We start from the raw sequence: 54,275 nt of genomic DNA, 5'->3' as shown, positions 1-54,275 counted from the left end.
TGGCGCCGTGCTCTGCCAGATCAGGTGGCTGAGCGCGTTGCTCCCATACATGACCTTTTCGCTGCCCTCGATGAAGATGGCGCCGATGCTGCCGTCGATCCGCACGGTCTCGTCGGGGCTGGCATAGTTGAAGTGGTCAAAGCTGCGGTCCCACATCTCCGGCGACTGGGCAAAGACGGGAACGGTCGTAAGCGTTGCCAATAGCAGACTTGCGCCCAGCATATGCGCGACCGTGCGTGTGTGCATGCCAATCTCCTGTGACGGATCCGACCATGCAGCCCCTGCAGTTAAGGATGGGTTTACCATGCGGGCGGAGAGTGCGGGCATGGTCGATTCCGCCTTTGCTACCGACGAATTCGTGCGTGCCCAGATTTCCGCCTGGCAGCGGGAGCTCGGCGCGGTGCGGCGCCTCGCGGACAATACGCTCGAGGCCTATACCCGCGATGTCGACCAGTTCCTGAATTTTCTCGCCGGGCACACCGGCGGCGCGGTAACGCTGACCACGCTCAAGCAATTGCGCGGCGCTGATATCCGCGCCTTCATGGCGGTTCGGCGCAGCGAAACGCTGGGCTCGCGATCGCTGGCGCGGGTGCTGTCGGCTCTCAAGAGCTTCTTCCGGTATCTGGAGCGCGAGGGCATCGTTGCCAGCGCGGCGCTCGATGTTGTGCGCACGCCGAAACTGCCAAAATCGCTGCCTAAGGCGCTCACCGTGATCGAGGCGCGCCAGACCATCACCGAAGTGGACGAGATGGAAGAGCGGCCATGGGTGGCGGCGCGCGACATGGCGGTGCTTTCGCTTTGCTACGGGGCGGGCCTGCGTATTTCCGAAGCCCTGGCGCTGACCCGGGGCGATCTCGAGGGCGAGGCGCTGCGCGTCACCGGCAAGGGCGGCAAGCTGCGGCTGGTGCCGCTCATCGAGGCAGTGCGCAAGGCTGTCGCCCTCTATCTCGAACTCAGCCCGTTTAACCTCGCGCCCGATGAACCACTGTTTCGCGGCGTGCAGGGCGGGGTGCTGTCGCCAAGGCTGATTCAGATGCGGGTGGTGCAGTTGCGCTCGGCGCTGGGCCTGCCGCAATCGGCTACGCCCCATGCGCTGCGCCACTCCTTCGCCACGCACCTTTTGGGCCGGGGCGGCGACCTGCGCGCCATCCAGGAACTGCTGGGCCATGCCAGCCTCTCGACCACCCAGATCTATACGGCGGTGGATACTGACCTGCTGCTGGAAAGCTACCGCAAGGCCCATCCGCGCGGCTGAGCCTGCGTCTGCCGAACCGAATCAGGGCAATCCGGCCTTGTCAGGCTTCATCGGGGCGGGCTACCAAATAGCCATGCACTCGCGCGCAACCACTCTTCTTGCGATTCTTCTTTCTGGCTCCCTTCGGGACCGGAGCGAGCGCTGACGTCCAGCCTTTCGTTTTTCCGGTCCGCCACTGGCGGTCGGTGACTGGCGTGGCGGACCTCTCAGGAACCGCCGCATGTCCACCATGACAATGACTTCCAAGAGCGATCCCGTCGGCTATGCCTATGCCGTGGCGGGCGCCGTGCTGTTTTCCACCAAGGGCATTTTCATCAAGCTTGCCTATGGGCAGGGCGTTTCCACCGAGATGCTGCTCAGCCTGCGCATGCTGGTGGCGCTGCCGGTCTATCTCGTCATTCTGATGACCCTCCTGCGCGATGGCGGGCTGCGCAGCCGGCTGAGCCCGCCTGTGGTGCTGGTCAGCATGGCGGTTGGCATGCTGGGCTATTACCTGTCGAGCTATCTCGATTTCCTCGGCCTCAATTATCTCACCGCGCAATATGAGCGGCTGGTGCTGTTCACCTATCCGTTCTTCGTGGTGCTGTTCGGAGTGTGGTTCTTCCGCGAGCGCATGGCCTGGGGCGTGGTACCGCCCATGCTGCTGAGCTATGCCGGGCTCGTGGTGATCTTCGGCTGGAACCTGGCGGTCAATCCCGACGGGCTGGTCATCGGCACTCTGCTGGTGCTGGGTTCGGCCATCACCTTTGCGCTCTACCAGCACCTGGCCAAGCGGCAGATGCTGGTGCTGGGCTCGGCGCTGTTCACCTGCATCGCCATGTCGACGGCCGGCGTTTGTGCAATTGTACAGAACCTGGTGCTGGCGGGGCCTAGCAGCTACCTGGCGCTGACACCTGAAATCTGGGCCTATGGGCTGGCGCTGGGCGTGCTGGGCACCGTGCTGCCGAGCTTCCTGATGAATGCCGGCATGGCCCGTATCGGGGCGCGCGCCACCTCTTCGACGGCGGCTTTCGGTCCGGTGGTGACGATTATTTTCGCCGTGATCATTTTGTCCGAGCCGTTCACGGTCTATCACGGCATCGGTACGGTGCTGGTGCTGGTCGGGTCATACCTGTTCACCCGGGCCGAGAGGCGGGCGCGCGAAAGCGCGCTGGCCAGCTAATTCCTTTGGCGAGGCTTTTGGCTGCCGCAAAGGCGCTATAAAGTCCTGCAAGGACTTGCTGCAACATCTGGGAAGGGTCAACCGATGAGCGTGTTCAAGAATCTTATGGGCGGGGCCGCATTGGGCCTGCTGCTGGCAAGCACTTTGTCTGCGCCGGCCATGGCGCAGGGCAAGACCGGCAATACGCCGGCGGCCTCGATCGATTTTGGCGATGACAGTGGCGAATGGACCAAGGACGGCGAGTGCGACGATCCGCGTTTCGTGGGTTCTGGCATGGCGTCCGAGCTGGTCGATGCCGACCTGCTCAAGGACGCCACCGATTGCCGCGCGGCCTATGAGGCCGGCACGATCACGCTGCAGGACGAGGGCGCGAACACCGCCGCCATCGATTTTGGCGACGACACCGGCGAGTGGTCCAAGGACGGGGAATGCGACGATCCGCGTTTCGTGGGTTCGGGCATGGCGTCTGAACTGGTCGATGCCGATCTGCTGAAAGACGCCACCGACTGCCGCACCGCCTATGAAGCCGGCACGATCACCCTCAAGGATGGCCCCGCCACTGCAGCAGATGTCGCCGCGACGGAGATCGACTTCGGCGATGACAGCAGCCGCTGGGCCAAGGACGGCGAATGCGATGACCCGCGCTTCAAGGGCAGGGGCTCGGCATCGGAGCTGGTCGATTCGGACCTGTTCAAGGATGCCACCGATTGCCAGGCCGCCTACGACGCTGGCACCGTGACCTATGTCGGTGACGATACGGCCTCGGCCGGTACCATCGACTACGGCAATGACAGCAGCCGCTGGTCCAAGGACGGCTCCTGCGATGATCCGCGCTTCACCGGCTCGGGTGTTTCGCGCAAGCTGCTCGACGAGGATATCGGTCGTGATGCCACCGACTGCCGCGCGGCCGTCGAGTCCGGCACGGCCAGCTTTGTCGGCGGCAATGGGGTCCCCGCGGTGTTCGACTACGGCTCCAACACCTCGGCCTATGCCAATGACGACGAATGCGATGACCCGCGCTTCTATGGCCCGGGCACCGACAAGAAGCTGCTGAGCGACGACATGTATGGCGACGCCAATGACTGCAAGGCGCTGGAAGAGCAGGGCCAGGTCAGCATCCGCAAGGTCTACACGGTCGAATATGCCGCCGGTGCGCCCTATGACAGCAGCCATATCGACTTCGGCGACAACAGCTCGAGCTATTCGGACGACGACATGTGCGACGATCCGCGCTTCGAAGGCCCGGGCGCCGCTTCGGTGCTGCTCGACAGCGACCTCGAACACGACAGCGCCGACTGCAAGGCCGCCTACGAGGCCGGCACGATCATCCTGATCACCGAGGCCATGGACGACTAGGCTTCGCCTTTCAGATCATTCAAGCGGCGGACCTCGGTCCGCCGTTTTTGTTTTGCGCAGCTCAAACAGAAAGCCCGCCACCACGGTCGCGGGCTTTCTAAAATCCGGGGGCGACGGCCTCAGGCGGCCTTGCGCTCGACCATCATCTTCTTGATTTCGGCAATGGCCTTGGCCGGGTTCAGCCCCTTGGGGCAGACCTTGGCGCAGTTCATGATGGTGTGGCAGCGATAGAGCTTGAAGGGGTCCTCGAGGTCGTCGAGGCGCTCCTGGGTGGTCTCGTCGCGCGAATCGATCAGCCAGCGATAGGCCTGCAGCAGCGCGGCCGGGCCAAGATACTTTTCGCCATTCCACCAATAGCTCGGGCACGAGGTCGAGCAGCAGGCGCACAGGATGCACTCATAGAGCCCGTCCAGCTTGGCGCGCTCGGGCACGGACTGCTTCCACTCCTTTTCCGGGGTGGGCGAAGTGGTCTTGAGCCAGGGCTCGATCGCGCGGTGCTGCGCGTAGAAATTGGAAAGGTCCGGCACCAGATCCTTGACCACCGGCATGTGCGGCAGGGGATAGATCTTGATCGGGCCCGTCGAGTCATCCATGCCCTTGGTGCAGGCTAGGGTGTTGAGCCCGTTGATGTTCATCGAGCAGGAACCGCAGATACCCTCGCGGCACGAGCGGCGCAGTGTCAGGGTCGCGTCGACCTTGTTCTTGATCCACAGCAGGCCGTCCAGGATCATCGGGCCGCAATCGTCGAGGTCGACGAAATAGGTGTCGATGCGCGGATTGGCGGTCTGATCGGGGTCGTAGCGATAGACGTGGTATTCGCGCAGGCGCTTGGCGCCTTCCGGCTTGGGCCAGGTCTTGCCCTTGGCGGGCCGGTCGGCCTTGGGGAGCATCAGTTCGACCATTTTAGGTCCTTTCCTAAGTACCGCTCAACCGGCACAGAATGTCTTAGTAGTTCGGCTTGCAGACCTGGTTGCTCCGCGCGACATAGGCGTTGTAGGCCTTGAAATCGCTGGCGGCCGGGGCGCTGCCCTTCATCGATTTGATCACCACGCCCATGAAGCGGTCGTCGATCAGCGTCATGGCGGCGTCGGCCTTGCAGCCACACAGCTTGGCATCCTGGGCGATGCCCATGCACACGGCATAGAACTCGTCCTTCTGCGCGGCGCTGGGCGCGGCGGCAAAAGCGGTGGCGCCCGTGGAGAGCAGCAGCGCTGCGGCCAGAATGGCGTGCTTCATAATCCTGCCTCCTAGAACCCGCTGCGGCTGAGCCGCACGGCGTTCGGACCAAAAGTGGAATTGAACGTGCCGACATAGTCGCCCTTGGCATCGGCGACGAGTTGGCCCTGGATGCGGCCGGCATTGTCGGTAAGGGCAATACCCGATCCCGCGACCATCCATCCGGCCACGGCCGAAAAGTCGCTGGAGCAGAAGCCGGTCTGCTGGGCTTCGAGCGCGCCGCTGCTGCCCGCGAGCGGCGAGGCGCTCAGCGACAGCGTGCAGCGGCGGGCATAGTCATCGCCCAGCGTCCAGCGTCCGACCATCCCTCCGGCAAGGGCCGCATTGCCCGAGCCGATGGAGAAGCTGCCGCCGGTGACGACGCGCTGGCCGGTGGCCGGGTCGATCTGGCTGGTCGTGGTGGCAATGCCATTGCTGCCATAGGCGGCCTGCTGGGTCTGGCTGAAGCCGCCCCCGCCTACGGGCGCGCTGCTGCTGGCCGACATGCCGCCGGTGGTTTCGCAGCCGGCCAGAACCGCGGCGGCCGCCAATAGGATCAGAAAGCGATTCATCTCAATTCCTTGCGAATAACCAGCTTCAGGCCCGACCAGGTCTGGTCGACGGCGCAGACTTTGACATCGACGAGCCCCAGCGGCAGCACGACGGTCCGGATCACATCCTCGGTGATATCGGTCGCCAGCTTCGCCGCTTTCTTGGGCCAGCTCACCCAAATCATCCCATCGCGGGCGATCAGGTTCATCAGGCTTTGCGCCAGCGTTTCGAGCACCGCCCTTGCGCTGGTGAAGAGATGGATCACGTCATAACCGGGCGCGGCGGCGCCGAGCTGGTCTACGGTGATCCGGCTCGACTCCACGAATTGCCGCGAGGTGGCGAGATCGGCCAGCGAAACGGGCAGGTCGATGAACAGCACGCGCTGCCCATCTTTCAGCCCCAGCTTCTGCGCCAGGGGCGTGCCCGAATATCCGGCCGGATCGCTCATCAGTAGACGCGTGCCTTGGGCGCGATCTTCTTGAGCTCGATGCCGCCTTCGCTTTCCGGCGTCAGCGGGTCGAGGTGAACCGGGCGATAGCCGAGCCGGACGGCGCCGGTATCGGTGTCGATCCAGCTCAGCGTGTGCTTGCGCCAGTTCTCGTCGTCGCGGCTGGGGAAGTCCTCGTGGGCGTGGGCGCCGCGCGATTCCTTGCGCGCTTCGGCCGAAACCACGGTGACCATGGCGTTGGCCATGAGGTTTTCCAGCTCCAGCGTCTCCACCAGGTCCGAGTTCCAGATCAGCGAGCGGTCGGTGACCTTGACGTCGGCCAGCGTGCCGTAGATCTCGCTCATGCGCTTGACGCCCGAGACCAGCGATTCCGAGGTCCGGAACACCGCGGCGTCTTCCTGCATCGTGTGCTGCATGGCGTCACGAATCGTGGCGGTGGGGCGGCTGCCATTGGCGTTGCGCAGGCGGTCGAAGCGCGCCAGGATTTTGTCGTCCTGCGCCTTGTTGATGCCCGGGATCGGCGCTGCCTTGTCGATGACGTGGCCGGCGCGGATGGCGGCGGCGCGGCCGAACACCACCAGGTCGGTCAGCGAATTCGAGCCCAGGCGATTGGCGCCATGCACCGAGGCGCAGGCCGCTTCGCCCACGGCCATCAGGCCCGGCACGACGCGATCGGGATCGGCTTCGGTCGGGTTCAGCACTTCGCCATGATAATTGGCGGGGATGCCGCCCATATTATAGTGCACGGTCGGCAGCACCGGGATCGGTTCGCGGGTCAGGTCGACGCCGGCAAACACCTTGGCGCTCTCGGTAATGCCCGGCAGGCGCTCATGCAGCACCTTGGGGTCGAGGTGGTCGAGGTGCAGGTAGATGTGGTCCTTCTTGGGACCGACGCCGCGCCCTTCGCGGATTTCCAGCGTCATGCAGCGGCTGACGACGTCGCGCGAGGCCAGGTCCTTGGCATTGGGGGCATAGCGCTCCATGAAGCGCTCGCCTTCCGAATTGGTGAGATACCCGCCTTCGCCGCGCGCGCCCTCGGTGATGAGAACGCCGGCGCCATAGATGCCGGTGGGGTGGAACTGCACGAATTCCATGTCCTGCAGTGGCAGGCCAGCGCGCGCCACCATGCCATTGCCGTCGCCGGTGCAGGTATGGGCGGAGGTCGCCGAGAAATAGGAGCGGCCATAGCCGCCGGTGCCCAAAACCACGAGCTTGGCGCGGAAGCGATGCAGCGTGCCGTCGTCGAGTTTCCAGGCGATGATGCCCTGGCATTCCCCATTCTCGCCCATGATCAGGTCGAGCGCGAAATATTCGATGAAGAACTGCGCGTTGTGCTTGAGGCTCTGCCCATAGAGGGTGTGCAGGATGGCGTGGCCGGTGCGGTCGGCCGCGGCGCAGGTGCGCTGCACCGGCGGGCCGTCGCCGAATTCGGTCATGTGGCCGCCGAAGGGGCGCTGGTAGATCTTGCCATCCTGGGTGCGCGAGAATGGCACGCCGTAATGTTCCAGCTCATAGATGGCCGCCGGGGCTTCGCGCGCCAGATATTCCATGGCGTCATTGTCGCCCAGCCAGTCCGACCCCTTGACGGTGTCGTACATGTGCCACTTCCAGCTGTCGGGGCCCATATTCTGCAGCGAGGCGGCGATGCCGCCCTGCGCGGCCACGGTGTGGCTGCGGGTGGGGAAGACCTTGGTGATGCAGGCGGTGTTGAAACCCTGTTCAGCCATGCCGAGCGTGGCGCGCAGGCCCGCGCCACCGGCGCCAACCACCACCACGTCGAATTCGTGGTCGATGAGTTCGTATTGAGCCATCAGGCTAACCCCAGAAGACGAGCTTGAGAATGGCGCCGATACCGGCCAGCGCGATGATGATGCAGAACAGCGTGTTGAGCATCATCAGCAGCCGGTACATGGCGCCTGCGAAATAGTCCTCCAGCGTATCGCGCATGCCGTTGCGCATATGCACGGTCACGATGGCGAGGAGAACGGCGAGCGGCAGCCCGATCAGCGGATTGCCGAGCACGGCGACCATGTCGGGGCGATCCTGCCCGGCCAGCCGCACCACCACGAACAGCAGCAGCCCGATGAACAGCACGTTTACAGCGCCGGTCACCCGCTGGGTGATGAAGTGCCGGGTCGACGCCTTTGCGGCGCCGTACTTGGTCTTGGGATTGGCGATCATCTCGCGGGTAATAATTTCTTCGCGCATCACGCCACCCACACGAAAGCGGTCCAGACCAGCAGGGTCAGGACGATGGAGGCCACCAGGTTGGCCCAGGCCAGCATCTCGCGCTGTCCCGGTTCCATCATCTTGGCAAAGTCCCACACGAAGTGGCGCAGGCCGCCCAGCATGTGGTGCAGCAGCGACCAGGTATAGAGGAACAGCACCAGCTGGCCGAACCAGCTGCCATAGATGGCATTGACCACATTGAGCGGTTCCTGCCCGGCCGCGGCGGCGGCCAGCCAGATCACCAGCAGCACGGTGCCGGCATAGTTGGCGATGCCGGTGGCACGATGGGCGATCGACATCGCCATGGTGATGGTCCAGCGATAGATCTGCAGATGGGGGGATAGGGGTCGGGAGCGAACCGTCATGGAGCCTCGCTAGCGCGCGACAAGGCCGCCCGCAGTTTGGAATGGTTCGAGACTTCTAGCCTTCCGGTTCTGCAAATTGAAGCGGCGGCGGGCCACTTTTGGCGCACTCCGCACTTTGTTCGTATGGCGCACAGCATGTGCGGATTGCGGATGCCACGGGTTGCCCCGGAGCAGGGTATGGAAGGTGGAGGCGTCTGTTCCGCTGGCCGCCGGCGCGCAACATTTGACGCAAAGCAACTGGCCGGGCGGCGCGGTTTGCGGCATAGCTGCGCCAGCAATCGAGGAGAGGTCATGCAGGACACCATCACCATCAATAGCGTCACCCCGCTCGCCCATGACTGGGGGCGTCTCGATCGCTACGAGGTCACCCATGGCCGCCGCGACGGCACCAGCCAGACCGTGAACCGCGAAGTCTATGATCACGGCAGTGCCGCAGCGGTGCTGCTCTATGCGCCAGCCCAGCGCAGCGTCATCCTCACCCGCCAGTTCCGCCTGCCAGTCCACCTCAATGGCGATCCCGCCTGGCTGATCGAGGCCCCGGCCGGCCTGCTCGACGGCGAAGCGCCCGCCATTGCCGCGCGGCGCGAGGCCATCGAGGAAACCGGCTATGAGCCCGAGGCACTGCAATTCCTGTTCGACGCCTATATGAGCCCGGGTTCGCTGACCGAAAAATGCGCCTGCTTCATTGGCCGCTACACGCCGGGCAAGACGGTTGCGGCCGGCGGTGGGCTGCATGAAGAGGGCGAAGATATCGAGGTCTTCGAGCTGGGGCTCGATGAAGCGCTCGACATGATCGAGCTCGGCACCATCAACGACGGAAAAACAATCCTTATGCTGCAGGCACTTGCCTTGCGACTTGCGCAGGGCAAGTTCTGAGGCTCCGTTTGTTTGCGTATACGCCAAACTAACAAATAGCTGGCAAACAGGAGTGGAATTTAGGGACAATTCCAATGCGCCTGTTTTCCAGCGTCAATTCTCGTATCTTCGGTGCCTTCGGCATCCTGACCGCCATCCTCGTGGTGGTTTCGGCCGCCTCCATCGCCTTGATGGCCAATGCCGAGCACCTGTCTGCCAGCTTCCGTGCGCAGGCGCGCCAGACCCTGGAAATCAATGATTACCTGACCGACGTCCGCATCCTGGAACTGTCGCTGGCCAAATACCTGCTGGCGCCCAGCCCGGAGGGCGAGACCGCCGTCAACGTCATGATCGATGACGTGGCGACTACCGATGCCGATGGTGCGGCGCTGTTCAACGGCGATCCGGAATTCCTCGCCGGCATTGATGAAGTCACCGTGCTGGCCAATTCCTACCGCGATATCTTCGCCGAACTGGTGGCCGGCATTCCGCGCGGCATCATTGCGTCCAAGTCGCCCCAGGCCAAGGTTCTGGCGACCATGGGCCCGCAGATGAACGACGTCTATACCGCCATGGCCGACCGCATCGAGGCGGCCCAGAACGCGCTGGCCGACAATATTGCCCGCCAGGAACAGCTGCAGCTCCTCATCATCGGCGTGATCAGCGCCGTTGGCGTGCTGGCTGGCGCCGCACTGGCTTTGGTCACCGGCCGCTGGCTGAGTGGCACCTTCAACGGCCTCACCCGCACCATGGGCCAGCTGACCGCCGGCGAATACGACATCACCATCGAGGGCACCAAGGCGCAGAACGTGCTCGGCGAAATGGCCCGTGCGCTCGAAACCTTCCGCCTCAACGGCCAGCAGGTTGCCGCCGCCGATCGCGACAAGCTCGCCCGCGCCGCCGCAACCGCCGAACGGGCCGCCATGATGGCGCGCTTCCAGTCGGCCTTCGATCAGGTGATCGAAAAGGCCATGGCCGGCGACTTTACCGGCCGCATCGACGAACAGTTCGGCGATGCCGAGATCGACCGCATCGCCGCCAACCTCAATGGCATGCTCGAATCCATCCTGCAGGCGCTCAACGAAGCCGACCACGTGCTGGCGGCCCTCGCCATGGCCGACTTGCGCGAACGCATGGTCGGGGACTATCGCGGCGCCTTCGGCAAGCTCAAGTCCAGCACCAACAGCGTGGCCGACAAGCTCGACGACATCCTGCACCAGCTGCGCGAAACCTCGCGCAGCCTCAAGACCGCCACCGGGGAAATCCTGGCCGGCGCCAATGATCTCAGCGATCGCACCACCAAGCAGGCGGCCACCATCGAGGAAACCTCGGCGGCGATGGAGCAGATGTCCCACACCGTCAAGCTCAATGCCGACCGCGCCCACGATGCCAGCGGCGACGCCATGCGCGTGACCCAGATCGTGGAAGCCAGCAGCGTGGTCATGGGCAAGGCGACCGAGGCGATGGAGCGCATTTCCACCTCCTCCGCCAAGATCTCCAACATTATCGGGCTGATCGACGACGTGGCCTTCCAGACCAACCTGCTGGCGCTCAATGCGTCGGTCGAAGCGGCGCGCGCCGGTGATGCCGGCAAGGGCTTTGCGGTGGTGGCGGTGGAAGTGCGGCGCCTGGCCCAGTCAGCGGCGCAGGCCTCCTCGGACGTCAAGAAGCTGATCGAGGAAAGCGCCGGCGAAGTCCAGAGCGGCACCCGGCTGGTGGCCGACGTGGCCGGCCGCCTCGGCGAGATCATCGAAGGCGTGCGCCATTCGGCCAAGGTGATGGAGACCATTGCCTCCGACAGCCAGGAACAGGCTGCCGGCATCGGTCAGGTCAATGTGGCGGTGCGCCAGATGGACGAGATGACCCAGCAGAATGCGGCGCTGGTCGAGGAAATGAATGCCTCGATCGAGCAGACCGAGGGCCAGGCCAACCAGCTCGACGATATCGTCGCGACCTTTACCCTGAGCGATGTCCCGGTGGGGCAGGCCCAGGGTGAAAATTCCGGCAGCGGCGCGCGCGCCATGCTGAACAGGGTCAAGAACGCTGCGAAGTCCTATTTCGGCGCTGCCGCCTAATAGTCGACCAGCTTCTTGTCTGGATCATAGGGTTGATCGGGGGCCATGCGGGTAACTGCTTGGCCCGCTTTCATTTTCTTCTCAAAAGCGTCATAGGCATAGGTGGGCGAGCCATGCAGCTGCCAGCCCTCGCTGAGGGCCTTGGTGACCTTGTGGCAGAAGGCCGAGTCGTCCTGTCCGGTGAGAAAACGATAGATAATCATGCATGCCCCCAATGCGCGATGATGTGAATGCGCCTGTTGATCTCGGCCGTTCTTATCGATAATCGGTTGTGCATGCACCGGTTTCCTGAACACCTGCTGAACGGCCACGCCAACTTCATGGCAGGGCGCTATCTTAAGGAAAAGGATCGCTATCGCGATCTGGCGGCGTCGGGGCAGAACCCGTCGACAATGATCATTGCCTGCTGCGACAGTCGTGCCGCGCCGGAAATGATCTTCGATGCCGGCCCCGGCGAACTGTTCGTGCTGCGCAACGTTGCCAATCTGGTGCCTACCTATCAGCCCGACGGGGGCCAGCACGGCACCTCGGCCGGCATTGAATATGCGGTTAAGGCCCTGGGCATCGCCAATATCGTGATCATGGGCCACGGCCGCTGCGGTGGCATCCGCGCCACGCTGGCCGCCGACCAGAGCCCACTCGATTCGGGCGACTTCATCGGCAAGTGGATGAGCATGCTGGGTGGCCTGCCCGACCAGGTCGGCCAGAATGCCCTGATGACGGCGGCCGAGCGCGAGACCGCGCTCGAGCGCATCTCGATCCGCAATTCGATCAATAACCTGCGCACCTTCCCCTATGTGGCCCAGCTGGAGGCCGAGGGGAAGCTGGCCGTGCATGGCGCCTGGTTCGATATTTCGACCGGCGAGCTGTGGATCATGGACAATGAGAGCGGCGATTTCGTCCGCCCTCTGCTCTGATTTCACGCCCTCACTGAGCAGTTTCAATTTCGCCCGCCAAGTGCAGGAACGTGCGTTCACGCGCGCGTGATAGATAATATCGCCTGCAATACGCGCCGATTTCTTGGCAAAAAGAAAATACTACGGCGCGAGGCGGCCTGGATTCGCCAATCAACTCCACTTTAGAATGGTTAAAGCGCCGTATTCTTGTTGAATACACAGCGCCTCAATTCTGCCGATACTGCCCGCAATTTGCCTAACAATTTCCCGGTGGCGGTCTCGTTTCAGGCATGGGTGAGACACATTGCCAAACCATTGTCTGTCTCACGGGCCGCAGGAGAGCGGCTCGTCGGTAGCGGGATAACCCGACACCGTTTTCTCCCCAACATTGGAGCTCAACTCCCATGAAGAAGATCATTCTGTCGTCCCTCGTCGTACTCGGCCTGTCGACCGCTGCCTTCGCTCAGGCGGCCACCGACTTTGCCACTGTTGATGCCGATGCGAACGGCAGCGTCTCCCTGGCCGAAGCGCAGGTCGCTTGGCCTGACCTGACCGAAGATGCCTTCAAGGCAGCTGACGTCGATGCCAGCGGCGAGCTGTCGCTCGAAGAATATGACGCTCTGGTCGCGGCTGCTGCCAAGCCGGCCGCCTAAGGAGCGACGCCCGCCCAGCGCGGGCGTCCTAGAGGCCACCCCGCTCCATGCTGGGGTGGCCTTTCTGTTTTTGGCGCGCCCGCGGGCGCACTGACCGGAGTTTACAATGCGTAAGATTGCCCTGAGCCTGGCCGTTCTTGGCCTGACCGCCACCGCTGCCCTGGCGCAGACGCCCACCAGTTTTGCCGATGTCGATACTGACGCGAATGGTGAGCTGAGCTTTGCCGAGCTGGTGCTGATCTGGCCCGACCTGACGCAGGACGAATTCGACACCGCCGATCGCGATGTCAGTGGCGGGTTGACGGCCGACGAGCTCAATACGCTGCAGCCCTCCGCCCTTCCGGCGACTCCGGTGCAATAAACAGCGTTGCGCCGACGCAATGGCCGCCCCCGGGCGGCCATTGGCCTAAGATGAGGCGCGCGACCGCATCAGGGTTACTACCAGCCCGGCAATCACCAGTGCTGCGCCGCCCACTTCGGTGGGGGTGATGGTTTCGCCGAGCACCAGGCTCCCCGAGAGCAGGCCGACCACCGGCACCAGCAAGGAAAACGGCGCCACCAAAGCGGTGGGATGCCGCGCCAGCAGGCCGCTCCAGATCGCCCCGCCCATCAGGGTGGCGGGGAAAGCCAGATAGGCGAACATCACCACGTCGGTCCAATCGAAGTGGCGCAGGGCCGTGAGGATATCGGCCGGCCCCTCGAACCACAGCGACAGCGCCAGCAGCGGCAGCGGCGCCACCAGCGCGCCCCAGACGGTAAAGGCCACCGGATCGAACTTTCCCGCCTTCTTGGTCAGGATATTGGAGAGTCCCCAGGCAATGGCGGCCAGGATGCAGAGCAGGAACGGCCACAGCCCCGCGCCCTCGAGCCGCGTGCTGGCGATCACGGCAATGCCGGCAAAGGCCACCGCCGCGCCGATCAGCTGGAAGCGGTTGGGGCGCTCCCCCAGCAGCAGGAAGGCCAGCGCCATGGTGAAAAAGGCCTGCGTCTGCAGCACGAGCGAGCTCAAGCCGGCCGGCATGCCGAAGGCCATGGAAATATTGAGGAACCCGTAGAGCGCCACGCCGAACGACAGCCCGAATCCCACCAGCAGGCGCCAGTCGATGGCGGGCGGGCGGATGAAGAATACCAGCGGCACCGCGGCAATGAAGAAGCGCAGCGCGGCCGAGAACAGGGGCGGGAAGGCCTCGACGCTCAGCTTGATGACGGTAAAGTTGAAGCCCCACACCGCCACCACGAGCAGCGCCAGGCCGATATCACGAATGGGCATCAGGCACTCTTGAGGCGGGCATAGAGACGTGGGCCGAACACGTTGAGAATCAGCCCGAAGAAGATCAGCGCGCTGCCGAGCAGTTCGGGCGCGGTTACCGTCTCGCCCAGGAACGCATAGGCGGCGGCAAAGCCGACCACTGGCACCAGCAGCGAAAACGGCGCGACGAGGCTCGCCGGATAGCGCCCGAGCAGCACCGCCCACAGGCCATAGCCGATCAGCGTCGAGCCATAGCCGATGAACAGCACCGAACCCAGCGCCTGCAAGCTCATCGAAGGCAAAGCGAGCAGGGCGCCCGGCCCGTCAAATATCAGCGACAGCGCCAGCATGGGCAGCGGCGGAATGAGGCTTCCCCAGACTACGAAGGCCAGCATGTCGATCTTGCCGGCCGCCTTGGTGACGATATTGGAAATGCCCCAGAACAGTGCCGCCAGTACGGTCATCAGCAGCGGGCCGAGAATCGCGCCGCCCAGATGCTCCGAAGCGATGGCGCCCAGACCCAACAGCGCCAGCGCCGCACCGCCCAGCTGCAGCGGGGTCGGCCGTTCGCCGAGGAACATCGCTGCCAGCGCCAGGGTGAAGAACACCTGAATCTGCATAACGAGACTGGCCAGGCCCGCCGGCATGCCCAGCCGCACGGCGGTGAACAGCAGTCCGAATTGCAGCACGCCTACGCTCAGTCCATAGGCGAGCAGCAGGCCCCAGCTGACCTTGGGTTTGCGCAGGAAAAACACCGCTGGAACCGCGCAGCCGAGATAGCGCAGCGCGGTCAGCAGGAAGGGCGAGATTTCATCGACGCCCCATTTGATGGCAACGAAATTGATGCCCCAGATGAGGACGACGAGCAGGGCAAGCGCAATGTCGCGGAGGGGCATGGGAACTACCGGTGGAGCAACACTCTATGTCGCCCAGAACTGGGTGTCATCCCGGCCTTGAGCCGGGATCCATCTCGAGGTCTCAGGATGGGCCCCGGCTCAAGGCCGGGGCGACACCGAGACATGTTAGGTGGCAGGTCTTAAGCCGCCTGGGCCGCGCGGGGCTTGAGGCCGCGGGCGATCAGTTCTTCGGCGATCTGCACGGTGTTGAGCGCGGCGCCCTTGCGCAGGTTGTCCGACACCACCCAGAGGGCGAGGCCATTTTCGACCGTGTTGTCTTCGCGGATGCGCGACACGAAGGTGTCGTATTCACCCACCGATTCCACCGGGGTGGCATAGCCGCCCGGTTCACGCTTATCGAGCACTGAGATGCCCGGGGCTTCGCGCAGCGCGTCGCGGGCTTCGTCGGCCGAGATCGGGTTCTCGAACTCGATGTTGACGGCTTCCGAGTGCCCCACGAAGACCGGCACGCGCACGGCGGTGCAGGTCACCTTGATCTTGGGATCGAGGATCTTCTTGGTCTCAGCCAGCACCTTCCACTCTTCCTTGGTATAGCCGTCTTCCATGAACACATCGATGTGCGGGATGACGTTGAAGGCGATCTGCTTGGGGAACTTGCCGGGGGTCGCGGTGTCGTTGACGAAAATGCCCTTGGTCTGGTTCCACAGCTCGTCGATGCCGTCCTTGCCGGCGCCGGAAACCGACTGGTAGGTCGAGACGACGACGCGCTTGATCTTGGCCAGGTCGTGCAGGGGCTTGAGCGCCACCACCAGCTGGGCGGTCGAGCAATTGGGGTTGGCAATGATATTGGTGCGGTTGGCGTCGGCCAGCCAGCGGTCGAGCACATTGCCGTTCACTTCCGGCACCACCAGCGGCACGTCGGCGTGATAGCGCCAGTAGCTGGAATTATCGATGACGATAGCGCCCGAGGCGGCGATACGCGGCGCCAGTTCCTTGGACAGGGTGCCACCAGCCGACATGATGGCGAAATCGACGCCGGCAAAATCGAAATCGTCGAGGTTCTTGGCCTTGAGGATCTTGTCGCCATAGGAGATTTCACGGCCGATCGAGCGCGAGGAGGCGAGAGCGATCACCTCGTCGGCAGGAAACTTGCGTTCGGCCAGAATGTTGAGAACTTCGCGGCCCACATTGCCCGTGGCCCCGACTACAGCGACGCGATAACCCATTTTGGACTCCAGTCCCTTACCATTTCCGCCCCCGCGCGATCGATGATCGCGGCCATCCGGTTTGAAGCCTCTCCCCGTCGGGAGACGACCCGGGGAAAAGCGTCAGGCGGTTTTGGTGATTTTGGTGGTTTTGGTCATGAATGCAACGACGCCGCCGCCGGTAATCCGGAGCGTGGTCAGGTCGGCCATGTCGAAGGCGCTGTGCATCTAGTGACTGCTTTGGTTGAAAGCAGGACTTCTCATACTCTCAAATAGGAAAGAGTCAATCCGATTGCCGTTTGCGCGCCACGCTGGTGCCCAAATGCAACAAGAGTCGTGTTAAGGGATAATTAAGGTAGGAAATTGGTGGAGCCTTAGGGGGTTGGACGCGCAATGTGCCTGCGGATAAGGAACGGCCAATGGGCAAATTTGTGGGCATGATGGGTGGTGCGGCGCTGGCTATGCTGGCGACGAGCGCTCTCGCGCAAGACAATGCCCTTTATTTCAGCCCCCAGATGCAGGCCGACCTCACCGCCCCGAGCGCTTTTGACGGGCTTTACGCCGGCGTGCTGCTGGGGCCGATCTCGGCTCGCAAGAACAATTTCAGCACGGGTGGCGCCGATCTGCGCCCCGAATTTGGCGCGGTGGTCGGCTGGAACCAGCCGGTCATGCCGGGCGTCATGCCGGGCGTCGTGCTGGGCGGAGAAGTGCAGGGCAGTGTCGCCACCGATCTTGCCGGCTCGGCCTATCTGCGTGCCATGGCGCTGGCCCGGCTCGGCTTTGCTGCCGGCGACAATACCCTGATCTATCTGCTGGGCGGGGTCGGCAGTGTGGGCGGGCGCTGGGCCTATGAATTTGGCGCTGGCGCCGAAGTGGCGGTGGCCGAGGCACTGACGGTGCGGCTCGAAGCGGCCGGGATCGGCCAGCTGGGCGATCTGACGGCGCGCGCCAACATTCCCGCCATTTCGGCCATTCGCGTCACGTCGGGCCTGCTCTGGCAGCTCGATGGCGGCCCCGCTGCAACCGGGTTCAACAGCGGGCCGGTTACCGATTTCTCCGGCTTCTATGCCGGTATCAACCTGGGCGGCCTCACCGATCCGCAGTTCAATTTCTACAACGACAATGGGTTCGGCTGGCATCTCAGCCGCTTCGAAATTGGCGGCCTGGCCGGCTATAACCATGCGCTGAACGACACGTTCCGTGTCGGCGTCGAGGCCCAGCTGGGCTTCAATTTCGACACGTCGGGCGATTCCGGCATCGATGGCCTGGCGCTGGCCCGGGTCGGCGTCGTGCCCACTGAGGGCGTGCATGTCTATGCCGCGGCCGGGCTGGGGATGGTCGAGGCCCAGGCCAGCTATGCCTTTGGCGGCGGCGTCGACTATGCCCTTTGGGGCCAGGCGAGCCTGCGCGGCGAGGCCCTGCTGCTGGGGCGGCTCGACGGCGCGCCGGGCCTGACCGGGGTGGCGGGCCCCTCAAGCTCAAAGGTTACCATTGGCACGGTGTGGCACTTCGACTAAGAGCCTGCCTATCCCTCCCGGGGACCGCTGAAGGTGAATTGCCGCTTTCGCGGCAATGAAGCGGTGAATCCATGCCCCATTATGATGTCGTGATCCTTGGCGCCGGTGCCGCCGGTATGATGGCCGCCATCGAGGCCGGCAGGCGCGGCCGCAGCGTGCTGCTGGTTGATCACGGCAAATATGCTGGCGAGAAGATCCGCATTTCCGGCGGCGGGCGCTGCAACTTCACCAATATCAATGCCACCGTGGAACGCGGCCGTGACCGCTTCCTCAGTCAGAACCCGCGCTTCGCGCTGTCGGCACTGAGCCGCTACACGCCCGATATGTTCATTGCCATGGTGCGCGACCACGGCATCACCTTCCACGAAAAGACGCTTGGCCAGCTGTTCTGCGATGGCCCCGCCACCCAGATCAACACCATGCTGTTGGGTGAAATGCGCAAGGCCGGGGTGACACTGGTGCTTGAAACCGCGGTGGAACGGGTCAGCCAGCTCGACGAGGGCGGGTTTGACATCGCGCTCTCCACCTCCTCGATCACCGCCGAGAGCCTCATCGTCGCCACTGGCGGGAAGTCCATTCCCAAGATGGGCGCGTCGGGCCTGGGCTATCAGCTCGCGACCCAGTTTGGCCTGCGCCTCACCGAAACCCGGCCGGGCCTCGTGCCGCTCACCTTCGAGACCGGGGCGCTGGAAAAGCTCAAGCCCCTGTCCGGGATTGCCGCCGATGCCATCGTGCGCCACGGTAAGACCGCGTTCGAAGAAGCCCTGCTGTTCACCCATCGCGGCCTGTCCGGGCCGTCCATCCTGCAGATTTCATCCTATTGGCGCGAGGGCGACGCGATCAGCGTCGACCTGCTGCCCCATCAGGATGCCGCCGAACTGCTGCGCAAGGCGCGCCGGGAAACCCCCAAGGTGCAGGTCCAGACCGTCATCGGCTCGGTCCTGCCCAAGAAGCTGGCGCAGATGCTGGGCGAGGAACTCGACATATCAGGCATGATCGGGGATTTCTCCGACAAGAAGCTGGCGGTCGTGGAAGCCATGCTCAAGCAGTGGACCCTCAAGCCCGTCGGCTCGGAAGGCTATCGCACCGCCGAAGTGACGCTAGGCGGGGTCGATACCCGCGATCTCGACGCCAAGACCATGGCCGCGCGCAATGTGCCGGGCCTCTTTTTCGTCGGCGAAGTGGTCGACGTCACCGGCTGGCTGGGCGGCTACAATTTCCAGTGGGCTTGGGCCTCGGGCTGGGCCGCCGGGCAGGCGGCCTAGCTAGAACCGGAACCCCAGCCGCACCCCCACATTGGTATTGGCCCGCGCCGGTGCCCCGCAGGTGCCAAAGTCCGGCAGATGCTCCACCGTGCCGATCAGCGAGGCGCCCAGCGGCAGGTTGATGCCCACGCTCGCCGCCGCCCTTAGCCCCACGCCACAGCCAAAACTGCGCTGCGGATCATTCTGCGCCGCGCTGAACATCGAACTGCGCAGCACGCCGCCGCCGCTGGCTTCCACGAAGACCGGCACGACCGGCAGCTGAAAGGTCCAGCTCAGGCCCGCATAGCCATAGGAATCGCCGCCGCGAAAGCTCATGGTCGCGCCCAGATGCGGCCGCAGCTCGCCGATCACCGTCCAGGCATTGAGGTCGGGCGCTGAGAACAGCAGTTCCACATTGGCGTCGCCGATCCGGCCGGGATCGAAGAGGTTCCCCCCGCCATCGACGCCGCGCATCGAGATGCCGCCGCGGATTTCGGGGATGAAACTGACCTGGGCCTGCGCCACCGGCGCGGCCAGCACCAGCAGGGACAGGGCAAGGCTAATCGTCCGGAACAGGCTGCGCATGGTAAAATCTCCGTCAACCTTTGATTGATGGCGCGCGCCGCGATCGTCCAGATTCGATTAAAATTGCAATGAACGAGATGTTACCGGAAGTGACATCTCGCTTTCATCGCATTTTGCCGATAGAAGGCGCGGATCGCGAAAAAGGATATTTCCCATGGCCGCACCCTTTGCCCTGTCCCTGCAGGACCTCGCCCCCATTGCCGAAGGCAGCACCACTGCCCAGGCGATGACCGAAACCATTCTGCTGGCGCAGGAGGCCGACCGGCTGGGCTATACCCGCCTGTGGTATGCCGAGCATCACGGCATGCCATCCATTGCCTCCTCGGTTCCCGAAATCCTCATCGGCAGCGCCGCTGCCCATACCAAGAATCTTCGCATCGGTTCGGGCGGCGTCATGCTGCTCAATCACGCGCCTTTGCGCATTGCCGAAGCCTATCGCACCCTCGAAGCGCTGCATCCCGGCCGCATTGATCTTGGCCTGGGCCGCGCGCCCGGTGGCGATGGCTATGCCATGCGCGCGCTGCGCAGCGGTGGCGGCGAGGAGTTTTCCGCCTATCTCGCCGAGCTGATGGCCTTTGACGAGGACAGCTTTCCCCCCGAGCATCCGTTTTCCCGCGTGCCGGTCTCGCCGGGCGGGGTGCGCCTGCCGCCGATGTGGCTGCTGGGTTCGTCGGGCGCCAGCGCCCAGGCGGCCGGGCAATTGGGCATCGGCTATGCTTTTGCCGCCCATTTCAGCCACACCCCGGCGGCCCCGGCCTTCGAGGCCTATCGCTACGCCTTCAACGCCACCGAGGCCTTCCCGCGGCCCCAGACCATGCTCTGCGTGTCGGTGATCTGTGCGCCCACCGATGAGGAAGCCCAGTATCTCAGCCGCTCGCAGGCGGTGAGCTGGGCGCTGTTCACCACCGGCGAGCAGCGCAAGCTGATGAGCCCCGAGGATGCCCATGCCCGCGTGCTGACCAGCCAGCAGCAGGGTGTCATCGATCATCAGTCGAGCCTGTGGATCGTCGGCTCGCCCGCGACGGTGCGCGACGCCATTGCCGAAAAGGCCGAGGCCTGCGGGGCTGACGAGGTGATGATCACCACCACCATTCACAGCTACGAACTGCGCCGCCGCAGCTATGCCCTGATCGCCGAGGCTTTCGGCGTCACGCCGCGCGGCTAGATCGACGCCTTTCACGGCCCTGTCCCTCCCCAATCAGGGGGAGGGAAACGGCTGCCGCTCCGCGCGCAAGTCGTTCACAAGTCTCGCAATCTTGCGTATATTAAGGTCTCGTTTTGCGCGGGCCGCTAGGATCGGCGCCATCTGACCATAGGTTGGTTTCATGAGTGCCGCAGCCTTCGTGCTCGCCATCAATCTTTTTGTTGCCGGCATCTTTGCCACCGCCTTCGGGGTCGTTGCAGCCTACGAGCGCTCGGCCATCGGCGCCCGCTGGCTGGCCTTCTCCTACGGCTTCGGCGCGCTCCACTTGGTGCTCGAATTCATCCTGCCCTATCAGGAAGACCATCGCCTGGTCAGCTTTGGCATTTTCGCGATTTTCCTGGTGGCCCTGGCCAGTGGGGTGATGGGCCTCGCCCAGCACTTCCGGCTGAACCCGCCCTGGCGGCTCCTGCTTGTGCTGGTCGGCTTGTCGCTGCTGCTCAACGTCTTCATTCTCGACATGGAGCGCGAGAGCTTCCTGCGCAACCTGCTCTATCAGCTGCCCTATTTCGTGGTGCAGGTCATGGGCATTGCGGTCCTCGTCCGGGTTCCCAAGAAGCGCGCGCTCGATATCGCGCTGATCTGCCTCTATGTCTGCGCGGCGGCGCATTTCCTGGCCAAGCCGTTCATGGCGATGGCGATCGGCTCGGGCGCCGCGCCGCAGGGCTATCTGGCGTCGAACTATGCCGCCTATTCGCAGACCCTGGGCGCCGTGCTGCTGATTGCCAATGGCCTGCTGACCCTGCTGATCATCGTCCGCGACACGCTGGCCGAAATCACCGCGCGGTCCGAAACCGATACCCTGTCGGGCCTGCTCAATCGGCGCGGCTTTGAAGATCGTGCAGAGCGGATGATCGCCACCACGCGCCGCGCCGGCGTGCCCGGGACCATCGTCGTGGCCGACCTCGACCACTTCAAGACCATCAATGACAATTTCGGCCACGAAGCCGGCGACCGGGTGATATCAGCCTTTGCCCAGTCCCTGCAGGCCACGCCCAATGTGAAGGCGGTGTTCGGGCGCCTCGGCGGGGAAGAATTCGCCGTGCTGCTGCCGGGGGCCAACCTGGCCACGGCGCGCCACTATGCCGAAAGCGTGCGCCGCGCCGTTTCGGGCCTGTCGATCGTCAATCTGGGGCCGGACCGCCGGATCAGCGCCAGCTTCGGCGTGGCCCCGCTCAAGCCCGACGATAGCCTGTCGGATCTTTTGCGCCGCGCCGATGGCGCGCTTTACGAAGCCAAGAAGCGCGGCCGCGACCGGGTCTGCATCGTCGAAGACGATACCGATTTCCCCGATGAGGAAAGCCCGGCCAGCCAGCGCCGGCACGGCTCGCGCAGCTAGGCGGGGATCAGGATTTTGCCGCGCCGATCCGGGCGGTGACTTCGATCTCGATCTTCATGCCGGCCTCGATCATCTGCACGATCAGCATCGATGCCGCCGGACGGATATCCTTGAAGACTGGCCCAACGGCCTTCACCACCGCGTCGACGTCATTGCGGTCGCCCACATAGTAGACCACACGCACCGTATCCTCGATCGAGGAGCCGGCCTCGCGCAGCGCCTTGTCGATCGTCGCCAGCGCATTGGCGGCCTGCTGGCCCACATCGTCGGGCATGGTCATGCTGGCATAGTCATAGCCGGTCGTGCCCGAGACATAGACGGTGTCTTCGTGCCGCACGGCGCGGGAATAGCCGAACGTGGCTTCAAAGGGAGAACCGGTGGAAACGCGCTGCACCATGGAAGGGCCTTCTGTGGGGGTTGAACAGGCATGAAAAAACCCCGCCAGCGGAACTGGCGGGGTTTGGTCTGGAGGCTAGAGCCAGGGCCGGTCGGCGGCCATCTTGGTCTCGAAGCTGGAGATCGAGGGATCGGACTTCAGCGTCCCGGCGATATCGTCGAGCCCCTCGAGCAGGATCTGCTTGCGGCTGGGGTCGATGTCGAAGTGAATCGTGCCGCCATCGGGGCCCTGGATGGTCTGGGCTTCGAGGTCGATGGTCAGCGTGGCGTTGGAGCCGCGCTCGGCGTCGTCGAGCAGCAGCTTGAGCTGCTCGGGGCTGACCACCAGCGGCAGGATGCCGTTCTTGAAGCAGTTGTTGTAGAAGATGTCGGCAAAGCTGGTCGAGATGACGCAGCGCACGCCGAAATCGAGCAGCGCCCAGGGGGCATGCTCGCGGGAGGAACCGCAGCCGAAATTGTCGCCCGCCACGATGATCGAGGCATTGCGATAGCCGGCCTTGTTCAGCACGAAGTCGGGGTTCTCGCTACCGTCTTCATTGTAGCGCATTTCCGAAAACAGCGCCGTCCCCAGACCCGTCCGCTTGATGGTCTTGAGGTACTGCTTGGGGATGATCATGTCGGTGTCGATATTGATGATCGGCAGGGGCGCCGCGACACCGGTCAGGGTGGTGAATTTGTCCATGGCCAGAAAACCTCGCTTTGAAAGGGGTCATTGCGCATAAGCAGGCGCGGGGTCAAGTCCACTCCGCGCGAAACCGTTCGGCTGGGTGTGCGCGCGTGGTGGCGGTGAGACCGGTTGCCCGAACATTCACCGTTGCTGCCCGCGGACTTGATCCGCGGGCCACTCGACCGGCGTGCTGGTCCGGGCTGGCCCCCGGATCAAGTCCGGGGGCAGCGCTTGTGGGTGGGCTCTATCGCGCCAAGGCTAAGCGCCCTAAGCCGCCAGGCTTTCGCGCACGTCCACGCCCAGCATCAGGTTGAGGTTCTGCACGGCAGCCCCCGATGCGCCCTTGCCCAGATTGTCATAGACCGCCACCAGCAGCGCCTGGGCGCTGGCATCGTTGGCAAAGACGTGCAGGGTCATCTGGTTGGTGTTGTTGTGCAGCTGAGGGTCGAGCGCGGCCGTCTTGCCCAGCGCCGGATCATAGGGCGCAACGCTGACAAAGCTGTTCTTGATCCCGGCGAAGTGATCGGCGAGGGCGGCATGGAGCTGCGCGCCGGTCGGCACGGTGGTGAGCTGGCCGAGCTGCAGCGGAATGAAATCCACCATGCCCTGTGCATAGTCGCCGACCGACGGCACGAAGAGCGGGGCCTTGGCCAGCTTGGAGTACTTTGTCATTTCCGGCACGTGCTTGTGCGCGAAGGTGAGGGCATAGGGCATGAAGTGGCTGGCCGAAGCGCCGGCCGCCTCATATTCGGCGATCATCTGCTTGCCGCCGCCCGAATAGCCCGAAATGGCGTTGACGGTGACCGGGAAATCGGCCGGCAGCAGGCCAGCCTCGATCAGCGGGCGGACCGTGGCGATCACGCCCTGCGGGTAGCAGCCGGGATTGGAGACGAAGCGCGCCTTGGCAATCGCCTCGCTCTGGCCCTTGTCCATTTCGGCAAAGCCATAGGCCCAGTCGGGATCGACGCGATAGGCGGTGGAGGCGTCGATGACGCGGGTGGTGCCATTGTCGATCAGCGACACGCTTTCCTTGGCCGCATCGTCGGGCAGGCACAGGATGGCGACATCGGCGGCGTTGAGCAGGCGCTTGCGCTCCTCGATATCCTTGCGCTTGTCAGCAGCAATCGAGAGCACTTCAAGGTCCCGCCGACCGGCGAGGCGTTCGCGGATCTGCAGACCCGTGGTTCCGGCTTCTCCGTCGATGAAAATCTTGGCGACCATTGGCTTATCTCCATATTCGGCAGCGTAGATGGACCCCGCGTGATCCAAGGTCAAGATATCAGCGCGCATGCTTGCTGTGCCGGATGCTTCCTGCCTATGATTTGACCAAGTGGACAAAACCCGAGGATGCGCTTTCATGACGCCACACAACCACGCCAAGCCGGGGGACTATGCCGAGGCTGTGCTGCTGCCCGGTGATCCCCTGCGCGCCAAGTGGATCGCCGAGACCTTCCTCGACAATGCGCAGCTGGTCAATTCGGTTCGCAATTGCCTGGGCTATACCGGCACCTACAAGGGCAAGCGCGTTTCGGTGCAGGCCAGCGGCATGGGGCAGCCGTCGCTGTCGATCTATGTGCATGAGCTGATCAACACCTATGGTGCCAAGACCCTGATCCGGGTTGGCACCTGTGGCGGGCTCAATGCCAGGGTCAAGGTGCGCGACCTCGTGCTGGCGCAGGCTGCCTCCACCGACAGCTCCATCGTGGCCGGGCGCTTCGGCCCGTTCAACTACGCGCCCATCGCCGATTTCGGCCTGCTGCGTTCGGCCGCCAACAAGGCCGAGGCGGCGGGCATGCGCTTCCATGCCGGCAATATGCTGTCCTCCGATATCTTCTATCACGCCGAGCCGGGCCTGGAGGGTTTCGGCACCCTGCCGGCGCATGGCATTCTGGGCGTCGAGATGGAGGCGGCTGCGCTCTATACGCTGGCGGCGCGCTTCGGCGTGCGGGCCCTCGCCATCTGCACCATGACCGATTGCCTGATCACCAAGGAAGAGATCGACGCCAACGAGCGGCAGACCTCGCTGCGGGAAATGGTGACGCTGGCCCTCGACGTGGCGATCGAGCAGTAGACCGCATCCGGCCTTGTCGAAGGGCGGGGCCGTGGCAATATCTAGGGCCCGGCCTCGCTGCCTCACCAGGAACCACCACCATGTCCGTGCTCGATAAGCTGTCTGGCGCCTTGGAGCGGCGCGACGAGGAACCCAATATCGCGGTGGCCGAAGCCATCGTCGCCAGCGGCGACACGGCGGCGGTGGCCGAACTGGCCGAGGCGGTGCGCTCGGGCCCGGCGCGGCAGGCCAATGACGCGCTCAAGGTGCTTTATGAGGTGGGCGCGCGCCAGCCGGCTTTGATTGGCGGGCAATGCCCGGTCTTCATCGAGGCGCTCAAGAGCAGCAACAATCGCCAGGTCTGGGGCGCATGACGGCGCTCGACGCGGTGGCCGAGCAGCGGGCCTCCCTGCTGGCGGCCGAGCTGCCCGCCATTATCGAGGCGGCTGACCGCGGCTCGGTGATCGCCAAGGACCACTGCAATTCCATCCTGATCAAGTTGGCCCGGGCCGGTTATGGCGACAAGGCCGTGCCACTGCTGGTCGAACGGCTCAAGCACGCCGCCCCCAACCAGTTCCCCACCTATGCCGAAGCCATGGCGCCGGTGATCCCGCCCGAGGCCCGGCCGGGCTTTCTCGCCGTGCTCAAGGAGCGCATCGGCAAAATCGCCCAGGAGAGCAAGCGCAAGCGGGTGGAAAAGCTGATGAGCAAGCTCAACGGCTAAGTCGCACCAGAATTAACCCTCGCAAAACCTGCCCACTTCTTGCCGCCATCGCTGTGTTAACCTCCGCTTAACATCGGGGCCCGTCACATGCAGCTCAAGCCGAATGCCTACCGCCTCAACGAAACCGTGCGGGGTGTCGAGACGATGTCCCGCTTTGCGCTGGCGGTGCTGGCGCTGGCCTCGGGGGTCTATACCTATCTGGGGGTGAGGGGACTGCTCGATGGCTCGGCGAGCTTCGTGTTCTTCGCCGCCATCATCTATTCGGCCGCCGTGTCGGTCGCGATCTACGCCTTCTGGAGCTTCATGATGCGGTTCGTGCCGCTGGTGACCTCCGGCGTGCAGCGCATCGGACTCTTCCTCACCATGGCCGTCGGCTGCGCCATGATCATCGCGATGTCGAGCTGGCTCAATGCCGCCGCCCTGGCCGGGTCGGCCGCGCTCGAGCAGCATATGGCGGTGACGCTGCAGGGCTATGCCGAAGACCTCGACCACGCCCATGCCAATGCGCTGGCCAGCCAGAGCCTGCTGCCAGACGTGCAGCGCGCGGCGGAACGCTTTGCCGGGCTCGCCGCCGACGAGCGGGAAACCGGCGCCCTCACCGGCACCACTGGCTCGGGGAGCGTCGTGCAGCTGCTCACCCAGATGAGCGCACAGATGAACCAACTCGGCACCACCATTACCGGCAGCCGCAATGCCGTGTCGGGCCTTTTCGAAGAGGGCTCGGCGCGTCTCGCCACCATGCGCGAGCTGGTCTCCACGCCCGGCGCCATCGAGCCGCGCTCCGACAGTTTCCAGGCCGAGGCGGTGCAGCTCTCGGCCGTCATCGCCGCGCTGCAGCAGACCGACGTCGCCGCTTCGGTCAAGCGCGCCGCCGCCGATCTCAGCGCCGGCTTCATCGCCCCGGTGGCCAATGGCGGCACGGCCGATCTTGCCAACCGGCAGGATCAGGTGATGGAAACGGTGCGCGCCTCGGTCGCCGCGCAATCGGCGGCCCTGTCGGCGGCGGCCGACGAGATCCTCGCCAATCCCGCCGTCGAGCAGCGCCGCTTCGTGCCGCTCTCCAGCGCCGAGGCGGTGATCCGCTACTGGCAGGATTTCATTCCGAGCTGGGCCGGGGCAATTTCCATCGATCTGTTGCCGGTGGTGCTGGTGCTGGTCCTGATGATCGTCAACGACGCCATGCGCAAGGATTCCGAATCCCTGTCGGAGGCCGAGAACATCACCGCCGCCGAAATGCTGCGCGCCATGGCGCTGTTCCGCCAGATGGAGGCGGCCGGCATCGATGTTGCCACCGGCCAGCCGCGCCGCCTCGAGCCCGAGCCGCCCGCTGAACCCGCCGAGGCCGCGCCCCCGCTCACCGCCGAAACCGCCCCATCCGAAGAGGCCATCGTCACGCCCATTGAATCGGCGCAGCGCAAGCGCACCGATGGGCCGCGCACGGCATGAAGACCGAGGCCAATGCCCGCGCCGAAACCGATGAGGGCCCGTTCTATCGCGGCGCCCTGCGGTGGCTGGCCGGGGTCGAAGACGGGGCGATCCTGCGCGTGGCCTTTTTCGCCCTGTTGATCGGCACCGCCTCGGTGCTCTATGTCGATTACCGCGAGCTCACCGCCAATGAGGGGGCGGCCCTGGCCGCGCCCTTGCGGCCCATCCTGCCGCCCTTCAATCCCGCCGGCCCCAATGAAGGGGCCAACCCCGCCGTCACCACCAGTCCCGAGCTGCTGGAACAGCCGCTGCAGATTGCCCTTGGCGCGGGCGGGGAACTCAGCCTCACCGGCTCGATCGATGTCGGCGCGGCCGAGCGCTTTGCCGGCGAGATTGCAGCGCGCGGCGAATATGTGAACACTGTCCTTCTCGATTCGCCTGGAGGATCGGTCGTGGATGCACTCGCCATCGGCAGTCTGATCCATGAGAAAGGCCTTGCCACCAAGGTCCTGGCCGGTTCGCTTTGTGCCTCGTCCTGCCCGCTGATCTTTGCCTCGGGCAGCCAGCGCATTGCCAGCCCCGCCGCCGCCATTGGCGTGCACCAGATCTATGCCGCCGCGCTCAGCGCCGATCCGCAAAATGCCCTGCGCGCCGCCGGTTCCGCGATGAGCCAGGCCCAGACCACCACGGCCGATATCATCGCCCATCTCACCGAAACGGGCGTCGATCCCGCCTTGTGGCTGCACGCCCTGCAGACCCCGCCCGACCGGCTCTACTACTTCAACCCAGAGGAGATGACGCGTCTCAAGCTTGTCACTGAACTAGCCGACAATTGATCGACCCCTGCCGGAACCGGCTGAGAAACCGACCGTTTTAGGGGGTGAGTAACCATATTGGAGGGGAGGCCATGACCCACATTCATACATTGACACGCCATCGAGATATTCAAAACTGGGTGACCGATCGCCACGGCATTCCGGCCATTGCCCGGGTGCGCGATCGCTTCGGCGAGGAGCGGGCGCAGCTCAAGCTGAGCTTTCAGAAACGGGCCCGCGCCATGGACGAGCTGACCAATCAGGATGACGGCATGAGCCCCTGCTCGTGGACCGCCTGGCTGGCCGAGCTGGACCGCCAGCAACTGGCGCTCAAGGTCGATCTGGGCGCTGACTATTTCGAACTGGTGGACCGCCGCAGCGCGAAACACTAGCCGCCGCTGGTTCAAGCATTGGCAGGCCGCGCCACGACCGGCCCGCCGTCGTCACCACTCACAGCCTCGGCGCGAAACAACCCCCGGACCCGATCCGGGGGGTGTTGCATCTGCCCAAGGACGCGGCAGGTTGCCGGGCCGCAATCGTGCAGGTGTGATGAGCTCTCCGGCGCCATTGCCCAATCGCCCGTCTTCTGACTCTATGCGTGCCAACCGCCCGCGCTATTGCAGAGCCCGCATGACCCTTCGCCAGATCGTCCTCGTGTTGCATGCCCTCGCCATGATCGGCGCCATGGTCTGGCTGGTGCCGCTACTGACCCTGCAATGGGGCGGCCCCAATGGGTTCCTGCTTTCCATGGCGGTCTATTGGCTGATTTTCTGCGTCCCGGTCATCGCCTTTCAGGTCTGGCGGCAGCGCAGCGAGCGTCTCTATTCCGAGCGGCTGGCCTGGCGCGACTGGTGGGTGCCCGGCGCCCTGCTGCTGCAGGTCGGCGTCATCGGGCTGGCGGCGCTGGTTCCCAATACCGCGATCCTCACCACGCATGCCGCCATGCTGGCCGCCGTCATCGGCATTATCAATGGCACGCTGGAAGAAAGCGCCTGGCGCGGCGGCTTCATGACCACCTTCGCCAATCGTCCCCGGCTGGGCTTTGCTCTGGGCTGGGTGCTGTTTTCTGCCTGGCACATCGCGCTGACCCTCAGTCATGGCATCGTCTTTGACGGCGGCGCGCTGGCGCTGGTCGGCGGGGCAGCCGCTCTGGGCCTCGTCTGGAGCGCCATCGCCTGGCGCACCGGCTCGGTCTTCTGGGTCAGCATCGCCCATGTCCTGACCAATATCCTGACCTTCTGGGTGCTGTTCGACAGCAACGGCTTCGTCTGAGCCCCGATATCGCGGCCACCCCCCACCCTTGTGCCCTCCCCACAAGGGGGAGGGAGCCGACTGAAATCTTGGGGTAGGTATCCCTGGCGCCGACATCAACAACCACCAACGCTGCCCGCGGACTTGATCCGCGGGCCCCTCGCCACACTGCCTTGCTGATGGTGACCCGCGGATCAAGTCCGCGGGCAGCGCTGGTGCATGGTGGTGAATAGGTGGTCCAGCCGCGCGACTGAATCCTTTGCCACCGGCCCCCTCCCTCCCCCTTGTGGGGAGGGAAGCGAGATAGGACTTAGCGCCAGCTAAGTCCGTCATCGAGCAGGGTGGGGGTATCTCTCCGCGAGTCCGATGCCACAGGCTACCCACCGGGTCATTCCGGCGCAGGCCGGAATCCATGCGGTGAACGCCCCTCGCGCTGGATGCTTCGGCCCGCCACGGACCTGGATCCCGGCCTCCGCCGGGATGACATCGCGGAAAATTCGGCGTCGCCGCTTAGAACCCGTAATCCAGCACGGTCAGCGTGCGGAGGCGCCCGTCGTCGAGCCATTCGATGGTGGCGTTGCGGTGCATGCCGATCAGGGCGGCGCCCACTGCGCCCAGAATCGGCACATTGCTTTTGCCGCCAAACGGGCGGTTCGGATAGCAGAGTTGGCCCATGCGGGTCAGCGGCTCGTTGTCGAGCCGGAACATCACGCGCTGGCCCATCGACACGCCGGCCTTGATCCAGGGCTGCACCACTTCGGCCCGGCCCAGCTCGCGTTCCAGATAGGCCGACACATAAGGCATGTCCGCGCTGGCCTTTTCGGCCAGGTGCAGCACACGGTTGTAGTCGTCTGAATTGATCAGAAGGTCGGGCAGGGGCAGCGTGGTGATCACTTGGTGAGCCGGATTCGACAGGTGCGAGAGGGTCTTAACGATTTTCGCGGCAGGTCATAGCGCGGTCAATAGGCAAAATCGAGGCGAAATGGCGTTCATATAGGCATTTTGAGACAGCCTTGTTGACCTAAGAAAGCCGGTGTGGCAGTTAGGTGATGCATTGTTGTGCGCAATGCGTAATCCCTGCGCAAAGAGTGAGCCATGACCGACGACACCCTGCTTGACCGTGCCTTGATCCGCCTCGAAGAGGCCGCCAGCCATCTGGCCATCGACCAGGATGTCATCGAGAAACTCAAATACCCGCGTGAAACGACCAAGACGCGTCTGCTGATCCGTATGGATGATGGCTCGCGCAAGTCGTTCCTGGCCTGGCGCTGCCGCTATGACGACACGCGCGGCCCCACCAAGGGCGGCATCCGTTTCCACCCCGATAGCAATATCGAGGAAGTCGAGACGCTCGCCTTCTGGATGACTTTCAAATGCGCCGTGATGAACCTGCCTTATGGTGGCGGCAAGGGTGCCGTGCGGGTTGACCCGCGCACCCTGTCCAAGACCGAGCTGGAGCGCCTGTCGCGCGCCTATATGCAGGCTTTCGCCAGCACGGTCGGTCCCGACCGCGATATTCCCGCGCCCGACGTCTATACCAATGCCATGATCATGGGCTGGATGGTCGACGAGTATAACCAGATCACCGGTTCGGTCTCCCCGGCCGTCATCACCGGCAAGCCGATCGCCCTGGGCGGTTCGCTCGGCCGCAACGATGCCACCGCACGCGGCGGCTTCTATCTCGTGCGTCACCTGGCAAGCGAGCTGGGCCTGGCCCGCGACCACACCGTTGCCATCCAGGGCTTCGGCAATGCTGGCCAGTTCTATGCCCAGCTGACCGCTGCCGACGGCACCAAGGTCGTCGCCGTGTCCGACTCGGCCGGCGCCATCCACAAGGCCGATGGCCTCGATGTCGCCAAGCTGATCGCTGGCAAGAATGCCGGCAAGCGCGTCGCTGACCTGGCTGCCGAACTGGGCGCAACGGTCATCCCGGCCGACGACCTGATCGCGGTGGAAGCCGACCTGCTGGTTCCGGCTGCCCTCGAAGAAATGATCACCGTCAAGAATGCCGGTTCGATCAAGGCCAAGGTTGTGCTCGAGCTGGCCAACGGCCCGGTCACCGCCGATGCCGACAAGATCCTCACCCAGAATGGCGTCGTAGTGCTGCCCGATATTCTGGCCAATGCCGGCGGCGTCACCGTCTCCTACTTCGAGTGGGTGCAGAACCGCCAGGGCTTCTACTGGGACCTCGAAGAGATCCATGCCCGCCTCAAGAAGATGATGGAACGCGAAGGTCGCGCCGTCTGGGATATCGCCAAGAGCCGCGACGTGTCGGCACGCTCGGCTGCCTATATCCATGCCCTGGGCCGTCTGGCCACGGCCATCGAAGCGCACGGCACCCAGCCGTTCTTCGCAGGCTGAAAAGCACAAGAAATCTGCAAGAAAGGCGCAAGATAACTGCAAGATTTCTTGAGAAAACCACACGAAAAGGCCGGGCATTCTGCCCGGCCTTCTTGCTTTCTACGCTCGCTTCTTACCGCCCTTAAGGGCGGCAATCGGCCTCCGTACCAATCTGCTCCATCAGCGCCGCGACCGCCGCTTCCAGCTGCGGATCGACGCCGATCCCGGCGAAGTTGGGGTCGAACGGCACGCTGACGTCGGGCTCGATGATGTTGTTTTCGTAGTAGCTGCCATCCATGCGGCGCACCGGCAGGGTGGGCATGGCATAGGCAAAGCCGGGCAGGATCCGGCTCGGATAGTGCGACACGTAAGTGCCTGTATTCAATACGGTATCCCCCACGATCAGCCCGAGATTGGCGTCGCGATAGGCCTGCGGGAAAATGGTGGCGTCGGAATAGACATAGCTGTCGACCAGCACGGCGCTGGGGGCGACCCAGCGGTTGTTGGGGTCATATTCCTTGGGGCCATTCTCGCGGCCGACCACCGAATAGCTCTGGCCGGAGAGCAGGGTCATCAGCTCCCGGGTCAGGTTGCCGCCGCCATTGGAGCGGATATCGATCAGCGCCGCCTTGGAGCTGGACCGCGTCGCCGAGAGCCGGCCGACAACGCCGAGGTAGGAGTCGTTGTCCATCGCCGGAACATATTGATACGCCACACAATTATTGGACAGGCGGTCGACCAGTTCGCGCCGCGTATCGCGCCAGCGCTGGGCCGCCAGCACCTGCTCGGCGTCCGGATCGATCGGCTGGACGAAGGCGAAACGTTCGTTCTCACCGCCATTGTCGGTGACGCCGACCAAAGCGCGCTTGCCCAGATTGACGTCGAGCAGCTTCTCGATGCCGCCGGCATCGGGCACGGGAATGCCGTTGATCGAGGCAATCACGTCGCCCGGTCCGATGTCGAGGCCGGCCCGGTCAAGCGGGCCGCCCGGCAGCACGCCGGCGATGCGCCGCCCCGGACCGTCATAGCCATGGTCCAGATAGACGCCCAGCACGTCATTATTGGTGCCCAGCCCCTCGATCTGGCCCTCGGGCAAGGTGTTGTAGGCAAACAGGTGCGAGGCCGAGAGTTCGCCGAACATGGTCCTGACCAGGTCGGACAGTTCCCGGTTAGTGGCGATCGAGCCGAGATAGCTGCGATACTTGGCGCCGATGGCGTCCCAGTCGCGGCCCTCCAGCGCCGAGGAGTAGAAGTGGTCCCGGATATCGGCCCAGGCCTGCTCGAAGGCGGCGCGGCGCTGCTGGTCGGGATTGAAAGTGGTGAACATGCGCAGCGGCAGGGTCTCAACCCCGTTGGGATCGAAGACCGGAACGCTGATCACCGCATTGGGCAGTTTGAAGTCGATCACATTGGCGTCGGCCACGTGGGAAAGGCTCTGCAGACCCGGTGCTTCCACCGCCTGCAGGGTCTCCACGGCGCCCGTGGCCAGCCCGACCAGCTGCACCAGGAACGTGTCACCACCGGCCGGGGTTACCGACACCAGGTTCAGGCCATCATCGAGCGGATAGGAATAGATGCTGCCGTCTTGCGTCAGGCGTTGTTCCAGCCGCTCCGAGCGCGACGAAGCGGGGCTGTAGCGCTGCGGGCCTTCCTCGGAGAGCGCGGTGCTCCCATCGGCGAGATCCAGGAAGTCCTGGTAGGCTTCGTCCGACAGGAAGATGCGGTAGAGGTCGTCGGTCTCGGGGTGCAGCTGCGCCGTCCGGTGCCCATAAAGCGAGGTCATACCGAAGATCTGGCTGCCATCGGCGCTCCAGGTGCCCCGGGCAAAGTCCGAAACCGCCTGCGTGACCATCATCGGCGGTGCGCTGCCATCGGCCGGCACGATGGCCGCCTTGGAGTTGCCGTTTGCCGCGATGGTCGACCACATGACCAGTAGGTCTTCCGAGGTCGGGGACCAGGCGAACCACTGGTCGCCGTCGCGATAGGACGAGTTGTAGTCGTCCGGCTCGAACAGGGTGGTGACGGTATCGGTCTCGAGGTCGAGCACCTTTACTTCGCGCCGGTCGGCGACGAAGGCGATCTTGCTGCCATCCGGCGAAAAGGCGGGCTGGAAGGCATTGCCTTCCTCCGGAACATACAATGCCTGCTCAACGAAGCGGCTGGCGAGTGCATCGTCCTGATCCTCGGAGGTCAGCTGCACGCCATAAAGGCCCCACTTGTGGTCGCGCTGGCTGGCATAGACCAGCCACGAGCCATCGGGCGAAAAGGCCAGGTAGCGATCATCTTGCGGGGTGGAGGTGACCTGCCGGTAATTGCCGGCCCGGTCGAGCAGGAACACATTGCCATAGGCGGTAAAGGCGAAGTGGGCGCCATCGGGCGAGGAGATGAACTCATCGCTGCCGGTGATGCGGACGTTCTGGTCGATGCTGGCGCGCTGATCGAGCGTCATGATGCTGATCGGCTGCGGTTCGCCAGCGGGTGCCTTGGTGTGGATGCGCCCGTCATGCAAGAAGGCGAGCGTGCCATCATCGGCGATGGACAGGTCGCGCACCGGAGCGTCCGCATAGAACGTCACCTGCGTTTCCTGGTTGCTGGCCAGGTCATAGTGCCAGACGTTGAGCGAGCCGGAGGCCTCCGAGAGATAGTAGAGGCTGGTGCCATCGCCATTCCAGAGCGGGTTGAGCCGGTCCACGCCATCGACGGCGAACAGGCGCTCATGATGCCCGCTCACCGGATCATAGATGAACAGCTGGCGCGCATTGGCGGCCACGCGATGCTGACGGATTTCGGCATCCCCACCGGGATCATAGGTATAGGCCAGCTTGCTCATGGCGCTGTTCCAGCGGGCACCCAGCGCGTAATTGGGCAGGACCAGGCTTTCGCGGCCGGAGCTGGCGTCGATGGAATAGAGCTGCGGCTTGGACGACAGGGCGCCCTGCACGCTGCGCTCTGCATCGCCCAGGCCAAGGGAATGGAACAGGATTTCGCGGCCGTCAGCCGAGAAGCTGGTGGGCACTTCGCTGCGGGCCGACCAGCTCATGCGCTGCAGGCTACCCGAAAAGTCGGTCAGATAGATGTCGTCGGAACCATTGAGGTTCGAGGCGAAGGCCAGCTGTTCGGAGTCAGGCGACCAGACCGCGGCGTGGCTGAACGAGCCAGAGGCGGTAATGGGAACGGCCAAGCCCCCGTCCGAGGGAACCACGAAAATCTGGCCGCGATAGGTGAAGCTGATCGTCTCGCCGTCGGGGGAAATGGCCGAGGAACGCAGCCAGCGCGGCGCCTCGCCGGTGGGTTGCGCCAGGGCCGGCGTTGCAGCGGCCATCAGCGCCAGGAGCGAAGCCGCCCCGAGATGCTTCAACATAGATTTTCCCCTAAATTGCTTTTGCTCAAAACAGCAGTGTGCCGCTTTGGTAGCGAACAGGCTGTAAACACTTGCTAAATCACGTCCTTTACTTTGCGCGAAACCTGCGTGGCGCCCGCGATGCAGGCCGCGCTTGCGTAGATGCGCGAAATAACGCTATGTGCGGCACAACAAGGCGTAACCACCAGTACGGCAAGGACCGATCATGGCCACACATTCCCTATTCCTGCTGCCCGGCGACGGCATCGGCACCGAGATCATGGTCGAGGTGGAGAAGCTGATCGACTGGACCAATTCCCAGCAGCTCACCGATTTCTCGACCGATCGCGGTCTGGCCGGTGGCGCCGCCTATGACGCGCATCAGGTCGCCATCACCGATGAAGACACCGCCAAGGCGCTGGCCGCCGATGCCGTGATCTTCGGCGCGGTGGGTGGACCCAAGTGGGACAATGTTCCCTATGAGCACCGTCCGGAAGCAGCGCTGCTGCGCCTGCGCAAGGAAATGGCCGTGTTCGCCAACCTGCGCCCCGCCATATGCTATCCGGCGCTGGCCGATGCCTCCTCGCTCAAGCGCGAGCTGGTGGAAGGCCTCGACATCCTGATCGTGCGCGAGCTGACCGGCGGCGTCTATTTCGGCGAGCCCAAGACCATTACCGATCTGGAAAATGGCCAGAAGCGCGCCATCGATACCCAGGTCTACGAGACCTATGAAATCGATCGCATCGCCCGCGTCGCCTTCGACCTCGCCCGCACCCGCAACAACAAGGTGCACTCGGCCGACAAGAAGAACGTCATGAAGTCTGGCGTGCTGTGGGACGAAGTGGTCAAGGGCGTTGGCAAGGATTACGCCGATGTCGAGCTGCACCACATCCTGGCTGACAACGCCGCCATGCAGCTGGTGCGCAATCCCAAGCAGTTTGACGTGATGGTGACCGACAATCTGTTCGGCGACATCCTATCGGACGTGGCCGCCATGCTCACCGGCTCGCTCGGCATGCTGCCGTCGGCTTCGCTCGGCGCACCCGATCCGGTGACCGGCAAGCGCAAGGCCTTCTACGAGCCCGTGCATGGCTCGGCGCCCGACATTGCCGGCAAGGGCATTGCCAACCCGATCGCCATGATTGCGTCCTTCGCCATGGCCCTGCGCTATTCGTTCGGCCAGATCGAACTCGCCACTCGCATCGAGAACGCCATTTCGGCCGTGCTCAGCGATGGCCTGCGTACCGGTGACATCGCGCAGGACAACCGCAAGACGGTCGGAACCGACGAAATGGGCGCCGCAATCCTGGCCAAGCTCAAGGCCTAAAAGCCTGAAACGCCTCATAACAGGGCTCCGGTGGAAACACCGGGGCCCTTTTTGCTTGTCACCGGGCGTGCCGGTAAAACGAAGAATTCTGTAGTGATCCAAGTATATTGATCACTTTACCGGCCATTAACCATGTTTCGTGGTCTGGCGGCGTCAGTGCCAAGGTAACGCCAACGCCGCTCGGCACGACGGGCACCGTCTCCGATACGTTCGTCGGCTGGGCGCTAGGCGGTGGCGTTGAAATGGCCGTGACCGAGACCATCACGGTCAAGGCGGAGTATGCCTATAGCGACCTGGGCACCCGCAAGGCTCCCGCCGGGGCGCTGAGCGTCGGGGCCAACGATATCTCGGTCACCGCGCATACCTTCAAGGTCGGCGTGAACATGCACTTCTAGGCGCGGTCACAGCGCCAAACAAAAAGCCCCGGTGCGAACACCGGGGCTTTTCTTATTCCAGAGGCTGGACCGATTACTCGGCGGCAGCTTCTTCCTTGGGGGCATTCTTGGCTTCTTCAGCGGCGGCGATCTTTGCAGCCTTCTCTTCAGCGCGTTCCTTGGCCTTGTCGCCGGGAACTGCCTTTTCCGGGTTGTTGCGCGGATCGCGCTTGGCAACGCCGGCAACGTCGAGGAAGCGCAGGACGCGGTCGGTCGGCTGTGCGCCAACGTCGAGCCAGTGCTTGGCGCGCTCGGCGTTCAGCACGACGCGGTTTTCAGCGTCCTTGGCGAGCAGCGGGTTGAAGGTGCCAAGCTTCTCGATGAAGCGGCCATCGCGCGGCGAACGGGCGTCGGCAACGACGATCTGGTAGAAAGGACGCTTCTTGGTGCCACCACGGGCGAGACGGATCTTGAGGGACATTTTTCGTTCCTAGGGTTTGGTTACGACTATTTCTTCTTGCCCAGGCCGGGAAGGCCGGGGAAACGCGGTGCGCCGCCGAGACCGGGCAGGCCGGTTCCGGAGGATTTGAGAAGCGAGCCGACATCGGTCGGCAGCTTCTCGGAAAGCTGGGGGGCAGCGGAGGGCAGGCCCTTGAGCGCGGCAGGGTCGATGCCGGCCTGACGTGCCATCTGCTCGATCTGGGCCGGATCCATCTTGGAAATGTCGGGCATGCCGCCCATCATCTGGCCCATCTTGCCGCCGAACATGCCGCCAAGCGCGCCCATGCCGCCCTTGGAGACCTTCTTCATCATGTCCGCCATCTGGCGGTGCTGCTTGGCAAGCTTGTTGATTTCGGAAACGTCGACGCCGGCGCCGGCGGCAATGCGCTTGCGGCGGCTGGCATTGAGCAGGTCGGGCTCGGCGCGTTCCTTCTTGGTCATCGAGTTGATGATGGCGATCTGGCGATCGAACACCTTCTCGTCGACATTGGCATTCGCCATGGCCTTCTTCATCTGGCCGACGCCGGGCATCATGCTCATCAGGCCGCCCATGCCACCCATCTTCTTCATCTGGATGAGCTGGTTGCGCAGGTCGTCGAGGTCAAAGGAGCCCTTCTTGAGCTTCTTTGCCATCTTCTGCGCGTCTTCGGCGGTGACGTGCTCGGCAGCCTTTTCCACGAGCGAGACAATGTCGCCCATGCCCAGGATGCGGTCGGCGATGCGGCTGGGATGGAAATCCTCCAGCGCATCCATCTTTTCGCCGACACCGATCAGCTTGATCGGCTTGCCGGTGGCTGCGCGCATCGACAGCGCCGCACCGCCACGGCCATCGCCGTCAACGCGGGTCATCACGATGCCGGTAATGTCGAGGCGCCCGTCGAAGGAGCGGGCGACGTTGATCGCGTCCTGGCCGGTCAGGGCGTCCACGACCAGCAGGATTTCGTGCGGGTTGGCGATGTCCTTGATGGCAACCGTTTCGGCCATCAGTTCTTCGTCGATATGGGTGCGGCCGGCGGTGTCGAGAATGAGCACGTCATAGCCGCCCAGGCGGGCTTCGCGCTCGGCGCGGCGGGCAATCTCGACCGGGTTTTCGCTGGTGACGATCGGCAGGGTATCAACGCCGACCTGTTCGCCCAGCACGCGCAGCTGCTCCATGGCCGCGGGGCGGCGGGTATCGAGCGAAGCGAGCAGAACCTTTTTCTTGCTGCGCTCGGTCAGGCGCTTGGCGATCTTGGCGGTGGTGGTGGTCTTGCCCGAGCCCTGCAAACCCACCATCAGGAGGGTGACCGGGGCCTTGGCATTGAGGTCGATGGCGACGGCGCTGGAGCCGAGCACGGCCACCAGTTCGTCATGCACGATCTTGACGACCTGCTGGCCGGGGGTGACCGAGCGGGTCACTTCGGCGCCGACAGCGCGATCCTTGACCTGTTCGACAAATGCGCGGACGACTTCGAGAGAGACGTCAGCCTCGATCAGGGCGCGGCGAATCTCGCGCATCGCGGCATCGACGTCGGCGGCGTTGAGTGCGCCGCGGCCGCGAAGACCTTCGAAGATTTTGCCAAGCCGGTCTGAAAGGCTCTCGAACATATTTGGTCCTTCTCTTCGGAATTTCCCGAGAGATGTAATATCCATCGGGCCAAACGCCAAACACACCCGCGGGCGCAACGCGCTGGCGGATGGTGGCCTCCGGGATCGGTTTATACCCTAAGGGTCCCGGTCGGCTTGTCAGGAACACGGCCTGATGAATGGGGTGCGTGTAAGGGAAAGGGGCAGGGGAGTCAAGAATAGAGCGGCTTCCGCGCCAAAAAGCGGTGTTGTTGCTACCCCGTCGCTAAGGAAATGGTGGTGTTTGCCCTCTAAGCTCCCCGGAACTCAATTTGTGCCGTCGGGAACCACCCTGTCCAGTTCGCTCGAGTCCGTGTTTCAGGCCGATCTTCCAGTCGCCCCAACAGGCGTTGCGGCTTCACGCGGGCCGTTCCGCGTGGACGTGCTGGAGCGCATGGCCGACGCGGAGCCGATCTGGCGAGGGCTCGAGGCGCATGGGCTGCTGATGGCCTATCAGCGCTATGACTGGGTGGCAGGGCTCCTGGCGGCTGGCGCCGAACCGGATGGGCGCGTCGCCATCGCGGTCATCCGGCAGGATAACAATCCCGTTGCCCTCCTGCCGCTCGTGATCGAACGCCGTTTTGGCGTCGCCCGGGCCCGTCTCCTGGGCATGCGGCAGTCCAATAGCGACTGGATCCTCTGTACGCCGGAATTTCAGCCGTCGCCCAGCGAGCTGATGGCCATATTCACCGGGATCGCGCAGGCGGCGGGCGGCTTTGATGCGCTGCTGCTGACCGGGCAGGCCACGCAATGCCGGGGCATGCCCAATCCGGTGCTGGCGCTGCCCCATGCGCCGGCCGCGTCCAATCTCTATGGCGTCAGCATAGCCGGGGCGCGCATCCCCTATATTGCCGATCGCCTCAGCGCCAAGCGGCGCAACAATATCCAGCGCGGCCGGAGGCGGCTGGAGGAATTGCTGGGGCCGGTGCGGCTGGTGCGGGTCCGCGATACGGCCATGCTGAAGCGGGTGCATGCCACCTTCATCGAGCAGCGTGGCGCCCGCTTTGACGAGATGGGCGTCGACAATATCTTTGCGCAGCTACCGTTTCCGCAGTTTTTCCTCGAGACGGCTGAGGCCAGTTTCGACAGCAGGCGGCCGGTGCTGTGCGCGCACGCGCTTTTGGCGGGCGACGAGATCGTGGCGACCAGCTGGGGCACGACGGCAGGCGATCACTATTCGCAATATATCAACTCCACCACGGCGGGACCGGCGGGCCGCTACAGCCTGATGGCGATTCTGATCGGCGAGTTGATGGATGCGCTGCTGGCGGACGGAATCGAGAGCTTTGACCTGGGCCTGGGCGATTTCGACTACAAGGTGGAGTGGACCGAGCCGCAGGCGGTGTTCGACAGCATCATTCCCCTGACGGCCAAGGGACGGGTCTTTGCCGCGCTGATGAGGGCGCGCGGGGCGCTGAAGCGCCTCATCAAGCAGACGCCCGCGCTCTGGAATGCCGCCAGGTGGGCGCGCCGCCAGGTGTTCCGGATCGGCCGGGGCTAAAGGAAAAGGCGGCCCGGTTTCCCGCGCCGCCTTTTATCCTGATCCCTCGGCCTACATGCCGATCTGCTTGGCCTTGGGCTTGTCGCGATAATAGTAGTTTGCATCCTTGCCCAGCACGATGGAGCGGATGAGCTTGCGCAGGCCCTCGCTCTTGCGCAGGGGCGCTGCCAGCACGGCCATGGTCTGCACGGCAGCAATTTTGATGCTGTCGAAAGCGGGGCTGACACCGGGCGCCTTTTGCGGGAAGCCGCGATCGCGCAGCATGGAATTGGCCACATAGAGATTGTTGCGCCGCTTCACCTCGGGGGTTTTCCACGTGATGGCCAGCGAGATCGAATAGGTGCCCTTGGTCTTGACCCAGTGCGGCCAGATATAGGGCACGAACACGCCTTCGCCGGGCTTGAGTTCATTGACCGTGCCGCGCGATGCATAGGCGTCGTCGAATTTGAGATTGCGATGCTTGGTGATCGCATGCTCGATCTGGTCTTCGCTGGCGATGGAGCGGTCCTCGTTGTCATATATGGCGAACTGCTTGTCGCCATGGATCTGCACGAAGAAATTGTCCTCGCTGTCGAGGTGAAAGGGCGTCGTCGAATTGGGCGAGGAAACGAACATGAAGCCCTGGATATCGGTGAAACGGGCTTCCTTGGCGGTCTTGTAGCCCTGCGCCATCGCCACCGAGGCCAGCGCTTCTTCGAGCAGTTCGCGATAGACCGGGTGATGCTCTACGCGCTTGAGCACCATCCAGGCGCCGGCGGTTTCGATCTGCTTGATCACCTCTTCGGGGTCGAGATCGACCAGCGGCGTCGAATTGGGGTCCTGGCTGACGGCAGCCTTGCCGGAATTGTATTCGATACGGTCGCGCGGCAGGGCCTTGACCAGTTCGAGGATCGCCGGAAGCGTCAGGCGGGCATCCCCGACCAGGCTGTGGCGCATGCGGAAGGGCTTGTTGGGAAACAGCGACTCGAAAGCCGCATCGTCGGCAGTCAGCAACGGGGTGGTCATGTCCGGGTCTCCTTGAAGGTCTTGAGGCGATGCCGCAGCGCCTTGAGCAGCAGGCGGGTGCGGCGGCGGGCGGCCATGAGCGCCACGATGGCGGCCGCGATGGGATCGTTGGGTCGGGTGGGGATCAGCAGGTCGCCAACGCTCAGGCGTTCGCGCCAGACATGATCGATCATGGGGTGTCCGGCATCGGCGGTGGAATCGACCAGCGCCAGGGTGGGGTCGGCGGCGAACAGCCGGGTCAGTTCCAGCGTCAGCTGCACGCCGGGCGAATAGCGCGCCATGGTCTCGTCATAGGCAATCTTGAAGAAGAAGCCGCGGTCGCCCTCGCGCATGACGATGCCCGAAGCGAGCAGGCGGTCATCCAGCGTCAGCTCGGCAATGGTGAACATGCCCTCGGCCGCCGCAGCGCGCACGAAGGCGGCGTCATCGGCGCTCTGGCCCAGCCCGGTGCCCCCGGCGCCCTTCCAGCCCGCGGCCTCCAGCAGGAGGAAGCGGTCGAGGGCTGCTGCGACATCGGCGGGAGCGGTGAGATGGGTGAAGGCGAGCTGCCCCTCGTCCTCGAGACGATGGCGCAGGCGGCGCAGTTCCTTGAGCTTTTTGGGGCCCAGCCCGGCGCGCAGATAGGTTTCGCCATCCTGGGTGGCGTCGAGCGCGGCCCTTTCGTGACGGTCGTGCACGACGCCCACGAGGCCACGCTGCGCCATCGCGGCCGAAAGGGCCGCAAAGGCCGTGCCATCGAGCGTCATGGCCGGTAGCGACAGCAGGCGTGCACCGGCCTGAGCGGCGGCGTCGATCAGTGCGCCGGCGGCGGCCTCGGCCTGGTCCTGTCGCAGCAGGGGTACGGTGAGCGGACTATAGGGCTGGCGGGCCACGAACGCCGGCACCGGCAGGCGCAAAGCCGACCAGGCCGATACGACCGGCAGGAGGCCGATGAGCTGGCGGGCCGGGCCATATGCCAGCAAGGCCCGGGGCGCTGGGCCGCTGTAACTATGGGCAAAGGCCGGCAGTGCATAGCCGGCGGAGAAGAAGGCGTTGGGCTCGATGGCGGTGGCCGAGAGGCTATCCCAAGCGGCGCGCGGCAACTGGTCGAGCGGCAGGCAGGACGCAAGGTCAGGGCCCGGCCCGGCGAGGGCCGACAGGTCGCCTGCGCTTTCCATCGCTGTGCCGCTCATCTGCCACGTGTTCTCATTTGCCAGCCCACCATAGACAGGATCGGCTCAGTGGTGGGTAACTGCCTCCTGCCGTGGTTAAACCGCCATGAAGCGAATACGGCCTGCGCGTGACGTACATCGTGGTGCACATGGTGTTGCACTGGCAATTTTGCGCCACATCCGTCATATAGGGTCCAATCCATCACCCTCGGGCGAGGCAAGACATTGAGCGGCGTGCCGTTTCTCAAGATGAACGGGCTGGGCAACCAGATCATCGTGGCCGACATGCGCGGCCGCGCCGATCGGGTGACGCCGGCTGCTGCCATTGCCATTAATGCTACCCCGGGCACCAAGTTCGACCAGATCATGGCGATCCATGATCCGCGGACGCCCGGCACGGCGAACTATATCGAAATCATCAATTCTGATGGCAGCAAGGCGCAGGCCTGCGGCAATGGCATGCGCTGTGTCGTGCAGGCGCTGAGCGCCGAGCAGGGGCGGCAGGCCTTCACCTTCGAGACCGTGGCAGGCATCCTGTTCGGCGAGGAGGGCGACGACGGAATGATCACCGTCGATATGGGCACGCCCAAATTCGCCTGGTACGACATCCCGCTGGCCGAAGAATTTGCCGACACCCGCCAGATCGAATTGCAGATCGGGCCGATCGATGCGCCGGTGCTGCATTCGCCGTCGGTGGCCTCGATGGGCAATCCGCACGCCACCTTCTGGGTGCATCAGGACGTGTGGTCCTATGCGCTGGAGCGGATCGGACCGATGCTGGAAAACCATCCGATCTTCCCCGAGCGGGCCAATATTTCGATCGCCCAGGTTGTGGCGCCCGACAAGATCATTCTGCGCACCTGGGAACGCGGCGCCGGCATTACCGAAGCCTGCGGCACCGCCGCCTGCGCGGCGCTGGTCAATGGCGCCCGCACCCGGCGCACCGCCCGCAAGGCAACCGTGACGCTGCCGGGCGGCGATCTGGTGATCGAATGGCGCGGCGATGACCATGTGGTGCTGACCGGTCCCGCCGAACGGGAATGGACGGGCGTGCTCGATCCGGCCACCGGCGCCTGGACGCGCGACGAGGTCGCGGCCTGATGGGCGTCGAGACCCTGACATTTGGCTGCCGGCTCAATGCCTATGAAGCCGAGGTAATGAAGGCCGAGGCGGAAAAGGCCGGGCTCGACAACGCCATCATCATCAATACCTGCGCCGTGACGGCGGAGGCGGTGCGCCAGGCCAAGCAAGCGGTGCGCAAGGCCCGCCGCGATAACCCCGAGGCCCGCATCATCGTCACCGGCTGCGCCGCCCAGACCGAGGCGCGCAGCTTCGGCGACATGGCAGAAGTCGACCTGGTGATCGGCAACAACGACAAGATGAAGGCCGAGAGCTACACCCCGATGGTGTTCGGCACGCCGCTCAATGACAAGGTTCAGGTCAACGACATCATGAGCGTGCGGGAAACCGCGGGCCACCTGATCGAGGGCATGGACGGGCGGGCGCGCGCCTTCGTGCAGGTGCAGAACGGGTGCGACCATCGCTGCACCTTCTGCATCATCCCGTTCGGCCGGGGGCCATCGCGCTCGGTGCCGATGGGCGCAGTGGTGGAGCAGGTCAAAAAGCTCGTCGCCAATGGTTACGGCGAAGTGGTGCTCACCGGGGTCGATACCACCTCCTATGGCGCGGACCTGCCGGGTGCACCGACGCTGGGCAAGCTGACGCAGGCCATCCTGCGGCATGTGCCGGACCTGCCGCGGCTGCGGATTTCCTCGATCGATTCCATCGAGGCCGACGACGCGCTCTATGACGCCATGGCTGGGGACAGGCGGCTGATGCCGCATCTGCATCTCAGCCTGCAATCGGGCGACGACATGATCCTCAAGCGCATGAAGCGCCGCCACAGCCGCAGCGATGCGCTGGATATCGTGGCGCGGTTGCGCGGGCTGCGGCCCGACATCGTGTTTGGCGCCGATATCATCGCCGGTTTCCCGACCGAAGATGACGCGATGTTTGCCAACACGCTTGCCATCGTCGCCGAGGCGGACCTGACCTATCTGCATGTGTTCCCCTATTCGCCCCGCGAAGGCACGCCGGCCGCCCGCATGCCGCAGGTCGACAAGCGCATCGCGCGGGACCGGGCGGCGCTGTTGCGCGCCGAGGGCGACCGTCAGTTTGCCAAGCTGTGCGCCAGCCGCGTCGGCATGGTGGAACAGGTGCTGATCGAGCGCGACGGGATGGGCCGCTCCGAGCAGTTCGTGCCGGTGGCGGTTGCCGGCGCGCAGCCGGGCGACTTGATTGCCGTGCGCATTACCGGGATTTCCGGCGAGGGCCTTGTGGGCCAGGTGCTGAGCGCAGCTGCTTGAGACGGTGGCTCCCCTCCACGTCGTGGGATAAGAGCGCATGAGCGCCGAAATGGATACGACCGATGACTGACAAGAAGCCGGGATTCTTCAAGCGCCTGTTCGGTGGTGAAACGCCACCGCCGCCGGCGCCGCCCGAGACGCTGCCCGAGACGCCTGTCGCGCCGCCCGAGCCGGTGCCGCTGACGCCGCAGCCCGTGCCGGACCTGGTGCCGGCGCCCGAAGAAGTGCCCTTTCCCGGACCGCCCGAGGCAACGCCCGACTATATCGAGGATATCGAAGAGCAGGCCGAGGTCGCGGCCCAGCTCGTCGAGCCAGTCGCGGTTGCGCCCGTTGCCGTCGAAGCGCCCCGCCAGGGTTGGTTTGCCCGCCTGGCCGGAGGGCTCAAGCGGTCGTCCGACCAGCTCACCGGGTCGATCACCTCGGTCTTCACCAAGCGCAAGCTCGATGCGGCGACGCTCGACGAGCTCGAAGACGTGCTGATCCAGGCCGATCTGGGGCTGGAGACGGCGCTCGCCATTACCGAGACGCTGCGCCGGGACCGGTTTGATCGCGATGTGTCGGGCGAAGATGTGCGCGCCGTGCTGGCGACCGAAGTCGAGAAGGTGCTCGGCCCGGTGGCCCGGCCGCTGGAGATCGATGCGAGCCACAAGCCCTTCGTCATCCTGATGATCGGCGTCAACGGCTCGGGCAAGACGACGACGATCGGCAAGCTGGCGCAGAAGTTCAGCGCCGAGGGCAAGTCGGTGATGCTGGCGGCGGGTGACACATTCCGCGCTGCGGCGATCGAGCAACTGCAGGTGTGGGGCCAGCGCACCAATGTCCCAGTCATCAGCCGTCCGGCCGGCGCCGATGCGTCGGGGCTGGCATTTGACGCGGTGACCGAGGCCAGGGCGCAAGGTCGCGATATCTTGATCATCGATACGGCGGGGCGGTTGCAGAACCGCGACGAGCTGATGAACGAGCTTGAAAAGGTCATTCGCGTGATCAAGAAGGTCGACCCCAGCGCGCCCCATGCCACGCTGCTGACGCTGGACGCGACAACGGGCCAGAACGCCCTGAAACAGGTGGAAATATTCGGCAAACGGGCCGGTGTGACGGGGCTGGTGATGACCAAGCTCGATGGCACGGCGCGCGGCGGTATCCTTGTGGCGATTGCCAGGAAGTTCGGCCTGCCGGTTCATTACATCGGCGTGGGGGAAGGGGTAGGGGACCTTGAGCCGTTCACCGCAGCTGACTTCGCGCGGGCCATTGCCGGCGAGTGACAGCCCAAATCTGACCATGCTTGCGACCTATGTTGCCTTGCATGGCGGGGCGCTAGCCATCACATTGCAAGGCGTCGAACCAAAGAGTCCTAATGTCCATGACTGAGAAAGCCGAACCCGAGATCAACTGGGACGAATTGCGTCCGCAGCTCATCAAGATGGCGCTCGAGCTTGGGCCGCTGGTGATTTTCTTCATCGCCAATGCGCGGGCCGATATTTTCGTGGCGACCAGCTGGTTCATGGGCGCGATGGTGATCTCGCTGGCGCTGACCTGGCTGATCCTCAAGAAGATCGCCGTGATGCCGCTCGTCACCGGCGTCGTCGTGCTGGTTTTCGGCGGGCTGACGCTGTGGCTGCAGGACGACACGTTCATCAAGATCAAGCCGACCATCACCAATGGGCTGTTTGCCGCGGTGCTGCTGGGCGGGCTGGTCTTCGGGCAGTCGCTGCTGAAATACGTGTTCGGCGACGTCTACAAGCTGCGGCCGGAAGGCTGGAGCAAGCTGACGCTGAACTGGGGCGTGTTCTTCGTGGTCCTCGCCATCATCAATGAAGTGCTGTGGCGCAATTTCCCGACCGATGTCTGGGTCGCCTTCAAGGTCTGGGGCGTGATGCCGCTGACCGTGATCTTCTCGATCACCCAGGTGGGCCTGCTCAACAAATACGCCCCCGAAGCCGAGCCCAAGCACGTTCCGCCCGTGGTGGTGGAGAGCTAGGTTTCTCTCACCCGGTGGGTGAAGCAAGAAGTGCCCTCGGGTCGCCCCGAGGGTGATGTTCGGTGGGCGAACGGCGCCTAGCCGAAGAGGCCGATGACCACGGCGTCGATCAGCAGGACCGCCAGCAGATAACCGGCATTGATGAAGGTGCGGGACCACGGTGCGCCTTCATAGCGGTGGTTGAGCACCATGGCGGTGACGACAAAGCCCAGCCACATATGCGCGCCCACGATCAGGCCATTGGTGACGCTGTTACTGCCCATCAGTGCCGGGGTCAGCAGAGCCATGAAATAGGCCATGACCAGCAGGCACACCACCGACCAGATATAGGGGGTGTAATCGGCCCGATTGATCTGGTCGGGCGTCTTGCCGATGGCTGCGAGCCATTGCTTGGCAAAGACCATGTACCAGGCGGCCCCAAAGGCCCAGCTGGCGACGGTGGCCAGAATGACGGCCAACCAATTGACGGCAAAATGCGACATGATGTGATCTCCCTCGGCGCGACGCAGCGCGGGGAGATGTTAGCGTGGGGCCAGTGCCGTTGCCACGGGGAGTGTTGGCTACCCCCGCGAAGGCTGGGATGCCGTGGTAGATCAAGGGCAGGCGGCCTACAGTCCGCCCATCTTGCAGATGAAGGCCCATTCCTCGGGCGACACCTTGGAGACGGACAGGCGCGAGAGCTTCACCAGTTCGAGGTTTTCGAGCTCGGGCGTGGCCTTGATGGTTGCCAGCGTGACAGGCTTGGGCAGCGGCTTGACCGCTTCCACATCAACGCATTCCCACACCACTTCGCCCTTGAGATTGAGTTCGGCGGTACTGTCGGGATGGGCGAGGGCGATCACCTTGATGATGCCCACGATCTCCTTGCCAATATTGGAGTGGTAGAAGAAGGCCTCGTCGCCGAGTTGCATGGCCTTCATGTTGTTGCGGGCGGCGTAGTTGCGCACGCCGTGCCATTGTTCGGGCTCGCCGCGCGCGGTCTTGGCCATCATGTCATCGAACGAGAAGACATTGGGCTCCGATTTCATCAGCCAGTAGGCCATGGCATCAGGCCTTGGGTGAGAGGTGGTCGTAGGCGATGCGCCAGGCCTTGATCTCGATATCGCCAAAAATGCCTTCGGCAACGAAGGGATCGGCATGGAAGATCGCGGTGGCGGCGTCCAGCGAATCGGCCTCGACGACGATCAGCGAGCCTTCGGGCGTGCCGGCATCATTGAGCAGGGCGCCGGCAAGGCGCAGCTGCTGGCCAAGGCCATCGAGATGCTGAAGATGGGCGGGGCGGGTGGCCGTGCGCAAATCGGTGGTTCCGGGCTTGTCCTTGGCCATCATGGCGAACAACATGGCATCAATCCTCTCGTTTGAGCGGGCGCGACATCAGCCCCGCCACCACTGTAGTAATGTCGGCCTTGCCAGTGAGCACGGCCAGAACGGCTTCGACCAGCGGCGCATCGACGCCGTGGCTGCGCGCCAGCGCGTCGGCCACCGGGGTGGTGGCGACGCCTTCGGCGAGCTTGGCCCCGCCGGCGACGATCGCTTCCACCGATTCGCCGCGCCCAAGCGCCATGCCGAACTGGTAGTTTCGCGATTGCACCGACGTGCAGGTCAGCGTCAGGTCGCCCAGCCCGGCAAGACCGGTAAGCGTCGAGGCGGAACCGCCCATGGCAGCGACCATGCGCGCCATTTCGGCATAGGCGCGGGCAATCAGGGCTGATCGGGCCGAGGCGCCGAGCCCCGCGCCATCGACGGCGCCGCAGGCCAGCGCATAGACGTTCTTCAGGGCCCCGGCGATCTCGACGCCAATGCGGTCATCGGCGGCATAGGGGCGAAAGCTCGGACCGGCGAGGGCCGCGGCCAGCGCCGAGGTCTGGCTGGCATCGTCGCCGGCAAGCGTTACGGCCGTGGGGCGGCCGGCGGCCACGTCGGCGGCAAAGCTCGGGCCGGACAACACGAAGGGAATGGCTGCGGGCGCCATATCCAGCAGAATCTCGCTCTGGCGGTCCAGCGTGCCCATTTCGAGCCCCTTGGCCGACAGGATCACCGGCTTGCCGGCGAGGAGCGCCGGGTCAATCAGGCCGAGCGCGGAGCGGCTGGCCTGGGCGGGAACGGCAAGGATGACAATATCGGCCTCGACGGCCTGCATAGTTGCGGTGATGGCGGCGTGCAGTTTTTGCTCGCCGAGATAGCGGCGGTTGGTGTGGCTGGTGTTGATTTCGTCGACCTGCGCGGCATCGCGGGCGACGAGCGTGACGCGGCGACCGGCCATGGCGGCGGCCTGCGCAAGGGCGGTGCCCCACGAGCCCCCGCCGACAACCATGACGTGATCAAGCGGCATCGGGAGCGACCTTCATGTCATCCAGATCGAGCGGCCAGCGCGGGCGGGCGGTGAAATCGAGGCCGTTGTCGACGCCCAGGGCAAAGCGTTCGGCCCCGGCCCAGGCGACCATGGCGCCATTGTCGGTGCAGAGCGCGATGGGCGGCACGACCAGGGTGGCGTCGAGTTTGCCGCAAACGGCGTCCAGCGCTGCGGCGATGGCGCGATTGGCGGCAACGCCACCCGCGACCACCAGTTGCGGCCGCGCTTCTGGCAACTCGACCTTGAAGCGTTCCAGCGCCTGGCGGGCGCGGACCGAAACCACTTCGGCGACAGCGGCCTGGAAACCGGCGCAGATATCGGCCACGTCCTGATCGCTCAGCGGGGCGAGGGCCTCGGCCTGCAGGCGCACGGCGGTCTTGAGGCCCGAGAAGGAAAAGTCGAGCCGCGCCTCGCGCAGCAGCGGGCGGGGGAAGCGGAAGCGCTTGGGATCGCCCGCCTTGGCGGCCTGTTCGACGGCGGGGCCGCCGGGATGACCGAGGCTGAGCAGCTTGGCCACCTTGTCAAAGGCTTCACCCAGGGCGTCGTCGATGGTGGTGCCCCAGCGCTCATAGTCGCCGACGCCGCGCACCAGGACGAACTGGCTATGGCCGCCCGATACCAGCAGCATCAGATAAGGAAACTGGACGCCATCGGTGAGCCTTGCAGTCAGCGCGTGGGCCTCAAGGTGATTGACGGCGATCAGCGGCTTGTCGAGCGCGGCAGCCAGGGCCTTGGCCGTGGTGAGGCCGACCAGCACGCCGCCGATCAGTCCGGGACCGGCCGTGGCGGCAATGGCATCGACCTCATCGAGGCTTACACCGGCCTCGCGGCAGGCCTGCGCAATGATATGATCGAGATAGGTAACATGGGCGCGCGCCGCCAATTCTGGTACGACGCCTCCAAATGCCGCATGTTCGTCCAGCTGGGAGCGCACCACATTGGAACGAATCACCGGATTGCCGGATTGGTCGCGCATGACAATGGCCGCTGCGGTTTCATCGCAACTGGTCTCTATGCCGAGGATGGTGGCTGGCGCTTGCCCGGTCACGACGAACTGGTTACTCCCTCAGGGGTTGCCCCTGCCTACTATAGGACGACGAGACTATGCAATCGCCAGCGCCTTTCGCCCGGATCGGAACACGCGGCAGCCCGCTCGCCATGGCGCAGGCGCGCCTGGTGCGCCGCCTGCTTGCCGAGGCCCATGGGGTCAGCGAGGATGATATCACGATTGACGTGATCTCGACCGGTGGCGACCGCAGCCAGGCCTCCAATGCCAGCCTCTCTGAAATTGGCGGCAAGGGCCTCTTCACCAAAGAAATCGACGAGGCCATGCTGAGCGGCCGTGTCGATATCGGCGTGCATTCGTCCAAGGATGTGGCAACGCGCATGCCCGATGGGCTGGTGCTGGCCGCTTTCCTCGAGCGCGAAGATGTGCGCGACGCCTTCATGTCCGTGAAGGTGCAGAGCCTCGACCACCTCGCCGAGCGCGCCAAATTCGGTACGTCCTCGATTCGCCGCGCCGCGCAGGTGCTGCGCGTGCGGCCGGACCTGCAGATCGTGCCCTTCCGCGGCAATGTCGGCACGCGCCTGCAGAAGCTGCTTGATGGCGTGGCCGATGCCACCATGCTGGCCGTGGCCGGGCTCAACCGGCTGGGCGAAGGCCATCGCGCTACGGCGCTGCTTGATCCCGAGATTTTCATTCCAGCCCCGGCGCAGGGCGCAATCGGCATTGCGGTCCGCAGCGATGACGCCCGCATGGCTTCTATTGTGAGTGTGCTCGATCACGCCGCGACCCATCGAGCCATCGCTGCCGAACGCGCCATGCTGGCCGTGCTCGATGGTTCATGCCGCACCCCGGTCGGCGCGCTGACCCGCCTTGATGGCAATAGCCTAAGCCTTAAGGGGCAAATTCTCAGCCTTGATGGCCAGACCGCCTTCGAGAGCTTCGCTAGCGGCACCGATCCCGAGTTGCTGGGCAAGCAGGTCGGCGATGACCTGATTGCGCAGGCCGGCACCGAGTGGCTGGCACAGTGGGCCAGCAACTGATGCGCATGCTGGTGACCCGGCCCGAGCCGGATGGAGAACTCACCCAGGCTCGCCTTGCCGCCCTCGATATCGATGCGGTGGCGGTGCCGCTGATGGTGCGTCAAACGCTCGATACCAGCCTGCCGCCGCCCGATGGCTTTACGGCCATGGTGCTGACATCAGCCAATGCCGTGCGCTCGCTGGCTGATCGCGGCGTGATTGGCGACTATGCACATCTGCCGGTCTTTACCGTTGGCGACCACACGGCGCGCGAAGCGCAGGCGGCGGGCTTTGCGCGCGTCAGCAGTGCGGCGGGGGCGTTTCAGGATCTGGTCAATGCCATGGCCATCGCCGAATTGCGAGGACCGGTCTTCTACCCGGCGCCGCGGCATCAAAGCGCCGATCTGGCCAAGGCCCTCGCTCCGCTTGGGGTGATGGTGGCAACGTCCAAGATCTATGACATGGTCGCTGTCGACGCATTGCCCGACGACATTATCAACGGGCTGGCCGATGATATTGCGGCGGTGCTGCTCTATTCGCGCCGCACGGCCGAGATTTTCTGCCGCCTGGCCGATGCACTGCCGCGCGAGCGCCGCCAGCAACTGGCGCTGCTCTGCATGTCGGAGGCGGTGGCCGAACCGGCCCTGGCGGCGCGGTTCAGCCGCATCAGCCTGGCTGACCATCCCGACGAAGAGGCCATGATGGCGCTCGCATTGGCTTTTGCCCGCGAGCAATCTGGGTCATGATCGGCACCTGAGAAGAGGACCTGCAATGGCGGATACCAAGGGCAACGATCCCAAACCGAGCGAGAGCAAATCCGGCGCGGTGAAGCCCCCGGTTCTTGATCTGACGGCCCGGCCAGCCGGCTCGGAAAAATCCGAAGCCAAGGAAACGCCGCCCAAGGAAACCGCCAGCCGTTCCAAGACCGCCGAATCGAAACCAGCAACGCCGCCGACGCCTGCACCTTCCAATAGGGGCTCGGCCCTGATCTCGGCATTGGGTGGCGGCGTCATCGGGCTGGCCGCGGCCTATGGGCTGGCCTGGGCCGGGCTATGGCCGACGCCACCCGCCGCGCCGCAACCGGCCGATCCGCGCATTGCCGGCTTTGCCAGCGCCATTCCCGAACTCGAAACGGTGACGCAGACCACCCAGACCGAACTGGCCGCCCTCAACCAGCGGATTGCTGCGCTGGAATCGGCGGAACCTGCGCCTGCGAGCGCGGCTCCGGTCGACTTGACCGGGCTCGAAGGTGACGTCGCAGCGCTGACGGCGCGTATCGATGCTTTGGCGGCCGCACCCGCAGCTGCGGCTGATACCGTGGCCGTCGATGGCCTGCGTGGCAATCTCACGGCACTCGCGACGCGCGTCGATGAGCTGGCGGCAAGGGTGGGCACGGCCGAATCGGCCCTGCGCACGCTTGACACCACGGTCAGCCAGACCACGGCCACCCTGGCCGACCAGCCCAGCGATATCGGCGCGGTGCTGCAGCTGCCGTTGATTCTCTCCGGATTTGAAACTGCCTTCGCCACCGGCCGCCCCTATGCCACCGAACTGGCGGCGCTGCGAGCTGCCGTGCCCAATGCGGCGGTGCCGGCGGCCATTGCCAATGGGGCCGAAACCGGGCTTACCCGCCCTGACGCCATTGCCCGCCGCTTTGCTGACGTGCTGCCCGATATGCTGGCGGCGCGCCCGACTGTTTCGGATGGCCAATGGCAGGATGCTGCGCTCGACTGGTTCCGCTCCGCCATCGCCCTGCGTCCCACCGGAGAAGTCGAGGGCGATGATCCCCAGGCGGTGATGTCGCGCCTGGAGGCGGCAATCGACCGCCGCGACTTCACCACGGCCGAGGACCTGATTGCCAAGCTGCCGGCGCCAATGGTGGCAGCGGCCGGTGACGTGCCCGGGCTGATCGCCAGCCAGGCCGAGGGTGTTCGTTTCCTGGATGGCCTGCGGGCCAGCGCTCTCAGCGGCGAGGCCCTCAAATGATCCGCCTCGCCTCCTGGATCGTCGGAAGCCTGATTGTTGCGGCGCTGGCGGCGTGGCTGATTTCGCTGCCCGGCACGCTGACGCTGGAAGTGGCCGGCTATCGCATGCAGCCGCGGCTGGGCGCGGCGATCTTCATGTTCATCGTAGTTGCCGCCGTGGTGATCCTGCTCTGGGCCATCATTCGCCGGATCGTCACCACGCCGCGCAACATGGCGCGCCGAAGCCGCGAGAGGCGTCGCGAACAGGGCGTCGAGGCGCTGTCCGATGCCATCGTGGCGCTGCAGGCCGGCGATCCCGCCCGGGCGCGGGCTTTGGCGCGCGATGCGCAGGCCCGCCTGCCGACCAATGCGGCGGCCCGGCTGCTTGAAGCGCGGGCAGATCTGGCGCTGGGCGACATGCCGGCGGCGCGCGAGCACTATCGGGCGCTGATCGCCAATGAAAAGACCGCCGTCGCGGCGCTGACCGGCCTTTATGATCAGGCACGCGTGCAGCACCGGCCCGAGGCGGCGCTGACCTTTGCGCGCAAGGCGCTGGCGCTCTCCCCGCAAAGCGGTTGGGCTGCCGACGCGGTGTTCGACGACTTGGCCCAGCGCGGCCGATGGGCCGAAGCCGTTGCCATGGTCAATGTCGAACAGGCATCGAGCCGCGAAGATCGGGCGCGCAAGCGCCGGCGTCAGGCGGTGATCGAAACCGCGCGTGCCCGCGACGTGGAAAACAGCAATCCACTGGCGGCACTCGATCACTCGCTCAATGCGCTCAAGCTGCTGCCCGATTTCGTGCCGGCGGCGCTGATTGCGGCGCGCATCCACATCAATCGCGGCGAGACGCGCAAGGCGA

At 64.6% G+C, this 54,275-nt stretch carries 58 protein-coding genes (2 of these 58 running past the window's edge); 31 read left to right on the top strand and 27 right to left on the bottom strand.

Going from position 1 to position 54,275, the window contains the following annotated elements; all coding sequences use genetic code 11:
* Positions 1-246, bottom strand: the 5' end (the start) of a protein-coding gene (locus tag ACZ5WT_RS05380) for an omptin family outer membrane protease (protein ID WP_464286351.1). Its footprint begins 741 nt before the window's first position; only the first 246 of its 987 coding nucleotides appear in the window; its start codon is at positions 244-246; the stop codon falls past the left edge of the window.
* A gap of 79 nt (positions 247-325) precedes the next feature.
* Between ACZ5WT_RS05380 and ACZ5WT_RS05375 the strand changes: the two genes are divergently transcribed.
* The 3 genes from ACZ5WT_RS05375 to ACZ5WT_RS05365 all read left to right on the top strand — a co-directional run bounded on the left by ACZ5WT_RS05375 (position 326) and on the right by ACZ5WT_RS05365 (position 3,773).
* Entirely contained in the window at positions 326-1,255 is a 930-nt protein-coding gene (locus ACZ5WT_RS05375) for a tyrosine recombinase XerC (RefSeq protein WP_464286350.1), read from the top strand.
* A gap of 220 nt (positions 1,256-1,475) precedes the next feature.
* A complete protein-coding gene (locus ACZ5WT_RS05370; protein ID WP_464286349.1) occupies positions 1,476-2,417 on the top strand; it encodes a DMT family transporter in 942 nt (313 codons plus the stop codon).
* Positions 2,418-2,501: 84 nt separating this feature from the next.
* Positions 2,502-3,773, top strand: coding sequence for a hypothetical protein (locus tag ACZ5WT_RS05365; protein WP_464286348.1), 1,272 nt, complete (start codon positions 2,502-2,504; stop codon positions 3,771-3,773).
* A 119-nt stretch (positions 3,774-3,892) separates the two neighbouring features.
* On the opposite strand, the gene ACZ5WT_RS05360 is transcribed toward ACZ5WT_RS05365, so the two are convergent.
* From ACZ5WT_RS05360 to sdhC, 7 genes are read right to left on the bottom strand one after another with little or no spacing between them, the layout of a single operon-like run.
* Complete coding sequence (locus ACZ5WT_RS05360) at positions 3,893-4,675, bottom strand: succinate dehydrogenase iron-sulfur subunit (protein WP_464286347.1); 783 nt, start codon at positions 4,673-4,675, stop codon at positions 3,893-3,895.
* A 43-nt stretch (positions 4,676-4,718) separates the two neighbouring features.
* The gene (locus ACZ5WT_RS05355) at positions 4,719-5,009 is read right to left on the bottom strand and encodes a hypothetical protein (protein ID WP_464286346.1); all 291 of its coding nucleotides are present in this window, start codon (positions 5,007-5,009) and stop codon (positions 4,719-4,721) included.
* 11 nt (positions 5,010-5,020) lie between these two features.
* Positions 5,021-5,560, bottom strand: coding sequence for an AprI/Inh family metalloprotease inhibitor (locus tag ACZ5WT_RS05350; RefSeq protein ID WP_464286345.1), 540 nt, complete (start codon positions 5,558-5,560; stop codon positions 5,021-5,023).
* Positions 5,557-5,988 carry a DUF3052 domain-containing protein gene (locus ACZ5WT_RS05345; RefSeq protein WP_464286344.1) on the bottom strand — a complete coding sequence of 144 codons (432 nt, stop codon included), beginning with the start codon at positions 5,986-5,988 and terminating at the stop codon, positions 5,557-5,559. Before ACZ5WT_RS05345 ends, ACZ5WT_RS05350 begins: the two co-directional genes overlap by 4 nt.
* Positions 5,988-7,799: a succinate dehydrogenase flavoprotein subunit gene (sdhA, locus tag ACZ5WT_RS05340; protein WP_464286343.1), complete on the bottom strand. Its 1,812-nt coding sequence runs from the start codon at positions 7,797-7,799 to the stop codon at positions 5,988-5,990. The genes ACZ5WT_RS05345 and sdhA overlap by 1 nt, the downstream gene beginning before the upstream one ends.
* Before the next feature lie 4 nt (positions 7,800-7,803).
* Positions 7,804-8,196 carry a succinate dehydrogenase, hydrophobic membrane anchor protein gene (gene sdhD / locus ACZ5WT_RS05335; RefSeq protein WP_464286342.1) on the bottom strand — a complete coding sequence of 131 codons (393 nt, stop codon included), beginning with the start codon at positions 8,194-8,196 and terminating at the stop codon, positions 7,804-7,806.
* Positions 8,196-8,582 (bottom strand): succinate dehydrogenase, cytochrome b556 subunit, encoded by a 387-nt coding sequence (gene sdhC / locus ACZ5WT_RS05330; RefSeq protein ID WP_464286341.1) that lies wholly within the window; start codon positions 8,580-8,582, stop codon positions 8,196-8,198. Before sdhC ends, sdhD begins: the two co-directional genes overlap by 1 nt.
* Positions 8,583-8,873: 291 nt before the next feature.
* Here sdhC and ACZ5WT_RS05325 point away from each other — a divergent pair, with 291 nt between their 5' ends.
* Both ACZ5WT_RS05325 and ACZ5WT_RS05320 read left to right on the top strand, forming a co-directional pair.
* Positions 8,874-9,458 carry an NUDIX domain-containing protein gene (locus ACZ5WT_RS05325; protein ID WP_464286340.1) on the top strand — a complete coding sequence of 195 codons (585 nt, stop codon included), beginning with the start codon at positions 8,874-8,876 and terminating at the stop codon, positions 9,456-9,458.
* A gap of 74 nt (positions 9,459-9,532) precedes the next feature.
* Complete coding sequence (locus ACZ5WT_RS05320; RefSeq protein WP_464286339.1) at positions 9,533-11,512, top strand: methyl-accepting chemotaxis protein; 1,980 nt, start codon at positions 9,533-9,535, stop codon at positions 11,510-11,512.
* On the opposite strand, the gene ACZ5WT_RS05315 is transcribed toward ACZ5WT_RS05320, so the two are convergent.
* Positions 11,509-11,715 carry a DUF1737 domain-containing protein gene (locus ACZ5WT_RS05315; protein WP_464286338.1) on the bottom strand — a complete coding sequence of 69 codons (207 nt, stop codon included), beginning with the start codon at positions 11,713-11,715 and terminating at the stop codon, positions 11,509-11,511. The genes ACZ5WT_RS05320 and ACZ5WT_RS05315 overlap by 4 nt on opposite strands.
* 72 nt (positions 11,716-11,787) lie before the next feature.
* Between ACZ5WT_RS05315 and ACZ5WT_RS05310 the strand changes: the two genes are divergently transcribed.
* The 3 genes from ACZ5WT_RS05310 to ACZ5WT_RS05300 all read left to right on the top strand — a co-directional run bounded on the left by ACZ5WT_RS05310 (position 11,788) and on the right by ACZ5WT_RS05300 (position 13,422).
* Positions 11,788-12,429 (top strand): carbonic anhydrase, encoded by a 642-nt coding sequence (locus tag ACZ5WT_RS05310; protein WP_464287152.1) that lies wholly within the window; start codon positions 11,788-11,790, stop codon positions 12,427-12,429.
* Positions 12,430-12,812: 383 nt separating this feature from the next.
* Positions 12,813-13,061: an EF-hand domain-containing protein gene (locus ACZ5WT_RS05305; RefSeq protein ID WP_464286337.1), complete on the top strand. Its 249-nt coding sequence runs from the start codon at positions 12,813-12,815 to the stop codon at positions 13,059-13,061.
* 106 nt (positions 13,062-13,167) lie between these two features.
* Positions 13,168-13,422, top strand: coding sequence for an EF-hand domain-containing protein (locus tag ACZ5WT_RS05300; RefSeq protein ID WP_464286336.1), 255 nt, complete (start codon positions 13,168-13,170; stop codon positions 13,420-13,422).
* A gap of 45 nt (positions 13,423-13,467) precedes the next feature.
* On the opposite strand, the gene ACZ5WT_RS05295 is transcribed toward ACZ5WT_RS05300, so the two are convergent.
* The 3 genes from ACZ5WT_RS05295 to ACZ5WT_RS05285 form a co-directional block, all read right to left on the bottom strand.
* Entirely contained in the window at positions 13,468-14,331 is an 864-nt protein-coding gene (locus ACZ5WT_RS05295) for an EamA family transporter (RefSeq protein ID WP_464286335.1), read from the bottom strand.
* The gene (locus ACZ5WT_RS05290) at positions 14,331-15,206 is read right to left on the bottom strand and encodes an EamA family transporter (protein ID WP_464286334.1); all 876 of its coding nucleotides are present in this window, start codon (positions 15,204-15,206) and stop codon (positions 14,331-14,333) included. Before ACZ5WT_RS05290 ends, ACZ5WT_RS05295 begins: the two co-directional genes overlap by 1 nt.
* Positions 15,207-15,346: 140 nt before the next feature.
* The gene (locus ACZ5WT_RS05285; RefSeq protein WP_464286333.1) at positions 15,347-16,393 is read right to left on the bottom strand and encodes an aspartate-semialdehyde dehydrogenase; all 1,047 of its coding nucleotides are present in this window, start codon (positions 16,391-16,393) and stop codon (positions 15,347-15,349) included.
* Positions 16,394-16,791: 398 nt separating this feature from the next.
* Between ACZ5WT_RS05285 and ACZ5WT_RS05280 the strand changes: the two genes are divergently transcribed.
* Both ACZ5WT_RS05280 and ACZ5WT_RS05275 read left to right on the top strand, forming a co-directional pair.
* Positions 16,792-17,889 carry an outer membrane protein gene (locus tag ACZ5WT_RS05280; protein WP_464286332.1) on the top strand — a complete coding sequence of 366 codons (1,098 nt, stop codon included), beginning with the start codon at positions 16,792-16,794 and terminating at the stop codon, positions 17,887-17,889.
* Positions 17,890-17,960: 71 nt separating this feature from the next.
* Entirely contained in the window at positions 17,961-19,154 is a 1,194-nt protein-coding gene (locus ACZ5WT_RS05275; protein ID WP_464286331.1) for a BaiN/RdsA family NAD(P)/FAD-dependent oxidoreductase, read from the top strand.
* Here the strand turns inward: ACZ5WT_RS05275 and ACZ5WT_RS05270 are convergent, their stop codons facing one another.
* Complete coding sequence (locus ACZ5WT_RS05270; RefSeq protein WP_464286330.1) at positions 19,155-19,718, bottom strand: hypothetical protein; 564 nt, start codon at positions 19,716-19,718, stop codon at positions 19,155-19,157.
* Between the two features lie 154 nt (positions 19,719-19,872).
* Here ACZ5WT_RS05270 and ACZ5WT_RS05265 point away from each other — a divergent pair, with 154 nt between their 5' ends.
* Both ACZ5WT_RS05265 and ACZ5WT_RS05260 read left to right on the top strand, forming a co-directional pair.
* Entirely contained in the window at positions 19,873-20,883 is a 1,011-nt protein-coding gene (locus ACZ5WT_RS05265; protein WP_464286329.1) for an LLM class flavin-dependent oxidoreductase, read from the top strand.
* A gap of 160 nt (positions 20,884-21,043) precedes the next feature.
* Positions 21,044-22,258: a GGDEF domain-containing protein gene (locus tag ACZ5WT_RS05260; protein ID WP_464286328.1), complete on the top strand. Its 1,215-nt coding sequence runs from the start codon at positions 21,044-21,046 to the stop codon at positions 22,256-22,258.
* A 7-nt stretch (positions 22,259-22,265) separates the two neighbouring features.
* Here the strand turns inward: ACZ5WT_RS05260 and ACZ5WT_RS05255 are convergent, their stop codons facing one another.
* The 3 genes from ACZ5WT_RS05255 to argC all read right to left on the bottom strand — a co-directional run bounded on the left by ACZ5WT_RS05255 (position 22,266) and on the right by argC (position 24,542).
* On the bottom strand, positions 22,266-22,655 hold the full coding sequence (locus ACZ5WT_RS05255; protein ID WP_464286327.1) for a RidA family protein: 390 nt from the start codon (positions 22,653-22,655) through the stop codon (positions 22,266-22,268).
* A 75-nt stretch (positions 22,656-22,730) separates the two neighbouring features.
* Complete coding sequence (leuD, locus tag ACZ5WT_RS05250) at positions 22,731-23,336, bottom strand: 3-isopropylmalate dehydratase small subunit (RefSeq protein WP_464286326.1); 606 nt, start codon at positions 23,334-23,336, stop codon at positions 22,731-22,733.
* A gap of 252 nt (positions 23,337-23,588) precedes the next feature.
* Positions 23,589-24,542, bottom strand: a complete 954-nt coding sequence (gene argC / locus ACZ5WT_RS05245; protein WP_464286325.1) for an N-acetyl-gamma-glutamyl-phosphate reductase — start codon at positions 24,540-24,542, stop codon at positions 23,589-23,591.
* A 136-nt stretch (positions 24,543-24,678) separates the two neighbouring features.
* Between argC and deoD the strand changes: the two genes are divergently transcribed.
* The 7 genes from deoD to ACZ5WT_RS05210 all read left to right on the top strand — a co-directional run bounded on the left by deoD (position 24,679) and on the right by ACZ5WT_RS05210 (position 29,607).
* A complete protein-coding gene (gene deoD / locus ACZ5WT_RS05240; RefSeq protein ID WP_464286324.1) occupies positions 24,679-25,392 on the top strand; it encodes a purine-nucleoside phosphorylase in 714 nt (237 codons plus the stop codon).
* A gap of 80 nt (positions 25,393-25,472) precedes the next feature.
* Positions 25,473-25,745: a hypothetical protein gene (locus tag ACZ5WT_RS05235; RefSeq protein ID WP_464286323.1), complete on the top strand. Its 273-nt coding sequence runs from the start codon at positions 25,473-25,475 to the stop codon at positions 25,743-25,745.
* Positions 25,742-26,095, top strand: coding sequence for a hypothetical protein (locus ACZ5WT_RS05230; RefSeq protein ID WP_464286322.1), 354 nt, complete (start codon positions 25,742-25,744; stop codon positions 26,093-26,095). The genes ACZ5WT_RS05235 and ACZ5WT_RS05230 overlap by 4 nt, the downstream gene beginning before the upstream one ends.
* Positions 26,096-26,182: 87 nt before the next feature.
* Positions 26,183-27,541, top strand: a complete 1,359-nt coding sequence (locus tag ACZ5WT_RS05225; protein ID WP_464286321.1) for a hypothetical protein — start codon at positions 26,183-26,185, stop codon at positions 27,539-27,541.
* Positions 27,538-28,356, top strand: a complete 819-nt coding sequence (locus ACZ5WT_RS05220; RefSeq protein ID WP_464286320.1) for a COG3904 family protein — start codon at positions 27,538-27,540, stop codon at positions 28,354-28,356. Before ACZ5WT_RS05225 ends, ACZ5WT_RS05220 begins: the two co-directional genes overlap by 4 nt.
* 71 nt (positions 28,357-28,427) lie before the next feature.
* On the top strand, positions 28,428-28,727 hold the full coding sequence (locus ACZ5WT_RS05215; protein WP_464286319.1) for a hypothetical protein: 300 nt from the start codon (positions 28,428-28,430) through the stop codon (positions 28,725-28,727).
* A 238-nt stretch (positions 28,728-28,965) separates the two neighbouring features.
* Complete coding sequence (locus tag ACZ5WT_RS05210; protein WP_464286318.1) at positions 28,966-29,607, top strand: CPBP family glutamic-type intramembrane protease; 642 nt, start codon at positions 28,966-28,968, stop codon at positions 29,605-29,607.
* Between the two features lie 489 nt (positions 29,608-30,096).
* On the opposite strand, the gene ACZ5WT_RS05205 is transcribed toward ACZ5WT_RS05210, so the two are convergent.
* Positions 30,097-30,480, bottom strand: coding sequence for a hypothetical protein (locus tag ACZ5WT_RS05205; protein WP_464286317.1), 384 nt, complete (start codon positions 30,478-30,480; stop codon positions 30,097-30,099).
* Between the two features lie 201 nt (positions 30,481-30,681).
* Here ACZ5WT_RS05205 and ACZ5WT_RS05200 point away from each other — a divergent pair, with 201 nt between their 5' ends.
* Positions 30,682-31,947 carry a Glu/Leu/Phe/Val family dehydrogenase gene (locus ACZ5WT_RS05200; protein ID WP_464286316.1) on the top strand — a complete coding sequence of 422 codons (1,266 nt, stop codon included), beginning with the start codon at positions 30,682-30,684 and terminating at the stop codon, positions 31,945-31,947.
* Between the two features lie 121 nt (positions 31,948-32,068).
* Here the strand turns inward: ACZ5WT_RS05200 and ACZ5WT_RS05195 are convergent, their stop codons facing one another.
* Entirely contained in the window at positions 32,069-35,287 is a 3,219-nt protein-coding gene (locus tag ACZ5WT_RS05195) for a S41 family peptidase (RefSeq protein WP_464286315.1), read from the bottom strand.
* Between the two features lie 205 nt (positions 35,288-35,492).
* On the opposite strand from ACZ5WT_RS05195, the gene leuB reads away from it, so the two are divergent.
* On the top strand, positions 35,493-36,593 hold the full coding sequence (leuB, locus tag ACZ5WT_RS05190) for a 3-isopropylmalate dehydrogenase (RefSeq protein ID WP_464286314.1): 1,101 nt from the start codon (positions 35,493-35,495) through the stop codon (positions 36,591-36,593).
* Between the two features lie 107 nt (positions 36,594-36,700).
* Positions 36,701-36,988 carry an outer membrane protein gene (locus ACZ5WT_RS05185; protein WP_464286313.1) on the top strand — a complete coding sequence of 96 codons (288 nt, stop codon included), beginning with the start codon at positions 36,701-36,703 and terminating at the stop codon, positions 36,986-36,988.
* Positions 36,989-37,061: 73 nt separating this feature from the next.
* Here the strand turns inward: ACZ5WT_RS05185 and rpsP are convergent, their stop codons facing one another.
* Together rpsP and ffh are read right to left on the bottom strand one after the other, a co-directional pair.
* Positions 37,062-37,448 carry a 30S ribosomal protein S16 gene (gene rpsP, locus ACZ5WT_RS05180; RefSeq protein WP_464286312.1) on the bottom strand — a complete coding sequence of 129 codons (387 nt, stop codon included), beginning with the start codon at positions 37,446-37,448 and terminating at the stop codon, positions 37,062-37,064.
* Positions 37,449-37,474: 26 nt separating this feature from the next.
* Positions 37,475-39,055: a signal recognition particle protein gene (gene ffh, locus ACZ5WT_RS05175; RefSeq protein WP_464286311.1), complete on the bottom strand. Its 1,581-nt coding sequence runs from the start codon at positions 39,053-39,055 to the stop codon at positions 37,475-37,477.
* 292 nt (positions 39,056-39,347) lie between these two features.
* On the opposite strand from ffh, the gene ACZ5WT_RS05170 reads away from it, so the two are divergent.
* On the top strand, positions 39,348-40,574 hold the full coding sequence (locus ACZ5WT_RS05170; RefSeq protein ID WP_464286310.1) for a GNAT family N-acetyltransferase: 1,227 nt from the start codon (positions 39,348-39,350) through the stop codon (positions 40,572-40,574).
* 51 nt (positions 40,575-40,625) lie between these two features.
* Here the strand turns inward: ACZ5WT_RS05170 and ACZ5WT_RS05165 are convergent, their stop codons facing one another.
* Both ACZ5WT_RS05165 and ACZ5WT_RS05160 read right to left on the bottom strand, forming a co-directional pair.
* Positions 40,626-41,579, bottom strand: coding sequence for a cupin-like domain-containing protein (locus ACZ5WT_RS05165; RefSeq protein ID WP_464286309.1), 954 nt, complete (start codon positions 41,577-41,579; stop codon positions 40,626-40,628).
* Positions 41,576-42,751 (bottom strand): GNAT family N-acetyltransferase, encoded by a 1,176-nt coding sequence (locus tag ACZ5WT_RS05160; protein ID WP_464286308.1) that lies wholly within the window; start codon positions 42,749-42,751, stop codon positions 41,576-41,578. The genes ACZ5WT_RS05165 and ACZ5WT_RS05160 overlap by 4 nt, the downstream gene beginning before the upstream one ends.
* Before the next feature lie 228 nt (positions 42,752-42,979).
* Between ACZ5WT_RS05160 and dapF the strand changes: the two genes are divergently transcribed.
* The 4 genes from dapF to ACZ5WT_RS05140 all read left to right on the top strand — a co-directional run bounded on the left by dapF (position 42,980) and on the right by ACZ5WT_RS05140 (position 47,074).
* A complete protein-coding gene (gene dapF, locus ACZ5WT_RS05155) occupies positions 42,980-43,831 on the top strand; it encodes a diaminopimelate epimerase (protein WP_464287151.1) in 852 nt (283 codons plus the stop codon).
* Positions 43,831-45,096 carry a tRNA (N(6)-L-threonylcarbamoyladenosine(37)-C(2))-methylthiotransferase MtaB gene (mtaB, locus tag ACZ5WT_RS05150; RefSeq protein ID WP_464286307.1) on the top strand — a complete coding sequence of 422 codons (1,266 nt, stop codon included), beginning with the start codon at positions 43,831-43,833 and terminating at the stop codon, positions 45,094-45,096. Before dapF ends, mtaB begins: the two co-directional genes overlap by 1 nt.
* 62 nt (positions 45,097-45,158) lie before the next feature.
* A complete protein-coding gene (ftsY, locus tag ACZ5WT_RS05145) occupies positions 45,159-46,358 on the top strand; it encodes a signal recognition particle-docking protein FtsY (RefSeq protein ID WP_464286306.1) in 1,200 nt (399 codons plus the stop codon).
* 92 nt (positions 46,359-46,450) lie between these two features.
* Positions 46,451-47,074 (top strand): septation protein A, encoded by a 624-nt coding sequence (locus ACZ5WT_RS05140; protein WP_464286305.1) that lies wholly within the window; start codon positions 46,451-46,453, stop codon positions 47,072-47,074.
* A 77-nt stretch (positions 47,075-47,151) separates the two neighbouring features.
* Here ACZ5WT_RS05140 and ACZ5WT_RS05135 read toward each other — a convergent pair whose 3' ends face one another.
* The 5 genes from ACZ5WT_RS05135 to tsaD form a co-directional block, all read right to left on the bottom strand.
* Positions 47,152-47,556, bottom strand: a complete 405-nt coding sequence (locus ACZ5WT_RS05135; RefSeq protein WP_464286304.1) for a DUF1761 domain-containing protein — start codon at positions 47,554-47,556, stop codon at positions 47,152-47,154.
* 126 nt (positions 47,557-47,682) lie between these two features.
* Positions 47,683-48,117 (bottom strand): EVE domain-containing protein, encoded by a 435-nt coding sequence (locus tag ACZ5WT_RS05130; RefSeq protein ID WP_464286303.1) that lies wholly within the window; start codon positions 48,115-48,117, stop codon positions 47,683-47,685.
* Positions 48,118-48,121: 4 nt separating this feature from the next.
* Positions 48,122-48,415: a YciI family protein gene (locus ACZ5WT_RS05125; RefSeq protein ID WP_464286302.1), complete on the bottom strand. Its 294-nt coding sequence runs from the start codon at positions 48,413-48,415 to the stop codon at positions 48,122-48,124.
* A 4-nt stretch (positions 48,416-48,419) separates the two neighbouring features.
* On the bottom strand, positions 48,420-49,406 hold the full coding sequence (locus tag ACZ5WT_RS05120) for an NAD(P)H-dependent glycerol-3-phosphate dehydrogenase (protein WP_464286301.1): 987 nt from the start codon (positions 49,404-49,406) through the stop codon (positions 48,420-48,422).
* Positions 49,396-50,451: a tRNA (adenosine(37)-N6)-threonylcarbamoyltransferase complex transferase subunit TsaD gene (gene tsaD / locus ACZ5WT_RS05115; protein WP_464287150.1), complete on the bottom strand. Its 1,056-nt coding sequence runs from the start codon at positions 50,449-50,451 to the stop codon at positions 49,396-49,398. Before tsaD ends, ACZ5WT_RS05120 begins: the two co-directional genes overlap by 11 nt.
* A gap of 80 nt (positions 50,452-50,531) precedes the next feature.
* On the opposite strand from tsaD, the gene hemC reads away from it, so the two are divergent.
* The 4 genes in view from hemC to ACZ5WT_RS05095 are tightly spaced (at most 25 nt apart) and all read left to right on the top strand, a layout consistent with a single transcriptional unit that may run on beyond the window.
* Complete coding sequence (hemC, locus tag ACZ5WT_RS05110; protein ID WP_464286300.1) at positions 50,532-51,473, top strand: hydroxymethylbilane synthase; 942 nt, start codon at positions 50,532-50,534, stop codon at positions 51,471-51,473.
* Positions 51,446-52,198 (top strand): uroporphyrinogen-III synthase, encoded by a 753-nt coding sequence (locus ACZ5WT_RS05105; protein ID WP_464286299.1) that lies wholly within the window; start codon positions 51,446-51,448, stop codon positions 52,196-52,198. Before hemC ends, ACZ5WT_RS05105 begins: the two co-directional genes overlap by 28 nt.
* A 25-nt stretch (positions 52,199-52,223) precedes the next feature.
* On the top strand, positions 52,224-53,438 hold the full coding sequence (locus ACZ5WT_RS05100; protein WP_464286298.1) for a COG4223 family protein: 1,215 nt from the start codon (positions 52,224-52,226) through the stop codon (positions 53,436-53,438).
* Positions 53,435-54,275, top strand: partial view of a heme biosynthesis HemY N-terminal domain-containing protein gene (locus ACZ5WT_RS05095; protein WP_464286297.1) — the 5' portion only. Its footprint extends 527 nt past the window's final position; the window shows 841 of its 1,368 coding nt (coding positions 1-841); it begins with the start codon at positions 53,435-53,437; its stop codon lies beyond the right edge, outside the window. The genes ACZ5WT_RS05100 and ACZ5WT_RS05095 overlap by 4 nt, the downstream gene beginning before the upstream one ends.

It is taken from the genome of Devosia sp. T2-14 (assembly GCF_055397495.1).
This window is presented reverse-complemented; position numbering and strand designations above follow the sequence as displayed.

Coding starts and splice junctions, on each gene's coding strand:
- ACZ5WT_RS05375 (WP_464286350.1), top strand. CDS start 326: ATGGTCGATTCCGCCTTTGCTACCGACGAATTCGTGCGTGCCCAGATT.
- ACZ5WT_RS05370 (WP_464286349.1), top strand. CDS start 1,476: ATGTCCACCATGACAATGACTTCCAAGAGCGATCCCGTCGGCTATGCC.
- ACZ5WT_RS05365 (WP_464286348.1), top strand. CDS start 2,502: ATGAGCGTGTTCAAGAATCTTATGGGCGGGGCCGCATTGGGCCTGCTG.
- ACZ5WT_RS05360 (WP_464286347.1), bottom strand. CDS start 4,675: ATGGTCGAACTGATGCTCCCCAAGGCCGACCGGCCCGCCAAGGGCAAG.
- ACZ5WT_RS05355 (WP_464286346.1), bottom strand. CDS start 5,009: ATGAAGCACGCCATTCTGGCCGCAGCGCTGCTGCTCTCCACGGGCGCC.
- ACZ5WT_RS05350 (WP_464286345.1), bottom strand. CDS start 5,560: ATGAATCGCTTTCTGATCCTATTGGCGGCCGCCGCGGTTCTGGCCGGC.
- ACZ5WT_RS05345 (WP_464286344.1), bottom strand. CDS start 5,988: ATGAGCGATCCGGCCGGATATTCGGGCACGCCCCTGGCGCAGAAGCTG.
- sdhA (WP_464286343.1), bottom strand. CDS start 7,799: ATGGCTCAATACGAACTCATCGACCACGAATTCGACGTGGTGGTGGTT.
- sdhD (WP_464286342.1), bottom strand. CDS start 8,196: ATGCGCGAAGAAATTATTACCCGCGAGATGATCGCCAATCCCAAGACC.
- sdhC (WP_464286341.1), bottom strand. CDS start 8,582: ATGACGGTTCGCTCCCGACCCCTATCCCCCCATCTGCAGATCTATCGC.
- ACZ5WT_RS05325 (WP_464286340.1), top strand. CDS start 8,874: ATGCAGGACACCATCACCATCAATAGCGTCACCCCGCTCGCCCATGAC.
- ACZ5WT_RS05320 (WP_464286339.1), top strand. CDS start 9,533: ATGCGCCTGTTTTCCAGCGTCAATTCTCGTATCTTCGGTGCCTTCGGC.
- ACZ5WT_RS05315 (WP_464286338.1), bottom strand. CDS start 11,715: ATGATTATCTATCGTTTTCTCACCGGACAGGACGACTCGGCCTTCTGC.
- ACZ5WT_RS05310 (WP_464287152.1), top strand. CDS start 11,788: ATGCACCGGTTTCCTGAACACCTGCTGAACGGCCACGCCAACTTCATG.
- ACZ5WT_RS05305 (WP_464286337.1), top strand. CDS start 12,813: ATGAAGAAGATCATTCTGTCGTCCCTCGTCGTACTCGGCCTGTCGACC.
- ACZ5WT_RS05300 (WP_464286336.1), top strand. CDS start 13,168: ATGCGTAAGATTGCCCTGAGCCTGGCCGTTCTTGGCCTGACCGCCACC.
- ACZ5WT_RS05295 (WP_464286335.1), bottom strand. CDS start 14,331: ATGCCCATTCGTGATATCGGCCTGGCGCTGCTCGTGGTGGCGGTGTGG.
- ACZ5WT_RS05290 (WP_464286334.1), bottom strand. CDS start 15,206: ATGCCCCTCCGCGACATTGCGCTTGCCCTGCTCGTCGTCCTCATCTGG.
- ACZ5WT_RS05285 (WP_464286333.1), bottom strand. CDS start 16,393: ATGGGTTATCGCGTCGCTGTAGTCGGGGCCACGGGCAATGTGGGCCGC.
- ACZ5WT_RS05280 (WP_464286332.1), top strand. CDS start 16,792: ATGGGCAAATTTGTGGGCATGATGGGTGGTGCGGCGCTGGCTATGCTG.
- ACZ5WT_RS05275 (WP_464286331.1), top strand. CDS start 17,961: ATGCCCCATTATGATGTCGTGATCCTTGGCGCCGGTGCCGCCGGTATG.
- ACZ5WT_RS05270 (WP_464286330.1), bottom strand. CDS start 19,718: ATGCGCAGCCTGTTCCGGACGATTAGCCTTGCCCTGTCCCTGCTGGTG.
- ACZ5WT_RS05265 (WP_464286329.1), top strand. CDS start 19,873: ATGGCCGCACCCTTTGCCCTGTCCCTGCAGGACCTCGCCCCCATTGCC.
- ACZ5WT_RS05260 (WP_464286328.1), top strand. CDS start 21,044: ATGAGTGCCGCAGCCTTCGTGCTCGCCATCAATCTTTTTGTTGCCGGC.
- ACZ5WT_RS05255 (WP_464286327.1), bottom strand. CDS start 22,655: ATGGTGCAGCGCGTTTCCACCGGTTCTCCCTTTGAAGCCACGTTCGGC.
- leuD (WP_464286326.1), bottom strand. CDS start 23,336: ATGGACAAATTCACCACCCTGACCGGTGTCGCGGCGCCCCTGCCGATC.
- argC (WP_464286325.1), bottom strand. CDS start 24,542: ATGGTCGCCAAGATTTTCATCGACGGAGAAGCCGGAACCACGGGTCTG.
- deoD (WP_464286324.1), top strand. CDS start 24,679: ATGACGCCACACAACCACGCCAAGCCGGGGGACTATGCCGAGGCTGTG.
- ACZ5WT_RS05235 (WP_464286323.1), top strand. CDS start 25,473: ATGTCCGTGCTCGATAAGCTGTCTGGCGCCTTGGAGCGGCGCGACGAG.
- ACZ5WT_RS05230 (WP_464286322.1), top strand. CDS start 25,742: ATGACGGCGCTCGACGCGGTGGCCGAGCAGCGGGCCTCCCTGCTGGCG.
- ACZ5WT_RS05225 (WP_464286321.1), top strand. CDS start 26,183: ATGCAGCTCAAGCCGAATGCCTACCGCCTCAACGAAACCGTGCGGGGT.
- ACZ5WT_RS05220 (WP_464286320.1), top strand. CDS start 27,538: ATGAAGACCGAGGCCAATGCCCGCGCCGAAACCGATGAGGGCCCGTTC.
- ACZ5WT_RS05215 (WP_464286319.1), top strand. CDS start 28,428: ATGACCCACATTCATACATTGACACGCCATCGAGATATTCAAAACTGG.
- ACZ5WT_RS05210 (WP_464286318.1), top strand. CDS start 28,966: ATGACCCTTCGCCAGATCGTCCTCGTGTTGCATGCCCTCGCCATGATC.
- ACZ5WT_RS05200 (WP_464286316.1), top strand. CDS start 30,682: ATGACCGACGACACCCTGCTTGACCGTGCCTTGATCCGCCTCGAAGAG.
- ACZ5WT_RS05195 (WP_464286315.1), bottom strand. CDS start 35,287: ATGTTGAAGCATCTCGGGGCGGCTTCGCTCCTGGCGCTGATGGCCGCT.
- leuB (WP_464286314.1), top strand. CDS start 35,493: ATGGCCACACATTCCCTATTCCTGCTGCCCGGCGACGGCATCGGCACC.
- rpsP (WP_464286312.1), bottom strand. CDS start 37,448: ATGTCCCTCAAGATCCGTCTCGCCCGTGGTGGCACCAAGAAGCGTCCT.
- ffh (WP_464286311.1), bottom strand. CDS start 39,055: ATGTTCGAGAGCCTTTCAGACCGGCTTGGCAAAATCTTCGAAGGTCTT.
- ACZ5WT_RS05165 (WP_464286309.1), bottom strand. CDS start 41,579: ATGACCACCCCGTTGCTGACTGCCGACGATGCGGCTTTCGAGTCGCTG.
- ACZ5WT_RS05160 (WP_464286308.1), bottom strand. CDS start 42,751: ATGAGCGGCACAGCGATGGAAAGCGCAGGCGACCTGTCGGCCCTCGCC.
- dapF (WP_464287151.1), top strand. CDS start 42,980: ATGAACGGGCTGGGCAACCAGATCATCGTGGCCGACATGCGCGGCCGC.
- mtaB (WP_464286307.1), top strand. CDS start 43,831: ATGGGCGTCGAGACCCTGACATTTGGCTGCCGGCTCAATGCCTATGAA.
- ftsY (WP_464286306.1), top strand. CDS start 45,159: ATGACTGACAAGAAGCCGGGATTCTTCAAGCGCCTGTTCGGTGGTGAA.
- ACZ5WT_RS05140 (WP_464286305.1), top strand. CDS start 46,451: ATGTCCATGACTGAGAAAGCCGAACCCGAGATCAACTGGGACGAATTG.
- ACZ5WT_RS05135 (WP_464286304.1), bottom strand. CDS start 47,556: ATGTCGCATTTTGCCGTCAATTGGTTGGCCGTCATTCTGGCCACCGTC.
- ACZ5WT_RS05130 (WP_464286303.1), bottom strand. CDS start 48,117: ATGGCCTACTGGCTGATGAAATCGGAGCCCAATGTCTTCTCGTTCGAT.
- ACZ5WT_RS05125 (WP_464286302.1), bottom strand. CDS start 48,415: ATGTTGTTCGCCATGATGGCCAAGGACAAGCCCGGAACCACCGATTTG.
- ACZ5WT_RS05120 (WP_464286301.1), bottom strand. CDS start 49,406: ATGCCGCTTGATCACGTCATGGTTGTCGGCGGGGGCTCGTGGGGCACC.
- hemC (WP_464286300.1), top strand. CDS start 50,532: ATGCAATCGCCAGCGCCTTTCGCCCGGATCGGAACACGCGGCAGCCCG.
- ACZ5WT_RS05100 (WP_464286298.1), top strand. CDS start 52,224: ATGGCGGATACCAAGGGCAACGATCCCAAACCGAGCGAGAGCAAATCC.